The organism is Acetanaerobacterium elongatum (genome assembly GCF_900103835.1).
GTDB lineage: Bacteria > Bacillota > Clostridia > Oscillospirales > Ruminococcaceae > Acetanaerobacterium > Acetanaerobacterium elongatum.
Window position 1 is genome coordinate 1 of the sequence record NZ_FNID01000003.1, and the last position, 57407, is coordinate 57407.

Below are 57407 nucleotides of genomic sequence, written 5' to 3' on the forward strand. Positions count from 1 at the left end.
ATTCGGTGGTATGCTTACCATCATGTGTATATGGTCGCGGCATGCCTGTGCCTCTATTATTTCCACCCCTTTTTGTTCGCATAATTTCCTAAGTATCTGCCCTATATCCACCTTGATTTGTCCATATATTTCTTGTCGTCTATACTTCGGTGCAAATACTATATGATATTTACATCTCCATTTCGAATGTGTTAAACTATTTATGTCATCCATTGACATGTCCTCCTTTGTTTTTTGATGCGGTTGGTGAACCTTCATCATTCTATCACTGGAGGACCTCTTTTCGCTATAAGCGTTCTAATTCCACCAGCAGAGCTGGTGGTTTTTTGCGCTGAAGCTACAATGAAATCGGGCTAGCTGTATTGGCTGGCCCGTTCTTTTTTGCCCCAGCTTGATTGACAAGCCCATACCGATTCTATATAATTCAAATTAGCAACATCAGACATTTTTAAGATAGAACAGGAGCTGTCGTTATGAGTGAGAATAAGCAAGCCGCCGAGCAGGAGGCTGTTCCGGTAATCAAGGAGCGCAAACGCTGGCTGTTTTTGGGGCTGCCCTTCACCTTTACCAGGTATGAGCTGGACGGAAAACGTCTGAAGCTGTGCCGGGGCTTTTTAAACACCACCGAGGACGACCTGCTGTTATACCGCGTGATGGATGTTACCGTCAGCCGCACGCTGTTCCAAAGAATGGCGGGCTTGGGGACGATGACGATTGTATCCACCGACAAGACCAACCCCACCCTTGCGGTAACCAACATCAAGCGCGTACACGCGTTTAAGGATGCGCTGGATGCTCGCGTAGAGAGCGAGCGCATGCGGATGCGGTTTAGAGCCGGCGAGATTACCGAAACCGACTTTGACGGGGATATGCAGACGAATTGAATTTTTATGGATATAGAGGAAGGCGAGCCGAGGGGCGCGCCTTTTTGTCTTTTGTAGGGGACGGTTATACTCGATGTTCCGTTAATTCTGCGCGATGATTGTAGGGGCGCGCATTGCGCGGCCGCGGAATTGGTGGTGTACCGCGGTCGGGTCAAGACCCGACCCTACATATTATCGCCAGAGCGCGACACTTTGTAGGGAACGGTCTTGACCGTTCCGCCTTATCTATAATTTAATATTGGACCTCTGTTAACCCCACCCCAAACCCCTCCCAACTATTCAGTAGGCAAAGTTACAAGGCTTGCAGAATTGGGAGGGGCTTTTATGCGTGCGGGGGCTACGCCCCCACACTTCTTTTCATTTGATATTGGACTATACAAGTAATTAAGGATAATTTGTATATTATTGAGATAGTTAATTGATAGTATTAGCGGTATAATTAGTAATTAATAAATTAAATTTGTTGAACACGAGGTGTCGTTGATGAAGGAAGCATTAAAAAAAGCGTATTTGGAATGGGAACAGGAAATATTACTTCCATTTAAAAGTGCTAGAGACGATAATCAATATTCTTCTCCATTTTATATGGGTTACTCTCAACATTATTCACCAAATAAAAAAACCATCATGGTTATTGGCCAAGAAGCAAGAGATTGGAGAAGGATAGATACAGACTGGTCTATAGATGATATTCAAAAACACTATGAGAGCATAATAGCCAGACAATTATTTGGTATTAGAAATAACAGTAAGTTCTTAAAATCAGCTTTTTGGAGGCTTATTAGGTATCTTCAAGGCGAGAATTTTAATGTAGTTTGGAACAATCTAGACAAGTTACATCGGTATGATGGCAAAAAGTCAATCCCGCTAGAATTAGAAGATGAAACGGAACTAAATAGGCAATATGGAACAGATAAAAAATCCTTACTAGAGAGAGAAATAGATATAATTAACCCAGACCATATTATTTTTGTAACCGGCCCAGCTTATTATAAATCAATGTGTACATGTTTCGGCATAAAGCCAACTTCATTAGTGAAATACAGGCCAAACAATCAAAATTTGTGCACAGAAATTGATAATGTCCTGAATTATAAAGGCAAAGCAATCTGGACATATCATCCGACTTATTTAAGCCGTATAAAAGCATACGATAAGTGCGTAAGTTATATAAAGGAAAGAATTAAGGATTAGTCCCACCCTACCCCTCCCAAATTATTCATAAGCAAAGTTACTTGACTTGCACAAATTGGGGATATGGCTAGTTAATTGTAACAAGTGAAGCGGTGAAATACATGGAAGTTATTAAATATGAAGGCCGTACATATACAAAAGTAAATGGCAAATGGTTTGATTCAATGAATATGATTGCCCCATTGTCTGTTCAATCTCGATTAAATTTTACCTTCTCAAAAGGGTTGGATTATGATACCATGGACGTTTCCGAATTAATTAAGGTTGCTGATGACTACAAAGCATCTCAAAGCTTTGGGCTAGCATTAAAGGCATATGAATCAGCTATTAAGAAGTCCGATAATAATCAGGTTGCACACATATTGCCACGCATAACTTCCTGTTACAGGTCAGTTGGACAACCAGAAAAGGCTATTCAAGTTAATTCATGGGCAAAAAAGCTTTTTGGAGCTTCAATTATATCTCCAGCCTTATTAACATCCATTGCAGCGGCATATTGTGATATGGGTGAATATGATAATGCAAAAAGGTGCTGTGACAGAGCATATGCTATGGCGGGAGGTAAAGGATTTATCGAACTCTCTCTTGTATATAAGCGTATTGAGTCCCAGACAAAATGAATTTAAATAAGCCGGAGCTCCAATCGGAGGCTCCGGCTTCTTCATTTCCTATCAAAAAACTATACCAGCCCTCATTCCGAGAGCAGCTCAATCCCCTTCTTCACCCTAGCCAGCGCTTCCTCTTTACCTAAAATCGCGCAAATCTCAATGCCGCCGCCGGGGGTAAACTGCTTGCCGCTTGCGGCAACGCGCAGGGGCCACAGCACAATGCCGTTCTTTACACCAAGGCTTTCAATCAGCGCAAACACCGCGGCGTGGATGTTCTCTATCGTAAAGTCGGCAATACCCTCCAGCACGGGAAGCACGGCTTTGAGCATCTCGAGCGAGCTTTCGCGGGTGGTTTTCATCTTCTTGCTCACATACAGCTCAAGGTCGTAGTCGGGCAAGCTGTCGATAAAATCCACCTGCTCGGGGATGTCGGCCAAAACCTCGGTGCGCGCCTGCAGCACCTGTGCAATCAGCTTGATGTCCACGTCGGGGCGGGTAACGGTTTTGCGTATCCACGGCTCGGCCATGCGCGCAAAGTCGTCAATCGGGAGCATACGGATATACTCGCCGTTGATGTGCCGCAGCTTCAGCGGGTCGAAGATAGCGGGGGACTTCGAGATGCCCGCCACGTCGAACTCCTCAATCATCTGCGCGAGGGTGAAGATCTCGTTCTCGCCTTTAGGCGACCAGCCTAAGAGCGCGATGTAGTTGAGCACCGCATCCTTGAGGTAGCCCGCCTTGATTAAATCCTCGTAGGAGGCGTCGCCGTTGCGCTTAGAGAGCTTCTCGGTGGCGTTCTTCATTACGGGCGAGCAGTGGATGTATACGGGAATCTGCCACCCGAAGGCCTCGTAAAGGAGGTTGTACTTGGGGGTGGAGGAAAGGTATTCGTTGCCGCGGATAACGTGGGTAATGCCCATCAGGTGGTCGTCCACCACGTTTGCAAAGTTGTAGGTGGGCATACCGTCGCTCTTAATCAGCACCTGATCATCAAGGGTGGAGTTTTCCACCGTCACATCGCCGAACACCACGTCGTGGAAGGTGGTGGTGCCCTCCTCGGGAATCTTCTGGCGGATAACATAGGGAATACCGGAGGCGAGCTTCTCGGCAATCTCCTCTTTGGAAAGGCGGCTGCAGTGGCCGTCGTATTTCGGCGAGATGCCCGAGGCCGTCTGCACCTTTTTCAGCTCCTCCAGCCGCTCCTTATCGCAGAAGCAGTAGTAAGCGTGGCCGGATGCCACCAGCTGCTCGGCATACTGCTTGAACATGCCCATGCGCTCGCTCTGCACATAGGGGCCGCAGGGGCCGCCGATATCGGGGCCTTCATCCCACACAAGGCCGGTTTCCTTCAGGGTGTTGTAGATGATATCCACCGCGCCCTCCACATACCGTTCCTGGTCGGTATCCTCTATACGCAGGATGAATTTGCCGCCCTTGCTCTTGGCCTGCAGATAGGCATAAAGGGCAGTTCTAAGGTTACCGACGTGCATATAACCCGTGGGGCTGGGCGCAAAACGGGTGCGCACCTCTCCGTTAAATAGTGTCATAGTAGCTGTGTCCTTCCTGTTTAAAAAGTATCTACAAAATAGCTCTTACATAATAGTAGCTTTACTAAGGGCGTTTGTCAAATTGTTCATGACAGGATACGCGATAATCCCCGCAATGGGCAGATGTGTAGGGGACGGTGTCCTCGATATTCCGCTCTATCGTAGGGGCGAACTGTGTTCGCCCGCGATATTTCTACAGCGTCCGTGAGACCGCGGACGCGCAATGCGCTCCCCTACAGAGGAAACGTTTTTATCTGGGCGCGGAGAAGTGTTCGGTGGCGTACCACTCGTACCCTTTGTCCGACTTTCGCACATAGATGCCGATGCCGGTGCGGGTAACGTCGCTTGCAATCATCGCCGCGTAGTGCGATTTGCTTTCCTTCCACGAATCGAAGATATCCTGCGCGGTCAGGTTCGAGGCTCGGCCCTTCTGCAGGTTTTCACTGATGACGGTGTAGCGGTACTTATGCTCGTCCATGATGGTCGACCAGTCGCGCCCGTCGGGGCGGGTGTGCTCGAAGTGGTTGTTCTCCATCAGCTCCTTGCTGCGTTCGCGCGCGGTGGCCTTAAGCTCGTCATCCTTGGCAAGCTCCGCCAGCGAAAGGCTCTTTCGCTCGGCGTTCACCAGCTCGAGCACTCCATCCTCCAGCGACGTGGAAAAACCGGTTTCGCCCTCTCCCGCAGGGTCTATGCTAAAATCCGAGCCGGTATTCTCCGCGCTTGCCGATGAGCGTTCGCTGCTGGTAAGGGCGGCGTTTACCACCACATCGTTTATCCACCGCTGCACATACGAGCAGCCGGTCAGGCTCACCGCAGCCACACAAACCGCCAGCAATACCGCAAGGGCCTTGCCGGGTTTTCTTCTTTTCATCCCGAAGCCTCCCCATCCGTAGCTTTGTATGCCCTTTATGTCTCTCTAGGCCATATGCCACTTAATGCCCTGCGGGGTATCCTCCAATACGATGCCCATGTTCTTTAAGGTGTCGCGTATCTCGTCGGCGCGCTTGAAATCACGGTTTTTGCGTGCCTGCTGCCGTTCTTCTATCAGTGTCTCCACCTCGCTGTCTAGGCTCTTGCCCTTGCGGTTGTAAAGCAGCCCCAGCACACCGCAAAGCTCATCGAGCAGCGTTCTGCCAAGCTCAATAGCGGCCTTTGAGCCGATGGTGGTTCCCGTAGTAAGGGTGTTAATCTCGCGCACCAGCTCGAAGATGGCCGCAAGTGCGTCGGCGGTGTTCAGGTCGTTATCCATCGCCGCCTTAAACTGGTCGCGGCGCTTTTCCATGCTCGCCATCAGCTCGGCCTCCTCCGGCCTTGCCTCCCCCACGGCGGATTGAAGCGCGAAATCGATGTTCTCGCGGCAGGTATACAGGCGCTCAAGCGAAGCCTTGGCCTGATCCATGACCTCCTCGCTGTAGTTCATGGGGCTGCGGTAGTGCGCTGAAAGCATGATAAAGCGGATGGGCTCGTAGCCGAAATGCTCGCCCACCTCGCGCGCGGTGCGGAAGTTGCCGAGAGACTTGGACATCTTTTTATTGTTGATGTTAATGTATTCGTTGTGCATCCAGTAGCGCGCAAACGGCACGCCCCACGCGCACTCGCTCTGCGCAATCTCGTTTTCGTGGTGCGGGAAGATTAAATCCAAGCCGCCGCAGTGCAGGTCGATGGTCTCACCAAGGTAGCGTTTGGCCATGGCAGAGCACTCGATGTGCCAGCCGGGGCGCCCGTTGCCCCACGGCGAGGGCCAGAACGGCTCACCGGGCTTGGCCGCCTTCCACAGCGCAAAATCTACGGGGGATTCCTTCTGCTCGCTCACGTCGATACGCGCGCCCGCCTCCAAATCCTCCAGCGGCTGGTGCGAAAGCTTGCCGTAGCCGTCAAAGCGGTGGGTGCGAAAGTATACATCGCCGTTCGATTCATAGGCGTAGCCCTTCTCCACCAGCGTTTTCACAATCTCAAGGATGGTGTCGATGTTCTCGGTGGCTCTGGGGTGAACGGTGGCCTCGCGCACATTCAGTCCCGCGGCATCCACCTTATATTCTTTGATGTACTTCTCGGCGATGGTGAGAAAGTCGGTGCCCTCCTCATTGGCGCGCCTAATAATCTTATCATCGATATCGGTAAAGTTCTGCACATAGGTTACCTTGTAGCCGATGTATTCAAGGTAGCGGCGCAGAGTATCGAACACACAGGCAGGGCGCGCGTTGCCGATATGGATATAGTTATACACGGTAGGGCCGCACACATACATGCGAATCTCCCCCGGGTGGATGGGTACCAGCTCCTCCTTTTGCCGGGTGAGGGTGTTAAAGATTTTCATATTCAAACTTCCTTTCTGCCATGTTCTGCTGATGATTTCGTAGGGGCGAACACATTGCGCCCCCGCAGCTTTCATGCAACCCTAGACAATACCGCGGAACGGTCAAGACCGTTCCCTACAATTCTGCCCTCTCGCTTCTGCCTTTTCGTAGGGGGCGGCGTCCTCGACGCCCCGCATTATATTCCCATTCGCCAAAGACGTTTGTAACAGGGGTGGTCATCCGTGGTATCCATTCCGCCAACTATGAGACCGCGAACACGCAATGCGCGCCCCTACATTTATTGATTGTGCGGTTCCTCAGGCTTTTGCTGCTTTAACAGCTTCTCCAGCTCGTCGATGCGCCCGCTCATCTTGCACAGCTCCTGCGAAATCGGGTCGGGGATGTGCACCTGATCCAGGTCCTCGCAGCCCACACGCTTGCCGCCCATCTTTACTACCCTGGCGGGTACGCCCACCGCAGTGCAGTTGGGCGGGATGGTATCGAGCACCACGGCGTTTGCGGCAATCTTTGAGTTATCGCCCACCGTAAACGGGCCAAGAATTTTGGCACCGCACCCGATGAGCACGTTTTTGCCGATGGTGGGGTGTCGCTTGCCCTTATCCTTGCCCGTACCGCCCAGGGTTACCCCCTGGTAGATGGTGCAGCCGTCGCCCACCTCGGCGGTTTCGCCGATAACAACGCCAAGGCCGTGGTCGATGAACACGCCGGTGCCGATCTTGGCGCCCGGGTGAATCTCTATCTTGGTAAAAAACCTGCCCAGCTGCGAGTTAAAACGCGCGAGGAAAAACAGCCTATGGTTATACAGCCAGTGCGATACCCGGTGGAAGATGATAGCGTGCAGCCCCGAGTAGAGCATCAGCACCTCAAACGAGTTTCTCGCGGCCGGGTCACGCTCCTTTATGGCTTTAATATCTGCTCTAAGCCGCTTAAACATACAAGCATTCCTGCCTTTCCTGTGAAAGTTTGAAGGTTTACTCTAAAACATTTTGCTCCTGCTATCTTAAAAAAATGATGTCTCTGGAAAGATTCAAACTCTCAAGCCCACATTTCAATCTATGCTCATATAACAAACATCCCTACCCTATCATTTTAACCAGGAAGTCAAGAAGAATGAGGGAAATAATACTCGTTCTAAAAACAAAAACGCCCCCGGTTGCCCAAAGGCAACGGAGGCGGCAATCCGCGGTTCCACTCCGATTTATCACTCATAAATCTCTGCCCCAGTAACGCGGGGTACGCAAAAGGATAATGAGCATAAAGCTGTTCCCCCTTTGTGCTGGCAGGTGCATTTCGCCGAAGGAGTGCTCAGGCGCTCACAGCAAGGCGCCATACGGCACCATTACGCCTGTTCTCTGAAGCCGTCTTTTCGGGTACTTCTCCTGCTCGATACTAACGGTGGTTAGTATATTGTCGCATCGTCTATTCACTATAAAAGGTAAACGCTATTAATACATATACCATATGCAGGCTTCGGTTGCAAGCTATTTTTCGGGGTTGATATAGCGGCGGTTTAGCCACAGGTATTGTATACCGGAGGCCACCGTTACGGCGGCAACCACCCACATCATCGTTTCTGATACCATTCTATGCGGAAAGGCGGCGGGCAGTGCGCCGATGGCCATCGCCTCATGCATCAGCATAATGGCAACCGTTACGATAATCTGCATTACGGTTTTTACCTTGCCGAACATACCGGCAGCAATCACGTTACCCGCACCCGCAGCAACCAGCCGAAGCGAGGTTACCATGAATTCGCGGGTAATAATCACCACCGTTACCACGCTGCCGATGAAGCCCAGCTCCACAAAGCAGATGAGCGCGGCGGTTACCAGCATCTTATCGGCAAGCGGATCTAAAAACTTGCCGAAGTTTGTAACCATGTTATGCTTGCGTGCAAGATGCCCGTCCAGATAATCGGTATAGGCCGCAGCCGAGAACATTATCGCCGCCCAAAGGTAGTTGTGCGGTATCTGCGGCAGCAGCAAAAACACCATATAGGCCGGAACCAGTACTATTCGCAGCAGGGTTAGTCTGTTGGGGGTATTGAGCTTGTTCATGATAAAGGCCCTTTGTCCTCTCTGTTTGGCTTTCGTCTCCGGTTCTTAGCCGTTAAACAATTATTCTTCAATCACCGTACCGGTCAGGTCGTAGTCCATCACACCGTCGATTTTAACCTTTACATATCGCCCGATGGGGAGCTTGCCCGCGGCGGTAAAGAATATCTTGCCATCAATCTCGGGGGCATCCATCGCGGTTCTGCCGAAGAAGCATTCGGCGTAGCGGTCAAACCCTTCCACCACCGCCTCCACCGTTTTGCCGATGAATTTCCGGGTGAGGCGCTCGCTGATGGTAGCCTGCTCAGTCATGATAATATCGGCGCGGCGGTGCTTTTCCTTCTCCTCCAGCTGCCCGTCCATCTTAGCGGCGACGGTGTCCTCTTCCTGCGAGTAGGCAAAGCAGCCAAGGCGGTCGAACTTCATTTCCTTCACAAAATCGCACAGCTCGGCGAACTGCTGTTTGGTCTCCCCCGGGAAGCCCGCAATCAGCGTGGTGCGCAGGGTTACACCCGGGATGCGCTCGCGCAGCTTTTTAATCAGCGCGGTTAGTTCCCTGCGGCTGCCGCGGCGGTTCATGGCACGCAGCACCGCTTCATCACAGTGCTGGATGGGGATATCAAGGTATTTTACTACCTTACTGTTGTTTGCAATCGCATCAATCAGCTCGTCGGTGATGCGCTCGGGGTAACAGTAGAGCACTCGTATCCATTTAAGCCCCTCAATGGCGTTTAACTGCCCCAACAGCTCGGGCAGCATACTTTTGTCATACAGGTCTTCTCCGTAGCGCGTGGTATCCTGCGCCACCAGCACAAGCTCTGTGATGCCGTTGCGGGCAAGGTGCTCCGCCTCCTGTACCACCTCGTCGATGGGGCGGCTGCGAAACGGGCCGCGTATGGCGGGGATGGCGCAGTAGGAGCAGCAGTTGTCGCAGCCCTCGGCTATCTTCAGGTAGGCAAAAAAGGGCAGCGTGGTAAGCACGCGCTCGCCCGAAAGCGGCAGAGCCAGCTTATCGGGGAAGCTCTCTACCTTCCTGCCGTTTAGCGCGGTAAGCACCGCCTGCACAATATCATTATTGGCGCCGATGCCCAAGATAACATCGGCCTCGGGGATTTCTTTTGCAACCTCGTCACGGTAGCGCTCGGCCAGGCAGCCTGTAACCGCCACGCATTTAATGCGGCCTTCCTTCTTTAAGCCGCAGAACTCCAGTATATTCTCAATTGATTCGCGCTTGGCGTCTTCGATAAAGCCGCAGGTGTTAATCACCACCACATCGGCAACGCCTGCGTCGGCTGTAATCTCAAAGCCGGCGTTTTTAAAACGCGCCAGCATCAGCTCGGCATCCACCTGGTTCTTGGGGCAGCCCAGCGATACCATTCCAACTCTTGTTTTCATCGTTACAGGTTTATCCTTTCAAACTCACGCTTATATCATCTATGCCTGCTCATACAGATCCTCGTCTGTATAGCGGCTGATGGCGGCTTTAATCTCATCATAGGGGTAGCCCAGACGCGCCAGCGCCTGTATGGTTTTACGAATGCCCTTTGGGTCGGTTAAATATTTCGCATACCTGCGCTCTATAATCTTATCAAGCGCGCTCTCAGCCTCTGGGGCGTTTGCTTGGGCAGCCTCCTCGGCAAGCTCGCGCGTAATGCCTCGGCGTATAAGCTCCTGCATAACGCGGCGCTCGCCGTAGCCCTTGCGGGCATAATAATCCCTTGCTACGCGCGCGGCGTACTCTTTGTCGTTAATAAGCCCGAGCTCCTCCAGCCGCTCCACAACCTCTAACGCAGCATCATCCGAGCGGTCGTCGGTATACTCGGCAAGCCTTTTTACAAGCTCCGCCTTGGAAAAGCTTTTAAACGAGAGCAGGCGAAGCGCACGCTCCTTGAGATATTTGGTCTCTGCCTGCCGCTTCACCTGCTCGCAGTCGTCCTCCGAAAGCTCTCTGCCCACCGTCAGGTGACAAAGCGCTGTGGTTTCCGCATCGGCCGAAAAGGCAAAGACATTGTCTAAAAAAACAGCGTAGCGCCCCTTTTTTGTTTTTTCCACCGCGGTTATCCGCATTGCCCGCACCGCCCGGCTGATATTCTAAGTCTTGAAGAAATGTCTGATATTATACACGCCGATATACAAAGCAGCAGTAAATCAGGCTTCCTCTTCGTCCTCATCCTCTTCAACGTCCAGCTGCACCTTGCTCTTAAACTTACTGTCGGTTTTTACAACGCGGGAGGCCAACAGCTTATCGGCGTTGGCGCGAATCTGCTTATCCAGATCAGCCATCAGCTCTGGGTGCTCCTTTAGGTAGATCTTCACGTTGTCGCGCCCCTGCCCGAGCCGTGTTTCGCCCATGGTGAACCACGCGCCGCTCTTGTTGATGAGGTCTAGCTTTACAGCAAGGTCCAGAATCTCGCCCTCGCGGGAGATACCCGTGCCGTACATAATATCAAACTCCGCCTCTTTAAACGGCGGCGCCACCTTATTCTTAACCACCTTCGCGCGGGTGCGGTTGCCGATTACATCGCTGCCGTTCTTCAGCGCCTCGCCCTTGCGGATATCGATACGCACCGATGAATAGAACTTTAAGGCGCGCCCGCCCGGGGTAACCTCGGGGTTTCCGTAGGCGATGCCCACCTTCTCGCGCAGCTGGTTGATAAACACCGCCACGCAGTTAGACTTGGAGATAACGCCCGTCAGCTTACGCAGCGCCTGCGACATTAAACGCGCCTGCAGGCCGACATGCGAGTCGCCCATCTCACCCTCTATCTCGGCACGGGGCACCATCGCGGCCACCGAGTCGAGCACAATTACATCAATGGCGCCCGAGCGCACCAGTGCCTCGGCAATCTCAAGCGCCTGCTCACCGGTATCGGGCTGCGAAACCAGCAGCGAGTCTATATCCACGCCCAGCGCGCGGGCATAAATCGGGTCCAGCGCATGCTCTACGTCAATAAACGCCACGTCGCCGCCCGCCTTCTGTGCCTCGGCGAGGATGTGCAGTGCCACAGTGGTTTTACCCGAGCTTTCCGGCCCGAAGATTTCAACAATACGCCCTCTGGGCACACCGCCGATGCCCAGCGCCATATCAAGAGCAATGGAACCGGTAGAGATGGCCTCAACGTTCAGCGATGAGTTCTCGCCAAGCTTCATCACCGCGCCCTTGCCAAACTGCTTTTCAATCTGCGCCAGCGCCGTATCCAACGCCTTTTTCTTATCCATCGGTATAACCATTCCTTTCGTCCGGCAAGAGCATAAAGGCTGCCCTTTATGCTCTTTTCCGTTTAGCCCCGGGGGGCGAAGTCTTTAAATACGAACCGCGAACATATGTACTAAATGTATTATAGCTTAAAAGTACAGCGATTGCAACGCAGCAGGAAAATTTCTTACAGCGAGGAGGTTCTTACGCCGCTTACCACACGCGCAATACCATTTAAATCGTTCTTCTTCCGGATATCCTCAAACCCATTTTGAAGCAGAATAGCCGCAACCTCATCGGCCTGGTCGTATCCCACCTCGTACAGCAGCACACCGCCGGGTTTCAGGCACTGCTTCCACCGGCGGGTAATCTCCCTGTAATAGTACAATCCGTCCTTGCGGCCATCCAGAGCCACCGAAGGTTCAAACAATACCTCGCGCTGCAGCTTCTCCATATCGTCGGTTTTAATGTAGGGCGGGTTGCTCACAATCACATCAAAGGCACCCGCCATACTAAGCGAGATACCGCCCAGCACATCGGCCTTTACAGGGGCTATATTATCTGTTTTGTTTAATACAATATTTTTTTCAAGGTAGGGGTAAGCCTCCTGTGAAACCTCCACTGCCATCACACGGCTATCCGGCCGCTTCCTGGCAATAGCCACGGCAATGCACCCGCTGCCGCTGCAAAGGTCGGCAACCGCAGGCTTTACGATAGGCTCCATAACAGCAAGCGCTTCATCCACAAGGGCTTCGGTATCTGCGCGCGGAATCAGCACGCCTTCTCCTACCTCAAAGGGCAGGCCGTAAAACTCCCACCTGCCTATCAGATACTGAAGCGGGTAGCCTGTACCGCGTTTTTTTACCGCCGATTCCACGCTTGCCACCTCTTCATCGGTAAGGATCATGTTGCTGTGCATGAGCATCTGCTTGCGGTCAAGCGCACACAGGCTTTCTACAAGAAAACGAGCCTCGGTGGCTGCGGCTTCCACCCCCGCCGCCAACAGCTCGTTCGTTGCCTGCTGTATCATGGTTTTAATCGTCATAGATGGCCCTTCCTTTCTTATACCAAAGAATCAGTATTACCGAAAGTGTTTTGAACGCCTACGCCTTCAAAAACTCAGCCATGCTTTCCACAAGGATTATCTATAATGTTACCGTCACCAGTTGTCGTCTTCCCCTTCTTTGGGCAGCACGGCCTTTAATGCCGCAAGCGCAACCTCCAGCTGCGAATCATCCGGCTCGCGCGTGGTTAGGCGCTGCAGCCACAGGCCGGGAGCGGAGATAATACGGGTTACGATATTATCATGGCGGCCCGCAAACTTGATAATCTCGTATGCAATGCCGATTACCACCGGAAGCAGCAGCAGCTTATAGGCTACACGCAGCAGCCCGTTGCCCCACGGCAGCAGCGAAAAAACAAGAATGCTGATAACCAGCACAATCAGTAAAAAACTCGTGCCGCAGCGCGGGTGAAAGCGCGTACAGCTACTGGCGTTTTCGGGGGTAAGCTCCATCCCCTTTTCATAGCAGAAGATGCTCTTGTGCTCCCCTCCGTGGTACTCAAACACGCGCCTGATCTCACTCATCTTAGAGATTGCGGCAAGGTACGCGATAAAGATGCCGATTTTAACAGCGCCCTCAAGTACATTCTTCCAGAACCCGATGCCCCCCGTAAGGTATTCCACCAGCTTCACAAGATAGGTAGGCACCAGCATGAACAGCACGATGGCCAGCACTACGCCTAAAACCCCCGCAAAGCCGGTAACAGCGCCCATGAATTTATCGCCAAGCTTTTCTTTGAGCTTAAGTTCAAACTTAGAGGGCTCCTCGTCTTCAAACCCAGCCTTTTCAGCAGATTTCATCAGGCATTTGTAGCCCAGCGTAAGCGAATCTACCAGATTGAAGATGCCGCGGATAAACGGCGCTTTTCTAAACCATTTTCCGCTCTTTTCACTCTCGGTATCCCAGGTCTCCACGTCGATGGTTCCGTCCGGCAGGCGGGAGGCCATGGCGGTTTTGGATACCCCGCGCATCATCACGCCCTCGATGAGTGCCTGCCCTCCTATGGAGGTTTTTTTAGCGGTTTTCTCCTTTAGTTGCTGCATAGCTTTATAAGTTCCTTTCAAGGTAATTATCTATTTCTGCTCTGCCTCTTTTGAATAAACGGGCAGGGTGATGGTAACGGTGGTTCCCTCGCCAACACGGCTTGCAAGCGTAAGGGTACCGCCGTGCATGGTGATAATCTCGTCGGCCACCGCAAGGCCGATTCCCGAGCCTCTGCGGGAGGACTGCCCCTTATAAAACTTGGTTTTCACCTTGGGCAGGTCTTCCTCACTAATGCCGCTGCCGGTATCGGCTATTGAGATGACAATCTCCTTGAGCAGATAATTTTCGCGCGCGGTGATGGTAATGCGCCCGCCGGTGTCGGAGTATTTAAGCGCGTTGTCGATGATATTCACAAACACCTGACGCAGCCGGTTCTTATCGCCGTATACGGGGCTGAGCGAATCCGGCTCTATGTATTCAATTGTAACGCCCTCGCGCTGGGCACGCTGGGTAAACATCAGCACCGCTTCCCCCAGCTCGGCCAGGATATCGAGCTTGCTTTTGGCTAAGGTAAACCGCCCGCTCTGCATACGCGAAAAATCGAGCAACTCCTCCACCATGCCCGAGAGGCGTCCGGTTTCGTTTACAATCACGCGCATGCCCTTATCCCGCATCTCGGTATCTTCCGGGCCGCAATCCTGCAGGGTTTCCGCCCAGCCCTTGATGGCTGTAAGCGGTGTGCGCAGCTCGTGAGAAACCGAGGAGATAAAGTCGTTTTTAATACGCTCGGTGGTGGAAAGCTCCGCCGCCATATAGTTGATGATATCGCACAGCTCACCGATTTCATCGTTATACTTCTTCTTTAAGCGCACCGAAAAATCCCCCGCCGCTATCCTTCGGGCGGTGGCGCCCACCTCTCCGACGGGGATAACGATGGACTTGATAAAATAGGAGCTGGTAAACACCACAAAGAAGATAATCGCTATGCCGATAAGGGTTAAGATCGCCACAATCACAAGAATCTGGTAGTTCACCAGCTCGAGCGAAACTACATAACGCAGTGCGCGGTAGTTTTTTGATTGGTTCGGCACCAGCACGGTTACCGCCATAAACGGTTCACCGCCCGGCATTACCCCTTTAAATTCGCCGTTGCGTGAGGAGGCGGTCTTTGCAACCTCGTAATCGGGCATGGTTACATTGTTTTCGGGCTTAAAGCCGCTGGAGGTGATAGATACCTTACCATCCTTCCCGATGGCCATAATCTCCATCTTGCCCTTATCCTCAAAGTTCTCTACGGTACTGCGAATCTCGTTGTCTACATCCAGTCTGGGGTCGTCGGCGGCCTTTTCCAGCAGCCCTACGGCAGCCTTGGAACGCGCAACCATCGCCTGCTCAATACCGCTGTAATAATAGCTGCGAATACCGATACCGAAGCTGATTTCGATAATAATCAGTATCAGCAGAATAACACACAGGCTGTTAAGCAGCCACCGCTTGGTGATGCTGTTGATTGCCAACGTTAAGCCCCTCCCCTTCTCTTGGTATTGGCAGTTACCTGCTATGTAGCCGCAGGGTCAATCATCCGAGAGATTTGCGAAATAATTTATGCGTTCCATTTATACCCGTAGCCCCATACGGTGAGGATATGCTTGGGGGTGGAAGGCTCATCCTCAATCTTCATGCGAAGCCGCCGGATATTCACATCCACAATCTTTACGTCGCCGCAATAGTGCTCACCCCATATCTTGGTGAGAATCTCGTTACGCTCGATGGCGACATCGGGGTTCTTCATAAAGTAGTCCATTATCTGAAATTCCACCTGGGTAAGCTCCACTGGGGTTCCGTTCTTGGTGAGGGTACGGCTTCTAAGATTGAGCACAAACACCCCGGAACGAAGCTCTTCGGTGGCCGGTACCGCGGCGGCACCCTTGGCCATCGTCACGCGTCGGTAGATGGCGTCTACCCTCGCCACCAGCTCGGATGGGCTGAAGGGCTTGGTCACATAGTCGTCGGCGCCGATCATCAAACCGCCAACCTTATCCATCTCCTGCGTTTTGGCGGTGAGCATAATAATACCCACCGAATTGCTTTTTTGCCGCAGACGCTTGCATACGGTGAAGCCATCAATGCCGGGCATCATCACATCCAGCAGCACCACGTCAAAGTCGCCTCTGTTGTCGTCAAAGGCCTTTAGAGCGGCTTCGCCGCAGTTTACGTCGGTTACATCGTACCCCGCTCGCTGCAGGTTGATTACCACAAAATCGCGGATAACATCCTCGTCTTCAACCACCAGTATCCGTTTCATAACCTCACCGGGCCTTTCGTTGTGTACTTTAATAATGGAACAGCTTTTCAAACTCCTCCAGCGAAATGGCAAGCTTGTTTTTCTCCTGGACTTCAAAGGAGGGAAGCTTCGCGTAATAGGTGAATGAGTCGTTGCTGTTAATGAGGGTATAGCCCTCCACATCGTAGGGATTATCGTTGATGGGGTAAGCCTTTATTCGAAGCAGCTCGTCGCCGATTTCATCTTCCTTTTTTAAATACTCATAGAAAATCCATTCGTTATTTTGCTTAACACTGGTGTTCTGCCGTACAGTGATGTTATTTTCATTCCAAGTGCCTGGGTATTCAAACGAGAACTTGTATGCCTCGTTTTCAAGTGTATAGTTTGTAGGACATAGCTCCATGTCGATAAAATTATCCCAGCGGATCAGCGAATAAACACTTTCCTGACTAGTATAATCGCCGCCCTGTATTTTCACTCCCATGGGGATTTCAAGCAGGCCGTCATTGTTAATATCCTTTGTAAACAGCTGCTCCTTGCGCACGGTTAGTTTTGTGTAGTCGACCTTCTCGCCCTTGAGCAGCTGATTTTTAAGCAGGTTATGCCCTACGCCGATGATCTCGGTAACATAGGGTCCAGTAGCGGTTTTCCCGTCTACAAATATGTTATAGGCTATCCCGTCGGCTAAAGGCTGCGCGGTCGTCTCTGTTAAGGTACTGCCTTCGCCATTCTTTACCGTGTTGGAGACGGCATTCTTCTCGGCGGTCAGGTTCATATATTCCACCACCGTTTCATACAGCGGGGTAAGCGTTGCCACAACATCCAGCTTGCCGTTGTAGTAGGTGGTATCCACCAGCTTGGCCTCGGAGTAAGTCATTCCGGCAATCTGATTCTGCAGCAGGAAGAGCTCATCCCGCCCATCGCCGTCAAAATCCATAATCAGGCTGTTGGTGTAATCGGTGTCGAATTCGGCCTTCAACTGCTTGTTTTCAAACGAGTAAACTACAATCCTCTTTTGATCCCTCAGCACCTTATTATAGGAGACAACAATACTCTTTCTTTCGCTCGAAAGGATATTGTAAAAGCTGATATTATCAACATCGGGCTCAGACTCCACCAGATCACACAGCGAATACCACGCGCCGTTCTGCCTGTCGAGGATATTGATACGCACGTTGTTATCCTCATCCTTGCGGGAATAGAAGACGATCACTTCGTCCTGCCCGTCGGCATCAACATCGTACATGACAAAGGCGGAGCGGTTGTCGCCCTGCTTGGGGTACTTCAGGTTGATATCGGTTCCCGCCGCGGCATTCAGGGCAGCATAAATCTGCTGCTGCTCCACCGAAAGCTTCGGGGGGCGCATAAGGTTTTCGGTATCCTGTTCAATTTTCATGCAGCCCGAAAGTACGGTGCAAAAAATCATCAGCACCGCCAGAACCCGCAGTTTCATACCGATTCATCCTTAGCGTTATTGGTATTGATTTCGGTTAAAAAGCATTCTCCTTTAACCCAAACCAACAGAATACAAAACCCGCCCGTGCTTCCGTTGTATGTAGAATTCGGCGGCATCGTGAGCACAGCTTAAAAGAGCCTGTCCGTCTACCCATGGCGAGTTCACCCGCACAAAGGCTTTTCGGCAGATAATGATAGACTGCCAGAAATTAATTATAGCATAAGCAGCAGAAGATTTATATGTATTAATTTTGAATTCTAAAGGGCCTATCTGCCGTAAAATGTTGAAATAAACACTGGCAGACACAGGGGAGAAATACCGGTTAATAGCCGAGCTCTTCCCCCACCAGAATCACCTTTATGCGGTCTTTATTGCGCTGATAGCTGCACACCACATAGTTGCAGCAGATACGCCCGGCGCCTTTGCACCCCGCCGTCATACCGTTATCGCCCTGCGAAAGGCTTACGCATTCGCCCTTTATGGCACAGTAGGTATCGCACGAAAGCCGGATGGCATTGGCGGGCGCCGCGGTGCTTTTTACACGCGCAATCGCCTCTTCAAGGTTGCGGACAATCTTGTTGCAGCCCACCACCATAATCACCTGCTTCGGCCCGTACAGAATAGCGGGGGTGCGGTTGCTGGTGCCGTCTACATTAAACAGCTCACCTTCCATGGTTACGGCGTTGGAGCTGCAAAGATAGGAGTCGGCAAAAAAGGCCTTGCGGTGTATTTCTTCCTTCTGCTCGGGTGTGATGCCTTGTGCGTCTCGGTCAAGATAGTTGTAGTGCCCGCTGCGCAGAAGGTCGATTACCCCTACTTCCCGAAGGCTCATTGAGCCGCCGTTGGAAACGGTGTCGCCCTCATGCAGCAGCTCCTTCACCCTGGCAAGCGCCGATGCCTTATCGGGCACATAGCAAGCCGCGATATTATTCTCTTTCAGTGCCTTGATGGTTTGCTCAATCCTAAGGTCTAAAGCCTTTTTTGCATGCTGATCCATTCTTACTTCATCCTTTCAACAATTTCTTAATATTCCTCTTCCCCTGTTTGCGGGTAAGGGGCGGGTATTTCCTGCTCCCAAGGCTGCGGTGCCGGTTGCCCTGCGTCATTATCAGCCATTCTGCCCCGCTCAATGGTAAAGCGTGCAAAGATGGCAAGTGTGCTCTCCGCATAAGGGAACGCGTATAGCGCAGGCAGCACCAACAGCGAGGCCAGTGCCCACAGCATAAACGAAAGCAGAAGCAAAACGAGCCTGCCCGCACTGCCGTGCATATAGCGCACCGAGGTTTTTACCGCCTGCCGCACCCTAAGCTGAGCATTCTGTGCAAACAGGTAGGGCGCCAGAAAGTACCGTGTGATAATCACCAAGGCAAACACCAGGCCAAGTACCGCCAGCAGCACCCCAACCGCTACGCTCAGGGTTCCCAGCAGCCTGCCGTTGGGAACATTCAGTTTTGCGGTGAGCAAAGCGCCGCCGGTTGCGGAAAGCAGCGCCCCCGGCAGGATGAGCACATACAGCCAGAAGAAGGAGCGCAGGCAGATATCCAACAACAGCAGCAGTGATTTAAAATACAGCTTTGCCCCGGAGTAATAATGAAATATCGCCGAAAGCTCGGCATTATCACCGCCTGAGAGACCGAAAAACCATGCCTTTACCCCCATCACCAGCGGCGCCATTACCGCAAAGGCCAGTATCAGAAAGCCTGCGGTCACCGAAATACTGACGGGGGATGCAATAGGAAGGTTGCCGAGCAGCCCCGGAAGGTTCAGCGCACTCTTCACCGAGGCGGATACCCCCGAAAGCTCCAGCACCGTCTGGGTGATTACCTCCAGGGTTTTAAACAGCAGGGCCACGCTGAACAGGATTAGGGTTGCCACCGCCCCGCGCGCAAGGTTGCCCTTTAAAAGCAGGCGCGCGTTCCGCTTCATCTGTAAAATCATCTGTTAATACTCCATTCTCGGCCTTGGCACAAGAACGCAAGGCCGAAGTAATTCATAGTAATGTCAGCCGCTCTCTGATTCTTTTGAGGATGAGCTCCCCTGTCTCGGCGGTGCCTGACGCGGGCAGCAGTTCCCCCTTGGCCTGCGCGGCCTTCAAACGTCCGGTATAATCAATAACCGCCTGCTCAATAAGCATCGCCGCCTGCGGCATCTCGAAGGAGTAGCGGAAGATCATGCCCGCCGCGAGGATAGCGGAAAGCGGGCTTACTGTGTTTTTGCCTGCAAGCTCCTCTTTTGTTGGCATCACCGGCTCATATACCCCAAGCTTGGAATAGCCAAGGCTTGCGCAGGCCAGCACCTCGTCCGCTCCCGCCAGCGCCCCGGCCTCGGCACCCAGTATGCTGCCGAACAGGTTGGCGGTAAGCAGCACGTCAAACCGCGCGGGGTTCTGCACCAGCTGCCCGGCAGCCTCCTCCACCGTCAGGTGATCCAGTGTCACCTCGGGGAAGGCTTCGGCCACCTTAGTGACCGTGGCGCGCCACAGCCGGGAGCTTTCCAGCACATGGGCCATGTCCACCGAGGTTACCAGCTTACGCCGCTTCTGGGCAAGCTCAAAGGCGTGCTTTGCCACGCGCTCCACCTCACCCGCGGTATAGATCTCGGTATCATAGGCAGCGTCGGCCTCTTCCGCCTTGGTGTAGCCGCGCTCCCCGTAAAAGATGCCGCCGCTCAGCTCCCGCACCAGCAGCAGCTCGGTTTTCTCACCCTCCGGCAATACCGGCAGGCGAATCGGGCGCAGGTTGGAGTAAAGCCCCAGCTTTGCCCGCAGGCTTAATACACCCGCCTCCGGCCTGAGGTGCGGCGGCAGCTCGCGCGAGCGCTTATCGCCCACCGGCCCCAGCAGCACCGCGTTTGCGGCACGGCACCGCTGCGCCGCTCGGCTGGAAAACGGCGTGCCCTCTTTTAAATAGGCGGTATACCCGATCTCCTCGAAGGCAAGCTCCAGCTCCACCCCCTCAATCCGGCATACCTCCTGCAGCACCCGAACCGCCTGAGCGCAGACCTCCGGCCCAACACCGTCACCCGGCAGCACCACAACGCTCAGCTTGCTCATTTCTCTATCCTACCCTTTCTGTCTATCCCAAGGATAAACCAAGCTAAAAAACAGTTTGTCTGCTCAGCCTTCAACCGTTCCCTCGTCCAGCAGGCTTTCGGCATAATCCAGATAGGCCTCGTCATCGGCATACTCGCTTACCGCCGAAGACAGAACGGTATCATAAAGCTCCAGCTTCTCGCAACGCATCCACAACGCCGCATCGGTAAGCAGCGTATAGCCCCTGCCGGGCTGCAGCCTCCACTCCTCCTCCGGCCGCTCGGGCAGCGCACAGGCAGTAAGTATCTGCATAAGAACCCCGCTGTCCGCAACCACAGCCGCCTCGGCGAAGCCAATGCTCATCATCTCCTGCAGCATAGCCTTTACCGCATAAACCGCCCCTTCCTTAGGCTGCGAAAAGGGCAGCAAAAAATCGGCCCGCTGCGCAAGCAGGTTTGGGTAAAGGATCTCCGCCGTCTGTTCGCAGCTCTTTAGCGGGGCAAAATATACCTTTGCGGGGTGGGGGTACAAGCCCTCTTCCGCTGCCTCGGCCAGCTGGGTCGTTGCTTCGGGTGTCTCCGCCGGGCAGATTAAATGCAGTCGATAGGTTATCATAAAATTTCTGTCCTTTCTCTCGGGCTTTACGCAAGTAAGAGAGAACGTAAAACCAATCATTAAAGTATCATGATGCGGTTGAGGCTGAAGGCACATACGGGCAATCGTTCCGCAAACCGCATTCGTATACATCGTAAAGCATGATTATTTTTAAATGATAAACTGATGTTAAATCCCCTTTTCACATCTTTTACATAGAAGCCGGAACCTATTTCATCATTTTCACAGCGGCATTTTCTACAAATCCCTTTAGCATCTATTTGTCATTATGCCGTTTTATAAAAGAAAGCGTAGAATTTATTAATATTTTGTAGATTTGCGCTTTACAAAAGGTAGGCAATATACTATAATTTACGTTACGTTATACGCTGATTTCTGCGGTTGTTCGAAATATTTCGCAATAATACAGTCTGAAAATGAGCGGTAGCCTAAAAGATTACGGAATCATCATCGGGGAGGAATCGGCATGAGTTCAGATTTTCCGCGCATTCTGACATTGCTGCGTAAAGAAAAGGGAATCACACAGAAGGATGCTGCAACTGCGCTGGATATCTCGCAGGCACTGCTTTCGCATTACGAGAAGGGCATCCGTGAATGCGGGCTGGACTTTTTAGTAAAGTGCGCGAAATACTATGAGGTTTCGTGCGACTACCTGCTGGGGCTTTCACCCGATCGAACCGGAACCACCATTACCGTGGATGAGATTCCCGAACCGGAGCTCATGGGCAAGGAGAACACCTATCGCGGAAGTATTCTGCCCACCTTAAGTAAAAAGCTGATTGCAAACTCACTGAATATATTATTTGATCTCTTGCAAAAAAACCCGAACAATGCGCTGATTACCGAGGTTTCGTCGTTTTTAATGCTGGCGGTGTACCGTATGTTCCGCGTAATCTATTCCTCGAACCCCAAGAATCAGGACAGTATGTTCACCGTGCCCAAGTACCTTTCGCAGGGCTATGCCTCATCGGCAATGAGCCTTTGCGAGGCCAGGGCGGCGGCACTGCTAAACGGTGAAAAGGTAGAGGGGCTTACCCCCGTAAAGGATAACTCCTGCTACGCTATGACCTCTCAGTCGTTAAGCGCCTCTTACCCGCTTTTTGCCTCCTCGCTTTTTAACCTTATTCAGAACAGCGAGGCCAAAATCGGGTACCAGGACCAGAAGGGAAAGAAATAGTATCTGCCAAGCGCTGATTATTCAACCTTTATCTTATCACCTTTTTGGTATAAAATAAAGTGAAAATCACCTTGATTAAGTATTGACGGAAAACGAAGCCCAATACAATCTCATACCACAAACAGCCAGCCTTCGTTCAGGCTGGCTGTTTTATGTTTGGGGTATTATTGGACCTGCGGCTGCCCGCCGCCTGCAATATGCATTTAAACATTCATCGTATTTCTACAGTTCCTTTTTTGCATAAATTCGGCACGAAGCTAAATACGAAATACCCAGCAACGCTATAACCACAAACGGCGACAGTATAACCATAATTTTTGCCGTATTGTCGTCTATTTCGGGCTTAAAGCCGGTTTGCGCAATCACCACCCCCAGTATTGTGGGCACTACAAACACCGCAATCATCATCAGTCTTGCCTTCTCCACCCCGAATTTGTAGACAAGCGGCAGCAGGATGCTGATAATTACCAGCGCGGCACCCAACGCTCCAAGCCCGCCGATAATAAGCTCCTGCGACAAGACCTCTCCCTTAATCATATAGATGATGGTTGTAAAGATAACGGATAACAGGGTTCCTGCACAGGCAAAAATGAGTGTGGCCGCGTATTTTGAAAACACCATATCGTTTCGCATAACAGGCATGGAAAGCGCGTAGGCATCCCACTTCGCGGCATTATCGTAGGCAAAGGTGGTAATGGTCATCATAACAAAAAACAGCGGGGTCATAAACAGCAGGTAGGCGCCGCCATCCTTTTGCAGAAAACCGAATATGGAATAAAACACAAGCAACAGCAGCATGGTTCGGGTGTAGCGTTTGGAAATCAGAAAATCCTTTACAATCAGTCCTAACAAAATAGGTCACCTCTTAAATTAAATTGAATACTTTTCAGAAAGCAATCCTTTACAATCAGCCCCCGCATCAGCGGTCACCTCTTACATAGAACAGCATAATGTCCTCAAGCGTAGCGTTGTCGACGGTCAAGCCCGGGTACCTGCGCTGCACCTCGGCCTTGTTGGCGGTAAGCGCCTCACAGCTGAAGCCGTTGTTGCGCACACTCACGATATCACGCTTATCCAGCCTCTCTAAATCCCCCGCGCCGCACTTGATAACCCCATGGTTTTCAAGCAGGGTGTCCTTGCCCTCGCTGAGCACAATCTCGCCCTTATGAATAAAGGTGATGTAGTCGGCTACCTTCTCAAGGTCGCTGGTAATGTGGGAGGACATTAAAATGGAGTGCTGCTCATCCTGAATAAAGTCAAAGAACACATCCAGTATCTCGCTGCGCACAACCGGGTCCAGCCCGCTGGTGGCCTCGTCTAGGATTAAAAACCTTGGGTGGTGGGCAAGCGCGGCGGCGATGGAAAGCTTCATCTTCATGCCGCGGGAGTATTCCTTCACCGTTTTATCCTTGGGCAGGGCGAACTTATGGATGTAGCTCTCGTACAGCCCGTTATCCCAGCTGCCTTTGTAAATCTTACCCATGATGACCGCAATATTGGGGGCTGTAAGGGTTTCGTGAAAGCAGCTTTCATCCAGCACCACGCCAAGCTGCTCCTTGATGGCCCTCTCCTCCTTGATGTTATCCATGCCGAATATCTTAATACTGCCCGCATCGCGGCGGATGAGGTTGAGAATCAGCTTGAGGGTGGTGGTTTTGCCGGCGCCGTTTTCGCCGATCAGCCCCATAATACAGCCCTGCGGCACCGAAAAGCTTATGTTATTCAGGCGAAAGCCGCTGTAGCCCTTGCTTAAGCCTGTAATCTCAAGATTGTTTTGCTCTGCTGACATAATAGATTCATTCCCTTCATAGTTTACGGTTATTAGTGTTTAGCCGTATTAATCGTCTCCGTATAAACAGGTTAACGCGTCGCTTAGCTCCTTTAAGGTTACGCCGCAGCTCTTTGCGGCCGTAACCGCTTTTCCAAGATGCCCCTCGATGATTTTAAGCTGCTCCTCGCGGATGAGCTCGGTGTTCTTGCTTGCCACAAAGCTGCCCTTGCCGGTAAACGAGGTGATGAACCCCTCCCGCTCCAGCTCCTCGTAGGCGCGCTTGGTGGTGATGACACTGATGCGCAGCTCCTTTGCGAGCAGCCGCATCGAGGGCAGCGCGTCCCCCTCGTGCAGGGCGCCGGTTAGAATCATGTTCTTCACCTGTGTAACAATCTGCTCGTAGATGGGTATATCCCCCGAATTGCTGATGATAATCTCCAACCGCTGAATCATCCCTTTCCCGTAACGCCATTTGATGGGGCTTCCCAAAAATTCCGGTTGCTTATATTGTATATATATTGTATATACAATATACTGTTTATATTCATATTTGTCAAGAAAAAAAGTGCGGCAAAATGTACCGCACTTTTACAATCTATTTATCTAATTTCTACAATAGCTTTTCATATACCTTTGAATAAATTAGCTTGCCGCCTATACGCTCCGACTTCATCAGGTCGATGCTGTTTACCCTTACTTTCAGCGGCTCGGTTTCCCGCGAAAACGCCTCCATATTAAACCCTTGCGGCATCACAAGCTCGCGTGCTAGGGTAAGGTGCGGCTTGTAGGCCCGCGTTTCAATCGCAAAACCGCTTTGAAGCAGCCGCTCGCACAGCTGATGATAAACAGAGCTCAGCTGCTCGGTCTTATCGGCACCTACCCACAGTATATCGCCGCCCTCTCGCTTAAACGAACCAACCCCGCTTAAACGCAGATCAAACGGCTTTTCGGCTACCCTATCCATCGCAAGCTTGATATCCTGCAGCTTGTGGGGGCCCACCTCACCGATAAAAACAACGGTCAGGTGCAGGTTTTCGCGGCAGGTGAAGCTGCCCTTTACGGCAGTTTCCCTCAGCCTTTCCATGGGCTCACAAAGCTTGTCCTTTACGGTGTCATCAAAGTTTATTGCGGTAAATAAGCGCATGCTTCCACCCCTAAAGCCATATTAATCCCTGTTACATTATAGCAACTTATTTGTCGAACCGCAACGAAAGCTTTACACCTTGTTTACCGAAATTTTAAGCTTCACAATCAAAGCCACCAGGTATACTGGCGGTTTTGATTATAAAAAAGCCTGCATAACGCAGGCTTTTCGGTTATTTGTCGCCCTGTACCAGGTTCTCAGCGTAACGGTACAGCGCGTCGGCTGAATGGATATTGTTGCCGCGCTCGCGGATGGTCTCCTGAACGTAATCGGGCAGGGAATGGAAGAAGTGGTCCAGCTCGGTATCCTGCGCCAACAGCTGGTTAAGCGTTATATGGGACATATCATCGGCTCCTTATTATATTGATTTTCTTCCTTAGCTTAAACAGTTTAATCCGAAAAATACATCCGGCTTTATCGGTTCAGCAGCCACGTTGCAAGGTTTAAATACCCCGCAAACAGCAGCCACAGGATGTAGGGTAGCATTAAATACCCCGCCGTCTTGCTGATGCGAAAAAAATAGAAGGTCGTTGCCAGCACCAGCACAATAAGCAGAACCAGCCAAGCAAAAGAGAACAGCCGCCACTCAAGGGTAAAGTAAAACACCGGCCACAGCACATTTACCACAAGTTGAGCGCCATACAGCACAAGCGCCCGGCCCTTATAGACCGATTCCGAGGCCGAAATCAAGTAAGCCGCAATGCCCATGCACAGATACAACACCGTCCACACCACCGGAAAAACCCAACCCGGCGGCGAAAGGGGCGGTTTTTTTATGCTTTGATACAGCTGCATGCTGCCGCTGGTGAGGATGCCCGAAAGGCCGCCCGCAACCAGCGGAATAAGTAGGCTGATAACAAGCGGCTTTAGGCGGATTACGGCCGATTTACCCATAATACATTCTTCCTTTCCTAAAAGCAGATATACACCATACAACCAGTATGAGCAGATTCGAGCCTGAATATTAAGCCTACACAATATACGGAATTTGCACTATTTCAGTAACTTTACAGCAGTAAAACAGATTATACCAAAAATTAGTAAAATAACGACAGCCGAAACGTTCATTTTTTTCTTGTGAAAAGGCTTGGAATGCAGTTAAATTATGTTTAGTTTCCTAAATTATTACAATACTAAGGTGTAAAACTTATGAGCAAAAGCATGCCCTGTTAATAAAATCTAAAAAATCATATGCGTCTGTGTTCAATTTTACACCACCGAGACTGCGCCACATCGGGTAAAAAACAAGCAAACAATACTAATCTTTTTTCAAAGATAAGTATAAAACAAGGAGAGGTGTCACTATGGTTAAAAACTTCAAAACATCTGGGGCAAAAAGGCTTTTCAGTCTGCTTGTAGTTGTGGGGCTGCTGGTAAGTCTGGCCTTCAACTCCTCCTTATCTCTTGCGGCCAAGGAAGAAAAGGACGAGCACACGCACGAACTGATTGTTCATGCAGAGGAAATACTTGCCGCGCTGGAAAACGGCAATGTCTCTGTTGGTGAAAGTTCAAACGGGACAACCCTTCCGGGCGACAGTGTTTCTCCTTCGCCGGTTATTGTTCCTCCCGGGCAAAGCTCGCCTCCGGGCGGCAGTGTTATTGCCTCTGTGGAACAAAACCAATTTCTCTTTGCATCTGCCATGAGTACCGCAGGCAGCTCCGAAGCTCCCGCTGCACCCGGAAGCTCCGTCACACCGGGCAGTTCCGCAGTTCCCGGAAGCTCAACCGCACCAGGCAGTTCAACCATACCGGGCAGCAGTTCTGTACCGGGGGGCACACCTGAAGTAACCAAGAAAACCTCTCTTATTGATCAAATAGATATCCCCTTTGGCAGCAAAACCATGAAGGCTGATCTTGAAGAGCACCTGAAGAATAACCTGCCGGTTCGGTTCTTCGACCACAGCGATATCGGCTGCAATTCCTGTCAGGCGCTGGTTACGGTAAACCCCTCAACCAAAAAACTCTCGATTATTGCCATCAACAGCAGTGAAACCGAAACGCATACCTTCAAGCTGAGCATTGTGAATAAAGACAACAGCCCGCTCAAGCTGAAGGATGTATCCCAAGAGGTTACCAGTGCTGAGAAAAAGACCTTTGACGGAGAAATCAAGGAGTCCGACATCCCTGCGGGCGCTGAGGTTGAAATCATCGAGGTGATTACCGGAAGCGAGAGCAGCACCGCAAGCAGCTCACAGCCTGCTTCGTCCTCCGAAGCCATCTCCAGCTCGTCTGAATCCTCCGAAAGCGGCAGCTCTATCGGCACAGAGCCGTCTGTGAACGAAGCGCTTGCGGCTTCCCGCAGTTTTGCATATGCCGCAACTGCAAACACCTCACATGAGAGCGCAGCCTCTGAGGAAAGCTCGAGCACCTCCTCTGCCGGGGATAATTCCGTCAGCTCCTCCTCCGATGCAAGCTCGGAAGCCTCCTCGTCCGCTACCTCCTCTAGTGAGCAAAGCTCAACTACTTCAAGCGCTGCGAGCAGTGAAGTGTCAAGTGCTGCGTCAAGCAGTGATACCTCGAGTAGTTCAAGCAGCTCCGGCACCGGTGAAAGCCGCCCTGCCGACGAGGTGTTAAAAACCGTTGCGCTGGTAATTCAAACAGAAACAGCAAATCTTGGTGTGCAGGCCTATGCCGGTACCGATCTGAAGGTGCCAAGCGGCATAACTATGCTGAAAGCCTCTCAGGCGCCACTGCCGTCACCTAATGATGTTGTGGTAGACAAGCAGGCCACTTATATTCCAAGTAGTGATCGGATGTATCAGGTTTCAATGAATGCATACGCGCCAAAAGGGAATGCGCCTACAGTTGATATTGTGTTGGTGCTCGACGCTTCAGGCAGTATGCCATGGCTGATTACCCAGCCCACGGAAGAAATAGGATTAAATAAACTGCAACCATACACTAACCCACCCACGCAGTATGATTTTAGCTACTATAAGTATTTTGTGTTGTCTAGCAGTAGCTATATACCAATAGAATACCTGTCAACCGTGCCGAATGGATACAGCGGAAACGTTCAAGACAATGGATGGTACCGCATAGAATCAAACTCCAACGGCACCAAACAAATAAAAGCCAAAATAACAGGAAGCGACCGTATCTTTATAAAAGGGCCAACCGATAAAACCAAGCTTGAAATGCTGCAGGATTCCGCCAAAAACTTTGTAACCAGTGTTGCAGCGGTTTCTCCTAACAGTAAAATCGGTGTTGTGTCGTTTAACCACGACGCTGCTACCTTGATTGGCATGACGCAGATGACTTCAAGCGGTGCTGCTAGTGTAAACTCTGCAATCAGTAATATACACCTTACCGGTGATACGCGTCATGACCGGGGTTTGAAATTTGCGCAAACACTGCTGGAGCCATTAAAGAATGACGGGTTAAACAAATATGTCATTTTGTTTACCGACGGTGAACCGAGAGCCTCTAAAGATGAAAATGGCAATCCAATAACACAAGATCAAATCGAGAGTAATGCGATTTCCATTGCAAGAAGTTTAAAGCTCGATACGAAATTAAAAATCTTCTCTATCGGCTTATATGACAATGGTATTTCTGACCATTGGAAAGACTTTATAGCTGGGCTCGCCAGTAGTACTGGCCTACCTTACTATTATGACGCCAGTAATTCTGACCTTAACGATGTATTCAACACCATTTTCTCTGGTATCGCTCAGGGCTTTACCGGCGCCGTAGTCACCGATGTAATAAATGAGCGGTTTAAACTCACCTCCGGCAGCAGAGCTGCGCTTGAAGCTGAGGGCGCTGTCATCACCACCGATTCCTTAAATCGGGATGTGATTACCTGGAACAATCAAACCATTCCCTGTACGGGAAATGCCGCTACCGGTTGGAAGAAGACCTTTACCATACAGGCAAAAGAAAACTATGTGGGCGGTAATCAGGTTCCCACCAACGACGACGGTTCACAGCTCAGCTTCAGTAATACCACTATCAAGAAAGTTTTTAGAAGGCCCGTTGTGGATGTGCCCCTTCGTTATGATCTTGATGCCAAAGACGGTTACTTCTATATCGGGGACGAAGTTGGTGCCTCCGCCCGCCTTGCGGGGCTTTACCAGCAGAAGCATCAATGGGAAACCTACGGCGATACCACTATCACCTACAGCGCTGTAAATGATAGCGGAACGCCACTCACCGGGCGTTTGACCGCCGATACCCCCTATAAGCTGCGGGCAATGGTTACTCCCAATACTCCCGGAACGTACCCCGCCACCTCGTTTACCAGCGACTCCAAAAAGTTGTATATGCTCTCGCCCGCCATTACGCTCTCCGATTTCTCCATCTTCGCGGGCGAGTCAACCAACCTGAATGAACGCGCCGCCGCTCCTGTGTGGCAGTATAAATCCGGCCCTAACAGCTACACCCAAAAGAATCCCGCGTGGGTATACGCAGGCAGCGGTATCAGTGATGCCCCGCCCACCCTAGTCTACAGCTTTAAAAACCGCGCAACCAACGCCCAAGTAAATACCCCGGTTACGCTGTTTGAAAAAACCAATTTTGACATCCTCGCCTGGCGCACGGACATAGAAAAGAACTCCAACTTCAACTTCAACTTGTTTGTTCGGTATACAAACTCCAGCAAAAACCCGCCGGCGCAGGGATGCAACGGCTGGTTTACCATCGACGTACAGTTTGGTTCCATCACTGTGAACAAACAGATTAGTGACAACTGGGAGCCTCACGGCGACCCCATCTTCGTGTATAAGCTGGACCGCCTAAACGCCACAGGCGGCGTAGAGCAGAGCTACAACGACTATATCCGGTTTACCGGGGGCAGCACTGGCGAGCGCAGCATTATCTTTGATAAGCTGCCCAAGGGCACCTACCGCTTAACCGAGCTGGACACCCTGCGTTACCAACTGCAATCGATTTACGCGCCAAACGGCACGAATATCAGCATTCCAGGCAAGAGCGTAGACTTTTCAGTGTCAAAAACAAACAAAACCCCTTACGCCACTTTTGTAAATATCAAGGTGGAAAACAAGTGGTTCTCGGATACCGATGTTGTGAAGAACACCTTTAAAGTTGGCAGCTGGACAACGACGCCAAGATAATTTTAAGCCTTCCGGCTTTGGGGAGAGGTAAATGTGTTGCGCAGAATCTGCAATCTGCTGGCGGGTGTACTGATTGTTATTGCTTTTCTGCCGCTGGGGGTGCTCACCCTCCCCCAGCTGGCAGGGTATACACCGCTCTCGGTGCTTTCCGGCAGTATGGAGCCCGCCTGCCCCGTAGGCAGCGTTGTGTTCATTCGCCCCACAGCACCCGATGCGGTGAAGGTAAACGACATCATCACCTTTGCCCTTGAAAACAATGCAAGGGTCACCCACCGCGTTACTCAAATCCTGTATAACGAGCAGGCGTTTGTCACCAAAGGCGATGCCAACAACACAAACGACCTCTCGCCGGTACCCTTTAACCGTCTGGTGGGTAAGGTACAGTTTTCCCTGCCGCTTCTGGGTTATCTCGCGGTATTCATAAAAACCGGTTTTGGTTTCGCGGCCTTGAGCATTTTGTTTGTGCTTATCATCCTGCTGTGGCTGATACCCGGGTTTCAAAAGGGCGGCACTCCCTCTGAACCCGCTGCCGGTAAGGCGGCGGATGAACCGATAGTTTAACTGTTTATAGCCCCATGCAAGACTGCACGGGTTGTAATAAAAAATAAAAATTATGGAGGCATTTTTCATGAAAAAGCGGAGTATCCTAGTTACAGCGATTTCCCTGGTACTGGTGGCAGCCCTTTCTATCGGCGGAACCATGGCCTACTTTACTCGAACCTCTGATACAAAGGAAAATAAATTTACTGTCGGCAATATCAATATTGAGCTGACTGAACCCGGCTTTGTGCCTGCTGATGCGCTTAAACTGGTTCCGGGCGACAGCATAGCGAAAGACCCGCAGGTAAAAAACACAGGCGCTAACCCTTGTTATCTGCGCATCGCGGTTACAGGCTTAGACTTTGTTGCAGCCTCTACCAATGCCGCCGCCACTCTAAAGGCACCTACAGGCTTTACCCTTGAGGGGCTTGATCTCACAAACTATGAAATAGTAAATGACAACGGCAAAATATATGCATACTATAAGAGCATTCTTAATCCCGACGTAACTACCCCTAAACTTTTCACCGCAGTATCCTTGAATAGAGATGTTGAGGAAAACGATGAGGGCCTTGTTAAACAATTTAATATTACTGTTTATGCCGAAGCAATTCAGTGCGAGGGCAACTTGGCTCCTGCTGCTGGCGAAGATATTCTTGTGGCAGCCAAGCGCGCGTTTGCAAACTTCCCCTCAGCCGGTTGATTTCATATCAAACCGTCTTGCTCATCAGTTTATCTTATAGCCTTGCATAAAACTGCAAGCGGAAAGGAAACAATGTATGAAAAAGCTGTTTACCAGAATATTGGTCTGCGCGGCGGTGGCAGTGTTGCTACTTTCCGGCTTTGCAGTAAATGCGTTGTCGGCTACCAGTGAGGTAGTGCTGACAAGCGGCGCGGGCGACCTGATCTCAGACCCCGCCGACGACCTCTTTCAGAACTTCAAGGGTCTTATGCCCAGCATGAAGGTCGACCAGCTTATTAATCTGAAGAACAAGAATGCCAGAACGGTAAACCTGTATCTGAAGATGGAGGCTGCCGAAGAAGTTATTAGGAAGCAGGCTTCGGATGGTGATTCGGTAAATCTGCTCAAGGCCCTGAATTTAAAGCTGACGCTGAAGAAGCCAAATGGACAGACCACCGTTTTCTATGACGGAAGTGCCTATAACAGCACCGGCGGCAGCAAAATCTTCTTAGGCAAATACGCGCCGGGCAGCACCGGCAGCATCACCGCAACCGTGAGTATGCCGAAGGAGCTTGGCAACGAATATCAGAATCTTGAGGGCAAGGTAAGGTGGATATTCTCATGCGAGGAGGTTGTTGAAAGCTCCTCGGGCACAACCTCCACTTCCTCGGAGTATATAACCACCGCCGCCACCAGGGTAACCATGCCAAACACAGGCGGCTTCCCCATACTGGCGCTTGTTCCAATAGGTGCGGTGCTGGTAGTGGGCGGACTATTCTTAGGCAGGAAAAATCAACAGAAGTAATCACATTATTACATGCCGCTCCCTCAAACGGAGCGGCCTCTTTTTAAACCGGTGTGTGAACCACTGATGTTAAACAAGAAAGGATCGGAAAGCGGTATGACTCACCGAAAACGGCATTCTCTTCTTTCAAACATTATTGTAGTATTGGGTATTCTGTTGATTGCGGTATCGGTAGCGTATGAGGTAATCTACTACCCTTGGGGGCGGGTATTGGGCAGCCTTGGCGTGGCCCCGCAAACCGAGCTGCCTAACCCGAAACCGCTGCCCGTTTTTGCGCAGGCCGAGCAGACAGCTGAAAGTGCCGCCACAGTAAGCGCGCCTACCCCGCAAAGCCTCGGGGATTTTTTCGCGGCACGCCCGAAGATGAATTTAACACCGCTCGGCGTCATCAAGCTGCCGGAGATCGGTATCTCGGAGAATATTGTAGAGGGCTCGGGCGATGAACTGTTTTATGGTGTGGGGCACATCAAGGGCACCGCGCTGCCGGGCGAGGCTGGCAACTGTGTGCTGTCAGGGCACCGCAACTATATTGTAATGCACCCCTTCCGCCACCTCAATCTCTTGGCCGAGGGCGATACCGTTACGATAGAATATGAGGGGAAAACCTACACCTATGAGGTGTTTAAAACCTTCACCGTAAGCCCCGAGCAGACCGATGTGCTTGCGCCTCAAAAGGAGGAAAACCACCTGCTTACACTGGTTACCTGCACACCGGTGCTTAACCCGGTAAACCGCCTGATTGTCTGGTGCAGGCTGATTGAATAAATACAGCTGAAGGAACCGCCACTCAAGCGGTTCCTTCTTTGCGCTGCAAGAATATTCCGCCTTCCCCTATGCCGGGCCGGCCTTATCCTTGGTGCGCTTGGCCTTGCCCTGCAGCTCGGGTACGGGGTGTTCATCGTTCTTGGGGAAATGCGCTTTACGGTTGCTCTCGGTACCGTGCGGATCCTTCGGATCTGGTCGTCTCATGCCCGCTTTTGCCATTGTTTACCCCTCCTTCGAATTAGACATCGTTATTGGGTATGGACTGTTTTTTCGCGTTTCGGTTCTGGTTTTGGTTCTCGCGGGTAATAGGTGTTTGCCCTTTCGCTTTTTTAACGCGCGCTTTCTTGTTATCGGGCTGGCTGTCCTTCGGCATAGATATCATCCTTTCTATACTACTTCAGGTATATTTATTGATACATTTTACATAATGTGTTCTTCCCCGCTTTGGTTATTGATATGGTAACCTAAGCTTAACAGGCGCTGTTCTATCCGCTCGTGGCTGACGCCGGAGTTGTCAAAATCCACCGCGATGCGCCCGTCATGGGCGTTTACACTTACCGAGTTCACCCCCGGAATCGTATTGATGCCGTTTTTTATGCGCTTCACGTCCGCCTTGCCTGCCATCTCGGCTATTGTAAAGTATGCGCTCTCCTTGGGCATTCCTTGGCCTCCCTCCCTTAATTATCATTGTTTTGCTGAAATTAGTATGCGCACCGGGTGAAGCGCTATTCTATATAAAATACCGCCGCAAAAAGTATTACTTTGCGGCGGTTCTTCTGACTTGCTTAAAATAGGCTTTCTGCAGGCACTATGTAATCCTTTCGGCTTTGTGTATCAAAGATGCCCAAGGTATACCATTGGCTCCACGCACCGTTAATGCCAACCGATTGCGATAGTCTGTTAATAGTTGTATAATAATAGTATAGATAATTAAGTCGACAGACAGCAGGAGGTATTTTTATGCCGCTTACAGAACAAGACTATCTGAAGGATGTACTCCCTTTCTGGGATAAACTAACCGAGGAGCAGCGGCAGGATATCCTCACCCACGCAACCCCGCGCCGCTTTGCGCCGGGTGAAAGCCTGCACAGCGGCTCGGCGGACTGCCTTGGCATCTATGTGGTAAAGTCGGGGCAGGTGCGCGTATTCACCCTGTCGCAGGCAGGCCGCGAGATTACCCTGTTTCGCCTGTTCGAGCGCGATATCTGTCTGCTTTCGGCCTCCTGTGTGATGAAGAACATCCACTTTGAGGTGCATGTAGAGGCCGAGCGCCCCACCGAGATTCTGCTCATCCCCACCCCCGTGTACGACCGGCTCAACCGCAATTCGCTGGCGGTGGCCGACTATACCAGCCAGCTGATGTCCTCCCGCTTTTCGGAGGTGATGTGGCTGATGGAGCAGGTGCTGTTCTCGAGCTTTGACAAGCGCCTTGCGCATTTTCTGCTGGAGCAGTCGGCAATAGACGGCACCGATTCGCTCACCATCACCCACGAGACCATCGCGCGCAACCTTGGCTCGGCACGCGAGGTGGTAACGCGCATGCTCAAGTATTTCCAAGACGAGGGGATGGTTGCCCTTTCGCGCGGCGGGCTGCAGATTACAGACCGCGACAGGCTGGAGAAACTGGATGAGGAATAAACAATCATTCCTAAAACCTCGGGCGAACACAGTTGGCCACTAACGATATTGGGGCTGTGCTATGTAGGGGCGATTATCAATCGCCCGCGCGATTTAAATATCGTTTATTGGAGAACCAGCATCATGGAATTGACATCGCGGAAACCGAACCGGTTAAAGAATTATATTTACAACCGGAATGGGTCGTATTTCATTACAATGTGTGTGAAAGACAGGCACGAAATGCTATGGAAACCTATTGGGGCGCGTATTGCGCATCCGCATGAACAAACATTGTCTGATATCGGCGAGGTTGTAAATACCGCAATACAAAATATCCCCACCATATATTCAAATGTGCGGGTTGATAAATATGTTATTATGCCAAACCATCTGCATATGATTATAAAATTGTATAGCCATGGGGATGACGGCGGGCGATTGATAATCGCCCCTACAATATCGTCAATCATTCGGCTATTAAAGAGTTACGTTTCAAAAGAAATCGGCTTTTCTATTTGGCAAAAATCCTTTCACGACCACATCATCCGCAACGAGCAGGAATACCGTGATATATGCGATTATATCGACCAAAACCCGCAAAAATGGCAGGAAGATTGTTATTTCACGAAATCTTCAGACCATTCGTAGGGGCGATTATCAATCGCCCGCAGGTACATCTCTCTGCTTTGTAAAACTCCCATACATTACCATTAATAAAAAATGCTGTAATGCCCAACCACACTCTGCATCGCCGTCAGGAGAACAACGGGCGATTGATAATCGCCCCTACAGTTAATTCCTATACCTCGTTCCTATTTAACCCCAATACCCATCACATATAGATACAACAGCAGCCCCGCCATCCTTGGCGGGGCTGCTGTTTGTGGTGCGCTTCATGCGCTTATGCGTTCCTTAACAGATATTTATAAGAGGCGAAGCTATTAAGCGACATACAACCCAAAATCACTTAATTGCTTATTTAAGAAGCTGCAGAACGCCCTGAGGCAGCGAGTTGGCCTGAGCCAGCATTGCCTGAGAAGCCTGAGAAAGGATGCTGAACTTGGTGAATTCGGTCATCTGCTTGGCCATATCAACGTCGCGGATACGGCTCTCGGCAGCGCTCATGTTCTCTGCTGTGGTGGAGAGGTTCTCGATGGTCTGCTCAAGACGGTTCTGAACGGCACCAAGATTTGCTCTCTGCTCAGAAACCTTTTCAATTGCGGCGCTGATCTTGGTCATTGCGGCATTAGCGGCATCTGGTGTGCTCATATCGAGCTTTGTAGAACCAAGTAGTGAAGCGGAATCCATCTTGTTAATGGATACAGTAATCTGATCGGCAGAGTCAGCGGTAGGCCCAATCTGAAGTGTTAAGCCGTCACCAGCCGCAGCAGCAGTGGCTGTAACCGTCAGATTGGCTGCATCACCTAACAATGTAATAAGAGAAGAACCTGTTACGAGTGTATCGTCTCCATTAGCAACAGCTGCCATAGAAGCGGTTGCAGTAGCTGATGCCTGTACTGTAATCTTGCCAAGACCTACAGAAGAGAAGTCATAGGTTTCCTCTGTACCAGCAGCGCCTAAAGCACCGCTTACAATATCCTCTAACTTAAGGTCTGTGGTAGAAACTTCACCGGTTGTGGAATCTGTAAACGATACACGTACATGGGTATCGCCCGCTGCAAGAGTATGGAATGTCTTACCATCGGTACTACCTTGAAACGTAAACGATCCGGCTTTGTTAAGACTAACTCCCTCAACTTTTACAACAGAAGCCGCATTAGCTTCAGTTACATGGCCTTTGCCCCAAACGGCAGCACCGGCAGTATTAAGCGAAGCCTTACCTGCACCCAGAGTACCATCAAACAGCTTAATACCATTAAAGTTGGAGGTATCTGCCACACGGTCAATCTCGCTGGTGCGGGCATCAACCTCGGCCTGAATCTTTGCACGGTCTTCAGAAGTGATGGTGCCGTTGGTGGCCTTCATTGCCAGGGTTTCCATACGACGAAGGGCGGTATGGGTCTGGTCGAGTGCACCTTCGGCGGTCTGTACAAGGGAGATACCGTCCTGAGCATTCTTGGAAGCCTGCTCGAGGCCGGCGATCTGGGCTCTCATCTTCTCGGATATCGCAAGGCCTGCAGCGTCGTCTGCCGCACGGTTGATTGCGGAACCGGAGGACAGTTTTTCAAGGGACTTGGATAAGCTGCTGTTGTTCACGGTTAATCTGTTAAGGGTGTTCATGGCGCTAATGTTGTTACCGATACGCATAAATTTTTCCTCCTTGATATTTTGTCTTTTCGTTAAGCGGCGGGAAATTCATTTTCCCGCGTTTTGCTTACAACAGATATATCGTACCCGAATAAGAAAACTTTAGAAAATTAATGACTAATTTACTATTTTGTTTTTATTAATATTTTCTTGTACTATTTCATTAATTATTAATGTATTCCTATTTTTATTAATTGTTAAGTAAATTAATTGTCGATTTACTTTATTGCATTATAAGCCTATAGATAGTACTATTTCATTATTAATAAACTAATTGTATACTGTTCCATATTCATTGTTATTAATTTGAAAATAAACATCTTTGTTAAAAATTATGTGCATTTTGCATTAATATTTTGCCCAATTTCATTAATTTTCCGTTATAATCGCTAAAGTTTTCCCCCAGGTGGTTCGATATATGTTGTGTAAGCAATCGGGAGGGAGAATGAGTTTCCCACCCGGCGTACAACAATACAACCCAAAATATCAAGGAGGAAAAACTTATGCGTATCGGTAACAACATTAGCGCCATGAACACCCTTAACAGATTAACCGTGAACAACAGCAGCCTCTCCAAGTCTCTTGAAAAACTTTCTTCCGGTTCCGCTATCAACCGTGCGGCAGACGACGCTGCAGGCCTTGCGATTTCCGAGAAGATGAGAGCCCAGATCGCCGGTCTCGAGCAGGCTTCCAAGAATGCTCAAGACGGTATCTCCCTTGTACAGACCGCTGAAGGCGCCCTCGACCAGACCCATACCGCCCTTCGCCGTATGGAAACCCTGGCGATGAAGGCTACCAACGGCACCATCACCGCTGAAGACCGTGCAAAGATTCAGGCTGAAGTAGATGCCCGTACCAACGAAATCGACCGTGTAGCCGAAACCTCCAACTTCAACGGCATTAAGCTGTTTGACGGCAGCCTCTCCGGCAGCAGCGGCACAGCGAAGATGAAGGCACTCAATACCGCAGCTGGAGCAGATGATGGTTTGTCCTCTTCTGGTACCATTACCTTCACTGGTGGTGTTGATGGAGTAAAGGTCAGCTTTGCTACTGGTACAGAAGGTGCTTCTTGGAATACTACCAACAAGGAATTAACCATTACTCTTGATGGTACAGGAAAAACATACTCTGATGCAGATGTCCAAAAGTTAATCGACGCTGCTGTAGCTAACGCTCCTACAGGTGCTGAGAATCTAAAGATAGCGGTTGCTAAAGCTGATGGTTCTGCGTCGGGTGGCACCATTACCTCTTCAGATGGTACTGATGCAACCGGTTCTGATGAATTAGCAGCGGATTTCACTGATACTACTACTCGTGCAGCAACGTTCTCTGGATATGTACAGGCCAGTAACGAGCAGACAATTAATGGTGCAACTGTTACAGCTACAGCTGATGAAGGCGTATTAAGCAATGGTATTACCATCAACTTTAACTCAAACAATGGTGATGCCAGTGCATCCTGGAGCACCAACACATTAACAATTACCCTTGATAACAGCAAGACTACTTACAGCGAAGACGAGATCAATGCCCTTATTAAGAACGCTACTGGTACAAAACCCGTGGGTTCTGATGGATTAAAAGTATCTATGGATAAGGCAATGCAGAGAACATCAGGTGCATATGAGGCAACTGCTGCTTCTGCAGACCTCGTTCTTGCCGATGGTGCTGGTGCAGCTGGTGGTGGCTTATCTCTCCAGATTGGTGCTACTTCCAACCAGGCCGATAAGATTACCGTTTCAATTGCAAAGATGGATTCCGCCTCGCTGCTTGGTACCGCTAAGCTCGACATGAGCACCCCCGATGCTGCTAACGCCGCTATTGACAAGATCAATGCCGCTATCGAGAAGGTTTCTGAGCAGAGAGCTAACCTCGGTGCTACCCAGAACCGCTTAGAGCAGACCATCGAGAACCTCTCCACCACCGCAGAGAACATGAGCGCTGCCGAGAGCCGTATCCGCGACGTTGATATGGCCAAGCAGATGACCGAATTCACCAAGTTCAGCATTCTTTCTCAGGCTTCCCAGGCAATGCTGGCTCAGGCCAACTCGCTGCCTCAGGGCGTTCTGCAGCTTCTCAAATAAGCTACTACCGTTTAAACGTAGCTTAACGCTGCAATTTTCGCTCGGTTCTGTTAAGGAACGCATAAGCGCATGAAGCGCACAAAAGCAGCAGCCCCGCCAGGGATGGCGGGGCTGCTGCTATATTATTGAATTGTGAAATACATTTTGTTACAATATCAGTTGCAAACAGAATTGGATGTAAACCTATAGAAGCTCGCATTGGCGTACGCAAGGCCAATATAACACTTATCGGAGGACAGCATGGCGGAATTGACATCACGGAAGCCTAACCGTCTGCAGAATTACGATTACAGTAAAAAAGGCATGTATTTTATAACCATATGTGTGCAGGAAAGGCACGAAATGCTGTGGAAGCCTGTAGGGGCGAACTGTGTTCGCCCGCAATCTACACAAATCACTAATTCAACTTTTCTTTTGTCCGACATTGGAAACATTATCAAGAATGAAATTGACAAGTTAAGTGCGATTTATCCCAATGCAAACGTTGATAAATATGTTATAATGCCTAATCATGTTCATATGATAATAAACCTGTCGTGTTCAGAAAAGGCGTGGGAGGAAACCCGCGGGCGAACACAGTTCGCCCCTACAATATCCAGAATCATCAAACAATTCAAAGGCTCCATCACAAAACAAATTGGCTTTTCAATATGGCAGAAATCCTTCCACGACCACATCATCCGCGACGAGCAGGAATACAAAGCAGTTAGTGATTACATCGACCAAAACCCGCAAAAATGGCAGGAGGACTGTTATTTTGTTAGGCCATCCGCCAATCCGTAGGGGCGAACTGTGTTCGCCCGCGTTCTTATCAATGGCCTCCGGAAAACCACGGGAGACCACAGGTCTCCCCTACACATAGATTCTGGGGGAAAACCCCGCCCCCTCAAATCACCGAAAATTAAAGAGGGCAGCCATATAGCCACCCTCATTAATGATATCAACTAATCCTTATTTCTTATATAAGGTCTTCCCCGCAGAGTGAAGGTCGTTGCAGGCCTCCATTACGCGCTTGGCCATGCCGCCTTCGGCTGCCTTAAGGTAGCTTCTGGGGTCGTAAACCTTTTTGTTGCCCACGTCACCGTCTACCTTCAGCACGCCGTCGTAGTTCTTCATCATGTGATCAACCACCGGGCGGGTAAAGGCATACTGGGTATCGGTATCCACGTTCATCTTAATTACGCCATATTCAAGGGTTTCGGCAATCTCATCCTTGCCCGAGCCGGAGCCGCCGTGGAACACAAACCAGAACTTGGCATTCTCGCCGAATTCCTTCTTTAAAGCCTCCTGGCCGTCGCGCAGGATCTTCGGGTTAAGCTTTACGTTGCCGGGCTTGTACACACCGTGCACGTTGCCGAAGGTAGCCGCAAACATATATGCGCCGCCCTCTACCGAGCTTAACTCCTTATATACATACAGCATATCCTTGCTGGTGGTGTACAGCTTCTCGCGGGGAGCACCCTCGTTGTTCTCGCCGTCTTCCTCGCCGCCTACAACGCCGGCCTCTACCTCAAGCACAATCTCGTTCTTGGCGCATCTGGCAAGCAGGGCCTTCGCAGTTTTCATGTTCTCCTCCAGCGTAATGTCCGAGCCGTCGAACATATGGCTGTTGAACAGGTTGGGCAGGCCTGCGGCACGCCTCTTCTCGGTTTCCTCAATCAGGGGAATCATGAAGCTCTCTACCTTGCTGGCCTTGCAGTGGTCGGTATGCAGTGCTACATATACGTCATAATACTGAGCCATCAGGTGCACATGGTTGGCAAGCGAAATAGCGCCAAGCGCACTGTTCTTTACGTTAGAGCCGGAGGCATGCTCGCCGCCGCCGGTGGAAACCTGAATGATACCGTCGCTCTTGGATTCTGCCAAGCCCTTTAAAACGGCGTTGGCGGTTTCGATATTGCTTACATTGAATGCGGGGTAAGCATAGTGCCCGTCGGATGCTGCCTTGAGCATCGCCTTATATTGCTTATAATCTACAACCGGCATTTTTTTAACTCCTTTAATAAGCTTATTATTGTCATAATTATATCATTGTTAATACCATTCGTAAACATAAAACGAAAAATAATTCATACATCTGCTTTGATATAATGTCTTCTGAATCATACCGCAAAGCATTATTCAGTCATATTATATACCACAAACTGCCTGCTTATCTTTGAGTGCTGGGGAATATTGGTCGACAAATTTCACAATTTTTATCTTTAAAAATATCGCAAATGTAGATTAGTTCTGCGAACCTTTGAGAAATCTTGACTTTTCGACAGGTGCATAGTAGTATAAATTCATATTATTAATTATTTATATTGCTTAAAAAGTTATGGTACTCTATACAGAATTTGTGAGGTGTATACAGATTGGCAAACGATAAAAAGATTCAGGGCATCCTTGAGCTCGGGCAAAAGGGAAAGCTGGATAAGGTTTTGTCCTATTGCGGAAACAAAGACCCTGAACTTCGCGAGGGCGGCGCTATGGCGCTGCAATATATAAAGCACGAGGATTCCTTCAATCAGCTGATTATCATGCTGCACGACCCGGTGGCTGATGTGCGCGCCGCGGCAGCGAATTCTCTCGGCTTTTCCGGCCGCAAGGCAGGCATTGAGCACCTGCGCCACCAGATGAATAAGGATACCGATGCAAATGTGAAGGCTAACTGCCAAAAGTCAATCGCTTCTCTTAACGCAAATGGCCGATAAACTTAATTAGAATTGCAGTTCAATGATAAAAAAAGCAGCCCATTTATTCGGCAAGAATGGGCTGCTTTTTTATAATTTGTACTTATCACAATTATAAAAACCATACGAAATAGATTTCGTATTGAAAAACCGAGCAAATAGCTTGAATTTATGGGTTTTCGCGAAGATTTTTTAAAAAGGTGTTAATAAGTGATTCGTATTGTTTACAATTGGATGGTTTTCAGGTTGAAAGAGACCTGATATAATAAACAATAACACGCTCAACCCACAGTATAACGGGGTTTACTAGAGGAAGGAAGTCCATAAAACAACGGAGGCGAGGCCGTGAAAAGAATAACTGCTACTTTAATCACCATACTTATCATGTTAACGCTCTGCCCTGCACTGTATGCGCTGCCCTTAGAAGCGCCGGATTTCAGCGCGTATTCCGACGCCTATGTGGTGGTGGATGCCCAAACCGGCGAGGTACTGGCCGAGAAGAATATGAATAAGCGGGAGTATCCCGCAAGCATTACGAAGATTATGACCATCGCGCTCGCACTGGAGCGCGCGAATCTTGACGATAAGCTTACCATGAGCGAACAGGCGGTAAACAGCGTGGCCCGCTCCGCCTCGCATATCGCACTTTCACCCGGAGAGGTAATTACCCTGCGCGACGCTATAATGGGGGCGCTGCTGCCCTCGGCCAACGATGCCGCTAACGGCATAGCGGAATATATCGGCGGCTCGCTGGAGATGTTCCCGGTAATGATGAACGCCAAGGCCGAGAAGGTGGGCGCGCTCAATACCCATTTTGTCAACGCCAACGGCTTAGAGGATGAAAACCACTACACCACAGCCTACGATATGGCGATGATTACAAAATACGCCCTTACGGTGAAGAACTTCCGCGAGGTGTTCGGCACCACCGAGTATTATATGAACCCCACCAACACCCAGCCCGAGCAGCGGCATTTCGGCACCCAGCACCACATGATCGTAACCTCCACCTACCAGTACGACGGTGCGTGGGGCGGCAAGCTGGGCTGGACCAATCAGGCCAACCACACCGCCGTTACGGTGGCCAAGCGCGGGGATATCGAGCTCATCTGCGTAGTGATGAATTCGAAGAATAAATGGGAAAAATATAAAGACACTAAAAAGCTGTTTGACTACTGCTTTAATAACCTGCAGAAGGTCACTGTTCCCGCCGGTACGGTAAAGGGTAAGACCATCCCGATTACCGACGGCAAGAACGAGGTTGGCTCGGCTACTGTTTCGGGCATTTCTCAGGAATACGGCATTCTGGTGCCAAAGGATGTTACCGCTGCGGATGTAGAGGTTTCGGTAAACACCAAGAAAAGCTATACCAAGGGCGAAAAGATTGCCCCCGAGGCGGTTTTCTCGTTTAAGGGTGCCGACGGCTCTAAACAGACGCTGCTGACCGTACCCCTGGAGTGCAAGATTGAAACCGACCAAGCCGCACAAACCGCCGTGGCCAACGAAACCAAGATGTATGACTCGGCCCCCAAAAGCAGCTTTACCCCTCAGCAGATGGTGTTTACCGCCATCGGGTTTGTGGTGGGCGGCGCTGCGGTGCTGTTTGTGCTGTTTCTGATTACCCGTGTTCTGGTACAGCGCTATTACCGTAAAAAGCGGCGGCGGGCGTTCTCCTCCTCTCCTTACATTAAAAGATTATAACCAATTGGAGTAGGTAAAATGAAGCAAGGCACTGTTCTACTGTTTGACGTTGACGGCACACTGGTGAATACCGAACAGGGTATTCTAAACGGTGTGCGGTACGCGCTGGACACCCTTCACGCCGATTACAGCGGGCTGAACCTTACCGAATTCATCGGCCCGCCGCTTCACACAAGCTTTGAACGGGTACTGCACAGCGAGGAGCTTGCCCATCAAGCGGTAGCACTCTACCGCGAGCGGTACGATACCGGCGGCTGGCTCGACTGCACGGTGTATGACGGCATCCCCGAGGCGCTGAAAGCACTCTCAAACGCCGGTTACCGGATTGCCACCGCCACCTCCAAGCCGGAGAAGTTTGCACAAAGGATACTGCAGCATTTTAAGCTGGACAGCCTATTTGAGCACATTGTGGGTGCCACCTGCGACGAGTCGCGGGAGCAGAAGGAGGATGTAATCCGTTACGCTATGAAGCTGTGCGGGGTACAAAGTGACGACTGCATCATGGTTGGCGACCGGCGGTACGACCTCATCGGCGCACAGAAAACCGGGATGCAAGCCATCGGGGTTTTGTGGGGCTTCGGAAGCTTGGAGGAGCTCAACGAATACCCGAACATCTTTATCGCCAAAACGCCCGTTGATTTGTGCAGCTATTTAACCGAAAGGGATTTATAATGTTTTAAGAAGGCCGGTGATATTCTTCAATATCGCCGGCCTCTGTTTACCTCTATGTTTTGGGCAGCCTCGTCAATAGCAGGAATGTCTGCTGCCACTAACCCCAAGAATCAGTAGCATTATAATAAGAAGCATTACTATCTGCCTGCACCCGCAGGGGCTGCAATACAGCATGTCAGGTTCACAACAGCAGGGCGGTTGAGAGGGCAGAGCTTCAATGGCTTGCACCCCACATTCCCGCAAGCATTGTGTATTACAGCTTCCTTGACACACTTGATTAGTATGAACACACATCTTCTTCTACCATCTTCTAATGTACATTTAAGGCAAACGCATAATAACGATTGGATTGATGTCGCTAACTGTTCCATTATATGTATGTGCAGCTATGTGTGTCACAGCATGTCACTTTCGAAACTTACTCAGCAAAAAAGGTTGAAAACACTGCTGGAAACAAGTACAATAAAACTAACTAAAATAGTCCATTATTGTTTAAGGGTATAGAATAAACAGTCAAGGGAATACTTGCCGCAGACTCTGTTTAAACCGACTGCCTGATAATTGATTATTTCCCGAAAGGAACGAACGTTATTATGGATTTTACGCAGGTTACCATCTACACCACTGCGCTTGGGGTGGATATTGTTACCGCAACGCTTATGCAGCTTGGCATCAACGGTTTTGAGATAGAGGATGCGGGGGATTTTGAGGCCTTTTTGGCCGATACCCAGCCACATTGGGATTATGTGGACGAAAGCCTGATGCGCTTAAAGGATGCCGAAACCAACATTAAAATCTATCTGCCGGTTAACGAGCAGGGCGCGCAGCAGCTTGCGGCAGTGAAGGATACACTGAACACCCTCAAGGACGGCGACACCGGCCATACCCTCGGCCGCCTTGAGGCGGAGCTTACCAACGTACGGGAGGAAGACTGGGCAAACAACTGGAAGCAGTACTTTAAACCGTTTGAGGTGGGGAACAAATTTGTCATCAAGCCCTCGTGGGAGGAGTACAACAACCAAACCGACCGTGTGATACTGGAGATTGACCCCTCCTCCAGCTTCGGCACCGGCACCCATCATACCACTCAGCTCTGCATCGAGCAGCTGGAGCAGTATGTAAAGGAAGGCTCGCTGGTGCTGGATATGGGCTGCGGCAGCGGCATCCTGTCGGTGGCGGCGCTGCTTCTGGGCGCTCAACGGGTTGCGGCAGTGGATATCGACCAGAACTCGGTAAAGATTGCGCAGGAGAACGTTGCTAAAAACGGGTTTGACATGCCCCGCTTCTCGGCGGTGTGCGGCAATGTGCTGGAAGACGAGGCTCTTAGCAGCCTTGGGGAGCAGTTCTACGATGTGGTAGTTGCCAATATTGTGGCGGATGTGATTATAGCCATGCGCGGGTTATTCGGCCGCTATTTAAAGCAGGACGGTGTGCTCATCTGCTCGGGCATCATCTCTCAGCGTGCGGATGAGGTAAGGCAGACGTTGGAGCAAAGCGGGTTTGAAACGGTTTCCCGGCACGAAAAGCAGGATTGGACCGCGCTGGTGCTGCAAAAGAGGCAGCAGTAGTACCGCCATATTAAAACAGGATTATTGGAGTGAGTACCCATGCCACGATTCTTTGTAAAGGAAGTCACCAAAACCACTGCCATGCTGCAGGGTGAGGATGCGGCACACGCCATAAAATCCCTGCGGATGCGTACCGGCGAGGAGCTTACCCTCTGCGATGAAATGGGCGTCGACCATCAGTGTGTGATAACAGCCGTTTCACCCGACTGTGTACAGCTGAATGTTATCAAAAGCAAGCCCAACACCGCTGAGCTGCCCAGCCAAGTGTCACTCTATCAGGCGCTGCCTAAAGGGGATAAGCTCGAAACCATCGTTCAAAAGGCGGTGGAGTTGGGGGTTTATGATATCACCCCCGTTCTAACCTCTCGCTGCATCTCGCGTCCAGACGATAAATCCATGAATAAGCGTCTGGAGCGGTTAAATAGAATTGCGCTCGAGGCTGCCAAGCAGTGCGGCCGCGGGATTGTGCCAAGGGTTCACCCGCTGATTTCCTACAGCGAGGCCCTGCGTCAGATGCAGAAGGCTGCGGTGCCGATTCTGTGCTACGAGGGCGGCGGCGAAAGCCTTGGAAAAATCTTGGAAAAAGGTACAGGCGGTGCTATTGCGGTTTGTATAGGCAGCGAGGGCGGCTTTTCCCCCGAAGAGGCTTCACAGGCACAAAGCATCGGTATCGCTGCCGCCACGCTTGGTTCACGCATCCTGCGCACTGAAACTGCGCCCTTATTCGCCCTTTCGGTTATCTCTTTTCTGTTGGAGACGCGATAAAAACTAATATTTTGCCCACAATGTAATTTTTTTCTATATTTTTGTTGAATTATTTAAATAATGTGTTAAAATATATAATGTATCTAGTGGCTCACGGGCAACTATTTAGTGTATTTCATATAAACCTGTCGATTTCTGGAGGGGTATGGATGCCAACTTATAAGTATGAGGCGCAGGCAGCCGGTGGTGGCTTGATACACGGGTTTGCCGAGGCCGATAACCCTAATGATCTATTCTCAAAGCTCAGGCAGCGCGGTGAGTACTGCGTTACATATAGCGAGGCCAAGGTATCCAAGGCGATTGCCACAGATGCAAAAGCTTCCGGCAAGCTCAGCACCCGCGAGCTCGCACTATTTTGCCGCCAATTTTCCACCATGCTCAATGCCGGGCTTACGGTTATCAAATGTCTCGACACCCTTTACCGGCAGGCAGTAAAAAAGAAAACTAAGCTTGCCGTTATGGGGGTTTATGAAGGGGTGCAGAAGGGGCTTACTCTTTCCACCGCCATGAAGCTTCAGAAGAACTTCCCCTCCATGCTGGTAAACATGGTGGAGTCAGGTGAGATGAGCGGTTCGCTCGATACCATTATGAGCCGCATGGCAGAGCATTTTGAAAAGGAGCACAGGCTGCACTCCAAGGTAATCAATGCGCTCATCTACCCGATTATACTGATAATCGTAGGCATTGGCGCCATTCTGGTGCTGCTGGGTTTTGTTATTCCGCAGTTTTTCACTATGTTTGAATCGATGGGCGCCGAGCTGCCCGGTATTACGAAATTTTTGCTTGCGGTAAGCACCTTTGTGCGTGACCGCTGGTATTTAATTATTCTCTTCATTGGTTTAATTATTGGGCTATTCTATGCCGTATGCCATACAAAGAGCGGCCGAGTGGCACTTGCCTCTTTCGTGCTTCATGTTCCGATTTTCGGCAAGCTCAAAAAAACCATCATCACAGCGCGTTTTTCGCGCTCGCTTGCCACTTTGTTTGCCAGCGGCATGTCGCTCATCTCCGCGCTTGAAATCTCAACCCGCGTGGTAAACAACGCAAAGCTTGACGAATACATGGTTGATGTTATCGAAAAGGTGCGCAAAGGCTCCACCCTATCCTCGGTCATAGAACAGGTAAACATCTTTCCGCCCATGTTTTCATCAATGGTATCCATCGGCGAGGAATCGGGCGCACTGGATGATATCCTGTACAAAACGGCAGCGTTTTACGATGACGAAGCCGACGCCGCCATCTCGATCATGGTAGCCTCCATTGAGCCGATTATGATTGTGGTGCTCGGTTTATTTGTAGGCTTTATCATTTTATCGGTTATTATGCCAATGATGTCTATTTACCAGAATATCGCGGCCGCGTAGCCGACAATACATAATTGCTTAAAAGAGGAGGCGGCTGCCCATGATATCGGTCGATATAGGGAACAGCTTCATAAAAATAGTTAACGGCGAAGCCAAAAAGGGTGGCGTTACGGTATCCAAGGCCGTTATGGTGCCTACCCCCGCCGGTTTTGTATCGGACGGCAACCTGTTAAACCTGCAGCAGCTCTCCGAAACCCTGTTGCAGACCATAAAGGCAAGCGGTATATCCTCCCATACCATCTGCTTTACGGTGGGCAGCACCGAGATTCTTCACCGTGAGCTGATTGTCCCCAAGGGCGACCCCAAAAGGATGATTCTGGTCGTTCAAAACGAGATGTTCCAACATTTAAGCGGTGCCGACCAATATTCCATCGATTATCTGTTTAACGACACACCGGTGGAGGATAACCCGCTAATGCAGCGCGTGAATGCCTCCGGCATGCCGAAAAAGATGGCCACCCAATACCTTACGCTTACAAACGCATTGCATCTAAAGCCCGATTCACTTCAGATGCACCCGAGCGCGGTTGCAAAGCTTTTGAAGAGCGCTTCAGTAAACGGCGCGGCTGTAGCGCAAAAGAGCTTTATTGTGTGTGATATCGGAACCTCCTTAATGCACCTTTATCTCTACTCCGGAAATAAGCTAATCTTTTCAAGATGTATAAAAAATGCCTTCCCCGAATTTCTAAGATCACTGCTGATGCTCGATGGCTTTGATACCCCCGAGCAGATTGCCCAAAACGTTGATCTGTCTCCCGCAGCTCTGGCGGAAAACACCAAGCTTTCATTCCCCGCCGGGCTTTTTATCTCCTCACTGTCGGAGGAGATTCAGCGCATGATACAGTTTTCACTTTCACGCAGGCTGAACAGCCCGGTGGAAGAGATTTATCTCTGCGGCGGGGTGGGCAGTTTTAAGGGGCTGGCCGCCAACCTGAGCGCTCAGCTCGACCTTCCGGCAGCGGTGGTCGATCGTCTTTCTACGGTATCGGGAGCCTTAACCGAAAACCTTTCGCTTTACATCAATGCCGTTGCGGCCATTGCGGAGCCTTAACACTTTTACGGGCTTAATTCATCTGGGAAAACGGAGGAGCAAAGCAGGATGCGCAAGGATATAGACTTTTATACCGGGCTGAAGGAGATTAAGGTGAAACCCCCGGTTTCACCGGCGGTGATTGTGTTGAGCATTTTGATTCTCCTTTCGTCTGTTGTTCTGGCTCTTGGGTTTAACGGCATCAATATTCTGAATCAGGTGGTTTACAACGAGGCCGAGGCAGTTCACCGCTACCTTACCAACGCCGATAATCAGGCGGTGGCGCAGGATACCCTTAAGAAGCAGGCTATTGAAGGGCTTTACAGCCAGTATGCCGGCATTACGGGCAAGGCCTACGGTGATTACCTTACGCTGCCCTACCTTGATTCCGCTGCATATAAAAAGATTACCGCCGCCATGCCCGCTGATATGAAGTTTCTTTCGTATACAGCCACAAACGGTAGCATTGAGATTAGCTGCGAATGCAAAAAAGAGACCTCCCCCGCCGATTTTGTAAACGCGCTCAAGAAAACCGATTTGTTTGTTGAAGTAATCTATAACGGTTATTCCGTCAATGACGAGGGCAAGGTAATATTTATCATCACCTGCAGACAGACACCGGGAAAGTAACTTTATCCTGCCTTCTATTTGATAAATCATGAGCAGGGAAGAATAAGAAAGTAGTTTGAAGATCAATTTTTTAAACTTTACTCCTCCTGCGGCTAAGCCGCACCGCAATTTTTCAGAGTGTTTTGTGCCTTTGTGGCGCAAGCGCCGGAAAGGGTTGTTCATTTTATGAAATTCACCTTAGGTAAGCGCGAACAGATACTTCTTCTGCTGCTGGTGCTGGTGGCAATGTGGGTACTCACAGTAAAATTCCTGTTAATGCCCTCTTACGATACCCTGCTTGCCAACCGTCAGTCACTTTCCGACCTTCAAACCAAGCAGACCGAGATGCAGACGCTGATTGCACAGAACAAGGATATCAACAAGGCCATAGAACAGCGAAAGCTGGACGCACAGGATTCCTCTAAGAACTTCTTCCCACCCTTTGATAACGAACAGATGAGCCTTTGGCTTTATAACTACACCGAGCAGGCAAAGCTGCGCAACCTGGTCGTAGATTTAGGCCCGCAGAGTACGGTGCAGATTAGCCCGTACAATGCCGCTCCCCCCAACCTGCGCATCGCGCTGAGCGATCTGGTAGACCGTATCAACAACAAGCCGTTGCCCGTTGGCTCCTCCGGCACTGCCGCCGCTGAAACCACGCAGCAGGATACCACAAAGTTTGTGTTTACCAACACGGTAACGCTCACCGCAGATTGCTATTACGAAAACCTCTTGTATTTTATAGACCTGATGTATAACTCCGGCAGAACGGTAAGCATCTCCGGCGTTACCTTTGCCCCCAGAAACGATGCCTCGGGCAATACAAAGGTGATTACCGCCACGATTACCATGGAGGTTTACTCCATCCCCAAGTTTTACACCGATGAATTTTGGAATGTGACCTTCGATACCCCAAAGGGTAAGACGAACCCACTATAAGCGATGTTATCTTCGCAAAGGAGGTAAAGCTATGGTTGTGCGCATACTAAAAAACCACCGCGGCAGTACGCTGATACTGGTGATTGTTGTTTTTGCGCTGCTCATTATCTTTGCCACCGCCGCGCTTGCCCTTGCTTCCAATTCACAGATAAACTCGGTAACCGACTACCAGAGCCAGCAGGCATATTTTACCGCCCGCTCGTCGGTGCTTGCGGCGGTGGATTATTTTAAGAATCATCCCGAATTAAATATTGAGGATTATGTTGGTACTCCGGGTTCGAGTGAAGTTGTTGACGGCATGGGTAAGTATCAGGTTACTGTTAAAAAAGTTGATGATAAACACTTTGAAATCTCCTCCCTGGCTGACTTTGGAGGAAAAAATCGAACGGTGCGGGCGATAGTTGAGAGAAAGAGTGCTGGTTTTCCTTTTGGACAGAATCTTGTGACAGCAACCAAGTTTAATGCAAAAGCATCATCGTTAAGCGGTGGCGCTGAGATACACGGCAACGTGATGATTAATGATACCATTGCACTTCCAGAAGGCGTACAAATATTTGGCGATTTATACATAGACGGGCCAGTTAGTATCAGCGGTGGACCAATTGTTAAGTCCGAAAACGGAAAGGGTGGCAACATCTATTCCACCGGCGATATTACGCTAAATAGGGTGTCTGTCACTGTTGATGGAAATCTTTATTGCACCGGAAGCCTATATGGTGATGGCGGAAAAATTGATGCAAAGGGCAGCGAGTCGTTGTTAATGATTGGAAAGAACATCGGCGGAGTCGGTTTTACTATTGCAACTCCCAAAAATATTGTGGCTTTGGGAAACGCAGATTTTCGTAACTCTACTATTAGAACTAAATCAAATTGTATTTATTTAGGTGGGACGAAAAAAGTCTACCAAAATGATAATTCTTATAATTATGTTTCCATCCTCACTACAGCCGATCCTTCCGCAAAGAGTTTTAAAATGCCTGATATGACGTATGCCGATTCTATCGAACAGTTAAAGAATTTGGTTGATTATGCCGTGTATAAGAGTTATGTAGATTCGTGGCGCGGCAATATGATTAATATTGATGGCGGTTGGAAAAACACGTATACGCTTTCCCAGTCTGGAACAATAACCAATGTTAGCAACTTCAACCAAACACTTATCGTTGACACTTCTTCCGGCAATATAAATTTATATGTCAATAATGCATCATTAAACAACCATGTTTTTAGCCAATTTCACACTAAGGTTATCGGACCAAACCAGTTGATTATCCATTTGGCAGAAGATGTAACCAATTTTGATTATTCTTCTTTTACTAGTTTAGGTATCACGGGAAGTCAGACAGAGATAACATCAACGACTGTACCGCAAGTTTGTATTGTTGCGCCCTACCCCAAAAACAATATCACCCTATCGGGAAGTGCAAAGACGGCCGCGTATATCATTATGCCTTATGGTAACTTATCAATCGGTGGCGGTAGCATTTTTGTGGGAAATGCTATTGTTGGTTCTTCACAGCTTGTGGCAGGAGCAAAACTATACTATAAACCTCCCAAATATCCCGAAATTCCCGGTATCAGCAAAATAGAGGTTTCTGGTGGTGGTTCCGGCGGGGCTTCAGGCGGTATTGACCTCAAGGGCGTTTACACCAACAAATAAGCACTGCATTAAAAGAGGGGTTTCGTTTGAAAACCAAGATAGCTGTTATAAATAATCACAAGGGCCTCACCCTGCTGGAGCTGCTCATCAGCCTTGCCATTCTTGGGCTGATGGTGGTGGCCTTTTCCGCCATCTTTCTGCCGATATTCAAAATTGGTGGAGATGCTGCCCAGCTTAACCGCGGCAATGCCGAGCTAACCACCAATCTTGAAAACTATATGAGCGAAAAAACCACGCCTGGTGTTTCTGTTATAACGGATAAAATGAAGATTAACTTTCACCTTGTAAGCGGCGATACGGAAGTGGAAGCCCCCGGGCAGCTTGCCGAGGCCAAAGATGATAAAACCGGCGAAAAGCTGAAGGTTTATGTACCCTCCAGGTAAGCTGAAAAATGGATGGGATAAAAATATGTATTTAAAAAACAACAAGGGCTTAACGCTTATAGAGCTGCTGATTACTATTGCCATTCTCGGCATCTTGATGGCAGCGATTTCGGCGTTCATCTTCCCCACCATGAGCTTTTTTGCCAAAAATCAGAATACCTCAAACGCCAAGAACGCGGCAAACCTGATGATGGATTATATCGAGGGCAGCGTTTACTCCACCGACGACATCACCCTGGGCGCCAAAACCGCAAATATATCTGCCATTCCCGCTACCATCTATGGCATTACGGCCGATGAGAGCAAAGGCATTACCGTCTTTCAGGGTAAAGGCGCAAATTCCGTTGCGCTCAGCGAGGGGCTCACCGAGGGGCTTAAGTTTGACATTTCCTTTTCCAGAACGCGCGCAAAGGTATTGTGTGTGGATATCAAGGTGCAAAGCAGGCAGAGCAGTGAGCAGCTGTACAGCCTTAAAAAGGATATCTACCTTGCCAACCTTCTTCAGGCCGCTCCGAAAGACGACATTCAAAACGACGGTACCTCCCCGCCCTACCGCGAGATCAGGTTCACCAAACCAACCGGCACCACCCCGTAAACAATCAATAACAAGCAGAGGGCAGTGAGCTTTATATGGACATCAACGACGCAGCACATAACTATTTTGCCCATAAAACCGAACAAAACTGCTCGGCGGTTACCAAAGCGGCTGAGCCGCTGGTGGTTCATTTTGCTCGCCTGTACGGCGGCAACTGCGGCTTTGAAGACCTGTATCAAACCGGCATGGAGGGGCTGTTAAAGGCACTCTCCACCTATAACCCGAGCTATGGAACGGCCTTTTCCACCTGGGCCTCGGAATGTATAATCAGCACCATTCGCCACTATGTGCGCAAGGAGGCCTCCTACACCCGCCCCGGCTGCATTGTCGAGTTGCAGTCTAAGGTAGACCGTATTGTGGAGCAGCAATTAAAGGAAACCGGAGAGGCGCCGTCTGTGCAGTATATTGCCGAGCATCTGGGCGTTACCGAAAGCAGCGTGCTGGAGGTGATGCGCGCGGGCATGGTGAGCATTGATGAGCTTGAGGTGGACAACATTAAAACCCTGCAGTATTCCTCATTTCATCTGCCTATAGAGGACAGTATCGCGGTGGCACAAGCCCTCAGCAAACTGAGCAGCCTGCAGCAAAAGGTCATCCGTGCGCTGTTCTTTAAAGGGATGACGCAGGAGCAGGTGGCGGCGCAGCTGGGCCTAAACCAAAAGAAGGTGAGCCGCCTGAAGCTGAGCGGCTTAAACGAGATGGCAGGGCTGCTCGCCGAGGATTCAGCAGTTGGCACACTAACACACAAGGCAAGAATGAAAGCCGCAGCCTGCTCATTAAATGAGCATAATTAAGAGCATTCCCAAAGCTCAAGGGAATGCTCTTTGTCGGTTTAAATACAGTTTACTTTGAAAGCCCCGTTAGTATCAGATACCCTGTGATGATAAAATTGCCAAACAGCAGGCTTACGAGCATGCCTCCCGCTAAAAACGGCACCAGCGGCAGCTCCGACTTCCTGCCCTTCTTATGCCTAGCCAGCAGAATGCAGCCGTAAACCGCCCCGCTTATTACAGCGAGCAGCAGCGCAAGCAGTATCAGCCTCCACCCCAGCACCAGCCCGCATACCGCCATCAGCTTGATATCCCCTCCGCCCATGCCGCCCTTTGATAGTACAGCGGCAAGCAGCAGCGGCACGCTGGCGGCAAACAGGCCGATCAGCCGCTCATAAAACGGCTCATCCCGAAGCAGAATAACCGCCGCCACCCCCAGCACCAGGATGAATATTGTTAGTGCGGGCGGAACCTCGGTGGTGTCGATATCAATAAACGCGGCCACAATCAAAGCACTTACAAACGCACAGTAAATAGCGCTCTCGGGTGCAAAGCCAAAGCGAAGGAAGATTACCACCCATAAGGCGGCGTTGAGCGCCTCGATTATCGGGTAGCGCACGCTGATCTTCGCCCCGCAGCCGCGGCACCGCCCCCGCAGTACAAGATAGCTGAGCACCGGAAAGAGATCGTACCACTTTATCGGCTTTCCGCAGGCCGTGCAGTGCGAGGCGCCGGTTACAATCGATTCCTTTCTGGGAATCCGGTAGATGCACACGTTTAAAAAGCTGCCGAACAAAAGGCCCAGCAGCCCTGCTAAAACAACACAGGCCGGGTAAAAGAATGTATATGGCATATAAACTCCATTCCGCTGCCATAGTGGCGGCATAATAGCGTGAACAACTTGTCACGCTATTTCTAAATAGTAGTTTTGGTTGATTATTCGATAATCCCATTCTATAATAGAAGTAGAAAAATGGCAATATATTTGGCTTTTTGTAAATAGATATTCTTACGCGCCACTTATTATAAATGTTTAGTCATCACTTCCGTTATTCTGATAAAAAGGCGGTATTGAAATGGTTCAACAACGAAATCTTCCCCTTGGGCAGTTATTGCTAGACGCAGGCTTTATCACACCCGAACAGCTCACCAGCGCGCTGGCTGAACAAAAAAAGACCCCCGGAAAGCGCCTGGGGGATGTTATGATCGAGCTGAACTACATCACCGAAAAAAACCTGATGCAGTGCCTGCAGCAGCGTCTGCACGTTGATTTTGTAGACCTTGAAAGTACCACCATCAACCCCGACGCGGTGCATACCATACAGGAAAGCACCGCCAGAAAATACTCGCTCATCCCCATTGCACGCAGCGGGAACTACCTGACGGTTGCCATGAGCGACCCTATGAACTTCTATGCCATCGAGGATGTTCGCTTTGAATCGCGGTGCGAGGTAAAGGCGGTGCTTTCCACCCCCTCTCAGGTGCGCCGCATGATAGAGAAATTCTACACCCAGCAGCAGGCACGTCAGGCCGCCTCGGATGTTAATGAGGAGTTCTTTACCCAAAAAGAGATCGAGGCTATGTCCAGCGAGATGGACGAGCGCATCGACAGCGCACCTATCGTACGCCTAATCAACTCCATCGTCTCCAATGCCATACAGCTGGGCGCGAGCGATGTGCATATCGAGGCTACCCGTACCCATTCCAAGATTCGCATGCGCATCGACGGCGTTTTAACCGACCAGATGCGCCTGAATGTAGCTGCCCACAACACACTGATTACAAGGCTTAAAATCATGGGGGGCCTAAATATAGCCGAGCGCCGCATACCGCAGGACGGGCGCTTTGAGATGCCGGCGGAGGGCATAACCGCCGATATCCGCCTTTCTATACTGCCCACCGTTACGGGTGAAAAGGCGGTTATCCGTGTGCTGGGCACCCAGAACACCTCCAACATGACCATCCAGCAGTTAGGCTTTGCCCAAAAGAACCTTGAGCTGTTTGACCATATCATCAAGAGCCCACACGGCATTATTCTCGTTACCGGCCCTACGGGCAGCGGTAAATCCACCACACTCTACGCAGTGCTTCGTCAGCTCAACACCAGTGAGGTGAACATCGTAACGGTAGAAGACCCGGTGGAATACCGCATGGAAGGGGTTAATCAGGTTCAGGTAAACCCCAAGGCCGGGCTTACCTTTGCCGACGGCCTGCGCTCGATTCTAAGGCAGGACCCCGACATCATCATGATCGGTGAAATCCGCGACAGCGAAACGGCGCAGATCGCCATCCGCGCGGCGATTACCGGCCATCTGGTGCTCTCCACCCTGCACACCAACGACGCGGTTTCGGCCATCACCCGTCTGGTGGATATGGGCGTGCCAGCTTATCTGGTTTCCTCCTCGGTGGTGGGCATCTTAGCGCAGCGCCTTGTAAAAAAGATCTGCCCCAACTGTAAAGAGGCCTACGAATCCTCCCCCGAAGAGATGATAATGCTTGGAATCGACAAGCCCGCCACCCTTTACCGCGGCAAGGGCTGCCCCTTCTGCAGCAATACGGGCTACAAGGGCCGAACCGCCATCCACGAGGTTGTGGTAGTGGATAAAACAGCAAGAGCGATGATTGCTAAGCGGGCCTCTGATGACGAAATCCGCGACTATGTTGCCACACAGGGCACCACCTTCCTAAGCCAAAACCTTACGCAGCTGGTGCTTTCGGGCGTTACCACCACCGAAGAGCTCATCAAGGTTACCTACAGCGTATAAAACCCGAATCCGCAGCGAGCGACCTGAGTGTCGTTCCGGTACTATAATCCCAGATAAACCCTTATAGGGGCGGCCATCGGCCGGCCGCGGCATTCATGAGATTACCGATTTGTGCTGAACGCGCAATGCGCGCCCCCACAGAGGACAAAGGAAAAAGAGAAGGGGACAGAATTTGCATGGCAGACCCTGTCTGCTCTCTGCCTTCTGTTTTTTGCCCTTTCGTAGGGAACGGTTTTGATCGTTTTACTTTGTGAAATCATATTACGGCTATACAGTCTTTGAAAGGCGTGAAAGCGGATGACCATAGAAGAACTGCTTACGGTATCGCGGGAGCGAATGGCTTCCGACCTGCACATAACGGTTGGCAAGCCCCCCATTGCGCGTGTTAACGGTGATCTGGTGATGCTGGAGGAATACCCCGTGCTGATGCCGGAAGATACCAACCGCCTTGTCTCCTCCATGCTCAGCAGTGAGCGGTTGGAAGTCTTAAAGCAAAAGGGCGAGGTGGATTTTTCGTTTGTTATGCCCGGCGGGCGCTTTCGCGTAAATGCCTACAAGCAGCGCGGCAGCTTCGGCGCCGCCATCCGCCTGCTGGTGCAGGAGATACCCACCCTTGACCAGCTGCACATGCCCGACTGTTTAAAGATGCTTGCGATGAAACCGCGCGGGCTGGTGCTGCTCACCGGGCCTACGGGCAGCGGCAAGTCCACTACCCTTGCGGCAATGGTGGATTACATCAACAAAA

The 57407-nt window shown here is 50.4% G+C and carries 58 protein-coding genes (1 of these 58 running past the window's edge); 28 read left to right on the forward strand and 30 right to left on the reverse strand.

The features are described 5' to 3' along the window. A partial coding sequence (tnpA, locus tag BLR50_RS01230; RefSeq protein ID WP_143008016.1) for an IS200/IS605 family transposase occupies nucleotides 1-213 on the reverse strand: 213 nt, incomplete at its 3' end. Nucleotides 214-473: 260 nt separating this feature from the next. On the opposite strand from tnpA, the gene BLR50_RS01235 reads away from it, so the two are divergent. The 3 genes from BLR50_RS01235 (at nucleotide 474) to BLR50_RS01245 (ending at nucleotide 2698) form a co-directional block, all read left to right on the forward strand. After that, nucleotides 474-884 carry a PH domain-containing protein gene (locus BLR50_RS01235; RefSeq protein ID WP_092637679.1) on the forward strand — a complete coding sequence of 137 codons (411 nt, stop codon included), beginning with the start codon at nucleotides 474-476 and terminating at the stop codon, nucleotides 882-884. Nucleotides 885-1367: 483 nt separating this feature from the next. After that, complete coding sequence (locus BLR50_RS01240) at nucleotides 1368-2078, forward strand: hypothetical protein (protein WP_092637680.1); 711 nt, start codon at nucleotides 1368-1370, stop codon at nucleotides 2076-2078. A 101-nt stretch (nucleotides 2079-2179) separates the two neighbouring features. Continuing rightward, a complete protein-coding gene (locus tag BLR50_RS01245) occupies nucleotides 2180-2698 on the forward strand; it encodes a tetratricopeptide repeat protein (RefSeq protein ID WP_092637681.1) in 519 nt (172 codons plus the stop codon). Nucleotides 2699-2769: 71 nt separating this feature from the next. Here BLR50_RS01245 and gltX read toward each other — a convergent pair whose 3' ends face one another. The 17 genes from gltX to BLR50_RS01330 all read right to left on the reverse strand — a co-directional run bounded on the left by gltX (nucleotide 2770) and on the right by BLR50_RS01330 (nucleotide 21235). Beyond that, nucleotides 2770-4233: a glutamate--tRNA ligase gene (gltX, locus tag BLR50_RS01250; protein ID WP_092637683.1), complete on the reverse strand. Its 1464-nt coding sequence runs from the start codon at nucleotides 4231-4233 to the stop codon at nucleotides 2770-2772. 250 nt (nucleotides 4234-4483) lie between these two features. Continuing rightward, entirely contained in the window at nucleotides 4484-5104 is a 621-nt protein-coding gene (locus BLR50_RS01255) for a CAP domain-containing protein (protein ID WP_092637685.1), read from the reverse strand. Nucleotides 5105-5149: 45 nt separating this feature from the next. Further along, entirely contained in the window at nucleotides 5150-6550 is a 1401-nt protein-coding gene (cysS, locus tag BLR50_RS01260; protein WP_092637687.1) for a cysteine--tRNA ligase, read from the reverse strand. Between the two features lie 278 nt (nucleotides 6551-6828). Next, the gene (gene epsC / locus BLR50_RS01265) at nucleotides 6829-7485 is read right to left on the reverse strand and encodes a serine O-acetyltransferase EpsC (protein ID WP_092637689.1); all 657 of its coding nucleotides are present in this window, start codon (nucleotides 7483-7485) and stop codon (nucleotides 6829-6831) included. A gap of 547 nt (nucleotides 7486-8032) precedes the next feature. Then, nucleotides 8033-8608, reverse strand: coding sequence for a CDP-diacylglycerol--glycerol-3-phosphate 3-phosphatidyltransferase (pgsA, locus tag BLR50_RS01270; RefSeq protein ID WP_092637691.1), 576 nt, complete (start codon nucleotides 8606-8608; stop codon nucleotides 8033-8035). A 60-nt stretch (nucleotides 8609-8668) separates the two neighbouring features. After that, on the reverse strand, nucleotides 8669-10000 hold the full coding sequence (gene rimO, locus BLR50_RS01275; RefSeq protein ID WP_092637693.1) for a 30S ribosomal protein S12 methylthiotransferase RimO: 1332 nt from the start codon (nucleotides 9998-10000) through the stop codon (nucleotides 8669-8671). Nucleotides 10001-10039: 39 nt separating this feature from the next. Further along, complete coding sequence (locus tag BLR50_RS01280) at nucleotides 10040-10672, reverse strand: regulatory protein RecX (protein WP_092637695.1); 633 nt, start codon at nucleotides 10670-10672, stop codon at nucleotides 10040-10042. Between the two features lie 81 nt (nucleotides 10673-10753). Beyond that, the gene (gene recA / locus BLR50_RS01285) at nucleotides 10754-11824 is read right to left on the reverse strand and encodes a recombinase RecA (RefSeq protein ID WP_092637697.1); all 1071 of its coding nucleotides are present in this window, start codon (nucleotides 11822-11824) and stop codon (nucleotides 10754-10756) included. Nucleotides 11825-11988: 164 nt separating this feature from the next. Then, a complete protein-coding gene (prmC, locus tag BLR50_RS01290) occupies nucleotides 11989-12846 on the reverse strand; it encodes a peptide chain release factor N(5)-glutamine methyltransferase (RefSeq protein WP_092637699.1) in 858 nt (285 codons plus the stop codon). A gap of 114 nt (nucleotides 12847-12960) precedes the next feature. Further along, the gene (locus BLR50_RS01295) at nucleotides 12961-13908 is read right to left on the reverse strand and encodes a DUF1385 domain-containing protein (RefSeq protein ID WP_092637701.1); all 948 of its coding nucleotides are present in this window, start codon (nucleotides 13906-13908) and stop codon (nucleotides 12961-12963) included. Nucleotides 13909-13938: 30 nt separating this feature from the next. Then, nucleotides 13939-15366, reverse strand: a complete 1428-nt coding sequence (locus BLR50_RS01300; protein ID WP_092637703.1) for a sensor histidine kinase — start codon at nucleotides 15364-15366, stop codon at nucleotides 13939-13941. Nucleotides 15367-15452: 86 nt separating this feature from the next. Further along, complete coding sequence (locus tag BLR50_RS01305) at nucleotides 15453-16154, reverse strand: response regulator transcription factor (RefSeq protein ID WP_092637705.1); 702 nt, start codon at nucleotides 16152-16154, stop codon at nucleotides 15453-15455. Nucleotides 16155-16182: 28 nt separating this feature from the next. Next, entirely contained in the window at nucleotides 16183-17586 is a 1404-nt protein-coding gene (locus BLR50_RS01310; protein ID WP_092637707.1) for a hypothetical protein, read from the reverse strand. A gap of 325 nt (nucleotides 17587-17911) precedes the next feature. Further along, nucleotides 17912-18586, reverse strand: coding sequence for a lactate utilization protein (locus tag BLR50_RS01315; protein ID WP_092637709.1), 675 nt, complete (start codon nucleotides 18584-18586; stop codon nucleotides 17912-17914). A 26-nt stretch (nucleotides 18587-18612) separates the two neighbouring features. Continuing rightward, on the reverse strand, nucleotides 18613-19527 hold the full coding sequence (locus BLR50_RS01320; protein ID WP_092637711.1) for a DUF975 family protein: 915 nt from the start codon (nucleotides 19525-19527) through the stop codon (nucleotides 18613-18615). Nucleotides 19528-19579: 52 nt separating this feature from the next. Continuing rightward, nucleotides 19580-20641, reverse strand: a complete 1062-nt coding sequence (locus BLR50_RS01325; protein ID WP_092637714.1) for an isocitrate/isopropylmalate family dehydrogenase — start codon at nucleotides 20639-20641, stop codon at nucleotides 19580-19582. A 63-nt stretch (nucleotides 20642-20704) separates the two neighbouring features. Next, the gene (locus tag BLR50_RS01330) at nucleotides 20705-21235 is read right to left on the reverse strand and encodes a histidine phosphatase family protein (protein WP_092637717.1); all 531 of its coding nucleotides are present in this window, start codon (nucleotides 21233-21235) and stop codon (nucleotides 20705-20707) included. Nucleotides 21236-21701: 466 nt separating this feature from the next. Here BLR50_RS01330 and BLR50_RS01335 point away from each other — a divergent pair, with 466 nt between their 5' ends. Beyond that, nucleotides 21702-22412 (forward strand): helix-turn-helix domain-containing protein, encoded by a 711-nt coding sequence (locus tag BLR50_RS01335; RefSeq protein ID WP_092637721.1) that lies wholly within the window; start codon nucleotides 21702-21704, stop codon nucleotides 22410-22412. A gap of 222 nt (nucleotides 22413-22634) precedes the next feature. Here BLR50_RS01335 and BLR50_RS01340 read toward each other — a convergent pair whose 3' ends face one another. The 6 genes from BLR50_RS01340 to BLR50_RS01360 all read right to left on the reverse strand — a co-directional run bounded on the left by BLR50_RS01340 (nucleotide 22635) and on the right by BLR50_RS01360 (nucleotide 26221). Further along, on the reverse strand, nucleotides 22635-23264 hold the full coding sequence (locus BLR50_RS01340; protein ID WP_162840275.1) for an ABC-2 transporter permease: 630 nt from the start codon (nucleotides 23262-23264) through the stop codon (nucleotides 22635-22637). A 67-nt stretch (nucleotides 23265-23331) separates the two neighbouring features. Further along, nucleotides 23332-24201: an ABC transporter ATP-binding protein gene (locus tag BLR50_RS01345; protein ID WP_092637726.1), complete on the reverse strand. Its 870-nt coding sequence runs from the start codon at nucleotides 24199-24201 to the stop codon at nucleotides 23332-23334. A gap of 48 nt (nucleotides 24202-24249) precedes the next feature. Further along, nucleotides 24250-24624, reverse strand: coding sequence for a GntR family transcriptional regulator (locus BLR50_RS01350; RefSeq protein WP_092637891.1), 375 nt, complete (start codon nucleotides 24622-24624; stop codon nucleotides 24250-24252). Nucleotides 24625-24793: 169 nt separating this feature from the next. Beyond that, the gene (thpR, locus tag BLR50_RS01355; RefSeq protein WP_092637728.1) at nucleotides 24794-25327 is read right to left on the reverse strand and encodes an RNA 2',3'-cyclic phosphodiesterase; all 534 of its coding nucleotides are present in this window, start codon (nucleotides 25325-25327) and stop codon (nucleotides 24794-24796) included. A gap of 172 nt (nucleotides 25328-25499) precedes the next feature. Then, entirely contained in the window at nucleotides 25500-25670 is a 171-nt protein-coding gene (locus BLR50_RS14370) for a hypothetical protein (RefSeq protein WP_162840276.1), read from the reverse strand. A 71-nt stretch (nucleotides 25671-25741) separates the two neighbouring features. Next, complete coding sequence (locus BLR50_RS01360; protein ID WP_092637730.1) at nucleotides 25742-26221, reverse strand: TspO/MBR family protein; 480 nt, start codon at nucleotides 26219-26221, stop codon at nucleotides 25742-25744. Between the two features lie 410 nt (nucleotides 26222-26631). On the opposite strand from BLR50_RS01360, the gene BLR50_RS01370 reads away from it, so the two are divergent. The 5 genes from BLR50_RS01370 to BLR50_RS01390 all read left to right on the forward strand — a co-directional run bounded on the left by BLR50_RS01370 (nucleotide 26632) and on the right by BLR50_RS01390 (nucleotide 33194). Further along, nucleotides 26632-30402: a vWA domain-containing protein gene (locus BLR50_RS01370; protein WP_205408645.1), complete on the forward strand. Its 3771-nt coding sequence runs from the start codon at nucleotides 26632-26634 to the stop codon at nucleotides 30400-30402. Nucleotides 30403-30438: 36 nt separating this feature from the next. Continuing rightward, nucleotides 30439-30963, forward strand: a complete 525-nt coding sequence (locus BLR50_RS01375) for a signal peptidase I (protein WP_162840277.1) — start codon at nucleotides 30439-30441, stop codon at nucleotides 30961-30963. Between the two features lie 67 nt (nucleotides 30964-31030). Beyond that, nucleotides 31031-31645: a TasA family protein gene (locus BLR50_RS01380; protein ID WP_162840278.1), complete on the forward strand. Its 615-nt coding sequence runs from the start codon at nucleotides 31031-31033 to the stop codon at nucleotides 31643-31645. 76 nt (nucleotides 31646-31721) lie between these two features. Continuing rightward, complete coding sequence (locus BLR50_RS01385) at nucleotides 31722-32429, forward strand: LPXTG cell wall anchor domain-containing protein (RefSeq protein WP_092637740.1); 708 nt, start codon at nucleotides 31722-31724, stop codon at nucleotides 32427-32429. Between the two features lie 96 nt (nucleotides 32430-32525). Then, entirely contained in the window at nucleotides 32526-33194 is a 669-nt protein-coding gene (locus tag BLR50_RS01390; protein WP_162840279.1) for a class D sortase, read from the forward strand. Between the two features lie 66 nt (nucleotides 33195-33260). Here the strand turns inward: BLR50_RS01390 and BLR50_RS14375 are convergent, their stop codons facing one another. From BLR50_RS14375 to BLR50_RS01395, 3 genes are read right to left on the reverse strand one after another with little or no spacing between them, the layout of a single operon-like run. Further along, entirely contained in the window at nucleotides 33261-33413 is a 153-nt protein-coding gene (locus tag BLR50_RS14375) for a hypothetical protein (RefSeq protein WP_162840280.1), read from the reverse strand. A 19-nt stretch (nucleotides 33414-33432) separates the two neighbouring features. Next, the gene (locus tag BLR50_RS14760) at nucleotides 33433-33567 is read right to left on the reverse strand and encodes a hypothetical protein (protein ID WP_278277975.1); all 135 of its coding nucleotides are present in this window, start codon (nucleotides 33565-33567) and stop codon (nucleotides 33433-33435) included. Between the two features lie 47 nt (nucleotides 33568-33614). Beyond that, entirely contained in the window at nucleotides 33615-33854 is a 240-nt protein-coding gene (locus BLR50_RS01395; protein ID WP_092637745.1) for a heavy-metal-associated domain-containing protein, read from the reverse strand. A 300-nt stretch (nucleotides 33855-34154) separates the two neighbouring features. On the opposite strand from BLR50_RS01395, the gene BLR50_RS01400 reads away from it, so the two are divergent. Further along, nucleotides 34155-34832: a Crp/Fnr family transcriptional regulator gene (locus BLR50_RS01400; protein ID WP_092637747.1), complete on the forward strand. Its 678-nt coding sequence runs from the start codon at nucleotides 34155-34157 to the stop codon at nucleotides 34830-34832. A 222-nt stretch (nucleotides 34833-35054) separates the two neighbouring features. Continuing rightward, on the forward strand, nucleotides 35055-35462 hold the full coding sequence (locus BLR50_RS01405) for a transposase (RefSeq protein ID WP_242871661.1): 408 nt from the start codon (nucleotides 35055-35057) through the stop codon (nucleotides 35460-35462). Nucleotides 35463-35789: 327 nt separating this feature from the next. On the opposite strand, the gene BLR50_RS14765 is transcribed toward BLR50_RS01405, so the two are convergent. After that, nucleotides 35790-37082 carry a flagellin N-terminal helical domain-containing protein gene (locus BLR50_RS14765; RefSeq protein ID WP_092637748.1) on the reverse strand — a complete coding sequence of 431 codons (1293 nt, stop codon included), beginning with the start codon at nucleotides 37080-37082 and terminating at the stop codon, nucleotides 35790-35792. Between the two features lie 503 nt (nucleotides 37083-37585). Here BLR50_RS14765 and BLR50_RS14770 point away from each other — a divergent pair. Together BLR50_RS14770 and BLR50_RS01420 are read left to right on the forward strand one after the other, a co-directional pair. Further along, entirely contained in the window at nucleotides 37586-39166 is a 1581-nt protein-coding gene (locus BLR50_RS14770; RefSeq protein WP_092637750.1) for a flagellin N-terminal helical domain-containing protein, read from the forward strand. A gap of 240 nt (nucleotides 39167-39406) precedes the next feature. After that, nucleotides 39407-39949 (forward strand): transposase, encoded by a 543-nt coding sequence (locus BLR50_RS01420; protein WP_092637752.1) that lies wholly within the window; start codon nucleotides 39407-39409, stop codon nucleotides 39947-39949. Between the two features lie 168 nt (nucleotides 39950-40117). Here the strand turns inward: BLR50_RS01420 and fbaA are convergent, their stop codons facing one another. Further along, the gene (gene fbaA, locus BLR50_RS01425; protein WP_092637753.1) at nucleotides 40118-41152 is read right to left on the reverse strand and encodes a class II fructose-bisphosphate aldolase; all 1035 of its coding nucleotides are present in this window, start codon (nucleotides 41150-41152) and stop codon (nucleotides 40118-40120) included. Between the two features lie 371 nt (nucleotides 41153-41523). On the opposite strand from fbaA, the gene BLR50_RS01430 reads away from it, so the two are divergent. From BLR50_RS01430 to BLR50_RS01490, 13 genes are all read left to right on the forward strand, one after another. Then, a complete protein-coding gene (locus BLR50_RS01430) occupies nucleotides 41524-41862 on the forward strand; it encodes a HEAT repeat domain-containing protein (RefSeq protein ID WP_092637755.1) in 339 nt (112 codons plus the stop codon). A 324-nt stretch (nucleotides 41863-42186) separates the two neighbouring features. After that, nucleotides 42187-43542: a D-alanyl-D-alanine carboxypeptidase family protein gene (locus BLR50_RS01435; RefSeq protein WP_092637757.1), complete on the forward strand. Its 1356-nt coding sequence runs from the start codon at nucleotides 42187-42189 to the stop codon at nucleotides 43540-43542. An 18-nt stretch (nucleotides 43543-43560) separates the two neighbouring features. After that, nucleotides 43561-44214 carry an HAD-IA family hydrolase gene (locus tag BLR50_RS01440; protein ID WP_092637759.1) on the forward strand — a complete coding sequence of 218 codons (654 nt, stop codon included), beginning with the start codon at nucleotides 43561-43563 and terminating at the stop codon, nucleotides 44212-44214. A 593-nt stretch (nucleotides 44215-44807) separates the two neighbouring features. Continuing rightward, entirely contained in the window at nucleotides 44808-45782 is a 975-nt protein-coding gene (gene prmA / locus BLR50_RS01445; protein ID WP_092637761.1) for a 50S ribosomal protein L11 methyltransferase, read from the forward strand. A 39-nt stretch (nucleotides 45783-45821) separates the two neighbouring features. Continuing rightward, on the forward strand, nucleotides 45822-46547 hold the full coding sequence (locus tag BLR50_RS01450) for a 16S rRNA (uracil(1498)-N(3))-methyltransferase (RefSeq protein WP_092637763.1): 726 nt from the start codon (nucleotides 45822-45824) through the stop codon (nucleotides 46545-46547). Nucleotides 46548-46696: 149 nt separating this feature from the next. After that, complete coding sequence (locus tag BLR50_RS01455; RefSeq protein WP_162840281.1) at nucleotides 46697-47911, forward strand: type II secretion system F family protein; 1215 nt, start codon at nucleotides 46697-46699, stop codon at nucleotides 47909-47911. A 40-nt stretch (nucleotides 47912-47951) separates the two neighbouring features. After that, nucleotides 47952-48962: a pilus assembly protein PilM gene (pilM, locus tag BLR50_RS01460; protein WP_092637767.1), complete on the forward strand. Its 1011-nt coding sequence runs from the start codon at nucleotides 47952-47954 to the stop codon at nucleotides 48960-48962. Between the two features lie 48 nt (nucleotides 48963-49010). Continuing rightward, entirely contained in the window at nucleotides 49011-49571 is a 561-nt protein-coding gene (locus BLR50_RS01465) for a hypothetical protein (protein ID WP_092637769.1), read from the forward strand. 165 nt (nucleotides 49572-49736) lie between these two features. Beyond that, nucleotides 49737-50489, forward strand: a complete 753-nt coding sequence (locus tag BLR50_RS01470; protein WP_092637771.1) for a hypothetical protein — start codon at nucleotides 49737-49739, stop codon at nucleotides 50487-50489. Nucleotides 50490-50520: 31 nt separating this feature from the next. Beyond that, nucleotides 50521-52149: a type IV pilus modification PilV family protein gene (locus BLR50_RS01475; protein WP_092637773.1), complete on the forward strand. Its 1629-nt coding sequence runs from the start codon at nucleotides 50521-50523 to the stop codon at nucleotides 52147-52149. A 26-nt stretch (nucleotides 52150-52175) separates the two neighbouring features. Next, entirely contained in the window at nucleotides 52176-52532 is a 357-nt protein-coding gene (locus tag BLR50_RS01480; protein ID WP_162840282.1) for a prepilin-type N-terminal cleavage/methylation domain-containing protein, read from the forward strand. A 25-nt stretch (nucleotides 52533-52557) separates the two neighbouring features. Beyond that, a complete protein-coding gene (locus BLR50_RS01485; RefSeq protein ID WP_205408646.1) occupies nucleotides 52558-53127 on the forward strand; it encodes a type II secretion system protein in 570 nt (189 codons plus the stop codon). Between the two features lie 35 nt (nucleotides 53128-53162). Then, nucleotides 53163-53921, forward strand: a complete 759-nt coding sequence (locus BLR50_RS01490) for a sigma-70 family RNA polymerase sigma factor (protein ID WP_092637780.1) — start codon at nucleotides 53163-53165, stop codon at nucleotides 53919-53921. A gap of 49 nt (nucleotides 53922-53970) precedes the next feature. On the opposite strand, the gene BLR50_RS01495 is transcribed toward BLR50_RS01490, so the two are convergent. Continuing rightward, nucleotides 53971-54750, reverse strand: a complete 780-nt coding sequence (locus BLR50_RS01495) for a prepilin peptidase (protein ID WP_162840283.1) — start codon at nucleotides 54748-54750, stop codon at nucleotides 53971-53973. A gap of 223 nt (nucleotides 54751-54973) precedes the next feature. On the opposite strand from BLR50_RS01495, the gene BLR50_RS01500 reads away from it, so the two are divergent. Together BLR50_RS01500 and BLR50_RS01505 are read left to right on the forward strand one after the other, a co-directional pair. Continuing rightward, nucleotides 54974-56662, forward strand: a complete 1689-nt coding sequence (locus tag BLR50_RS01500; protein ID WP_092637784.1) for a GspE/PulE family protein — start codon at nucleotides 54974-54976, stop codon at nucleotides 56660-56662. A 297-nt stretch (nucleotides 56663-56959) separates the two neighbouring features. After that, a protein-coding gene (locus BLR50_RS01505) for a type IV pilus twitching motility protein PilT (RefSeq protein WP_092637786.1) crosses the window boundary here: on the forward strand, nucleotides 56960-57407 show its start. The gene runs 614 nt beyond the window's last position; only the first 448 of its 1062 coding nucleotides appear in the window; the start codon lies at nucleotides 56960-56962; the stop codon falls past the right edge of the window.

Excerpts from the sequence above, each read along its gene's own strand:
- BLR50_RS01255 (WP_092637685.1), bottom strand. The coding sequence starts at position 5,104 with ATGAAAAGAAGAAAACCCGGCAAGGCCCTTGCGGTATTGCTGGCGGTT.
- BLR50_RS01345 (WP_092637726.1), bottom strand. The coding sequence starts at position 24,201 with ATGTCAGCAGAGCAAAACAATCTTGAGATTACAGGCTTAAGCAAGGGC.
- BLR50_RS01465 (WP_092637769.1), top strand. The coding sequence starts at position 49,011 with ATGCGCAAGGATATAGACTTTTATACCGGGCTGAAGGAGATTAAGGTG.
- BLR50_RS01330 (WP_092637717.1), bottom strand. The coding sequence starts at position 21,235 with ATGATAACCTATCGACTGCATTTAATCTGCCCGGCGGAGACACCCGAA.
- BLR50_RS01400 (WP_092637747.1), top strand. The coding sequence starts at position 34,155 with ATGCCGCTTACAGAACAAGACTATCTGAAGGATGTACTCCCTTTCTGG.
- BLR50_RS01440 (WP_092637759.1), top strand. The coding sequence starts at position 43,561 with ATGAAGCAAGGCACTGTTCTACTGTTTGACGTTGACGGCACACTGGTG.
- BLR50_RS01335 (WP_092637721.1), top strand. The coding sequence starts at position 21,702 with ATGAGTTCAGATTTTCCGCGCATTCTGACATTGCTGCGTAAAGAAAAG.
- BLR50_RS01470 (WP_092637771.1), top strand. The coding sequence starts at position 49,737 with ATGAAATTCACCTTAGGTAAGCGCGAACAGATACTTCTTCTGCTGCTG.
- BLR50_RS01390 (WP_162840279.1), top strand. The coding sequence starts at position 32,526 with ATGACTCACCGAAAACGGCATTCTCTTCTTTCAAACATTATTGTAGTA.
- BLR50_RS01360 (WP_092637730.1), bottom strand. The coding sequence starts at position 26,221 with ATGGGTAAATCGGCCGTAATCCGCCTAAAGCCGCTTGTTATCAGCCTA.
- fbaA (WP_092637753.1), bottom strand. The coding sequence starts at position 41,152 with ATGCCGGTTGTAGATTATAAGCAATATAAGGCGATGCTCAAGGCAGCA.
- BLR50_RS14370 (WP_162840276.1), bottom strand. The coding sequence starts at position 25,670 with ATGTCCCATATAACGCTTAACCAGCTGTTGGCGCAGGATACCGAGCTG.
- BLR50_RS01320 (WP_092637711.1), bottom strand. The coding sequence starts at position 19,527 with ATGATTTTACAGATGAAGCGGAACGCGCGCCTGCTTTTAAAGGGCAAC.
- BLR50_RS01495 (WP_162840283.1), bottom strand. The coding sequence starts at position 54,750 with ATGCCATATACATTCTTTTACCCGGCCTGTGTTGTTTTAGCAGGGCTG.
- BLR50_RS01315 (WP_092637709.1), bottom strand. The coding sequence starts at position 18,586 with ATGGATCAGCATGCAAAAAAGGCTTTAGACCTTAGGATTGAGCAAACC.
- prmA (WP_092637761.1), top strand. The coding sequence starts at position 44,808 with ATGGATTTTACGCAGGTTACCATCTACACCACTGCGCTTGGGGTGGAT.
- BLR50_RS01370 (WP_205408645.1), top strand. The coding sequence starts at position 26,632 with ATGGTTAAAAACTTCAAAACATCTGGGGCAAAAAGGCTTTTCAGTCTG.
- BLR50_RS01490 (WP_092637780.1), top strand. The coding sequence starts at position 53,163 with ATGGACATCAACGACGCAGCACATAACTATTTTGCCCATAAAACCGAA.
- cysS (WP_092637687.1), bottom strand. The coding sequence starts at position 6,550 with ATGAAAATCTTTAACACCCTCACCCGGCAAAAGGAGGAGCTGGTACCC.
- BLR50_RS14375 (WP_162840280.1), bottom strand. The coding sequence starts at position 33,413 with ATGGCAAAAGCGGGCATGAGACGACCAGATCCGAAGGATCCGCACGGT.
- BLR50_RS01500 (WP_092637784.1), top strand. The coding sequence starts at position 54,974 with ATGGTTCAACAACGAAATCTTCCCCTTGGGCAGTTATTGCTAGACGCA.
- BLR50_RS14770 (WP_092637750.1), top strand. The coding sequence starts at position 37,586 with ATGCGTATCGGTAACAACATTAGCGCCATGAACACCCTTAACAGATTA.
- BLR50_RS01455 (WP_162840281.1), top strand. The coding sequence starts at position 46,697 with ATGCCAACTTATAAGTATGAGGCGCAGGCAGCCGGTGGTGGCTTGATA.
- pilM (WP_092637767.1), top strand. The coding sequence starts at position 47,952 with ATGATATCGGTCGATATAGGGAACAGCTTCATAAAAATAGTTAACGGC.
- BLR50_RS01485 (WP_205408646.1), top strand. The coding sequence starts at position 52,558 with ATGTATTTAAAAAACAACAAGGGCTTAACGCTTATAGAGCTGCTGATT.
- BLR50_RS14765 (WP_092637748.1), bottom strand. The coding sequence starts at position 37,082 with ATGCGTATCGGTAACAACATTAGCGCCATGAACACCCTTAACAGATTA.
- BLR50_RS01310 (WP_092637707.1), bottom strand. The coding sequence starts at position 17,586 with ATGAAACTGCGGGTTCTGGCGGTGCTGATGATTTTTTGCACCGTACTT.
- BLR50_RS01245 (WP_092637681.1), top strand. The coding sequence starts at position 2,180 with ATGGAAGTTATTAAATATGAAGGCCGTACATATACAAAAGTAAATGGC.
- BLR50_RS01380 (WP_162840278.1), top strand. The coding sequence starts at position 31,031 with ATGAAAAAGCGGAGTATCCTAGTTACAGCGATTTCCCTGGTACTGGTG.
- BLR50_RS01420 (WP_092637752.1), top strand. The coding sequence starts at position 39,407 with ATGGCGGAATTGACATCACGGAAGCCTAACCGTCTGCAGAATTACGAT.
- gltX (WP_092637683.1), bottom strand. The coding sequence starts at position 4,233 with ATGACACTATTTAACGGAGAGGTGCGCACCCGTTTTGCGCCCAGCCCC.
- BLR50_RS01235 (WP_092637679.1), top strand. The coding sequence starts at position 474 with ATGAGTGAGAATAAGCAAGCCGCCGAGCAGGAGGCTGTTCCGGTAATC.
- BLR50_RS01325 (WP_092637714.1), bottom strand. The coding sequence starts at position 20,641 with ATGAGCAAGCTGAGCGTTGTGGTGCTGCCGGGTGACGGTGTTGGGCCG.
- BLR50_RS01305 (WP_092637705.1), bottom strand. The coding sequence starts at position 16,154 with ATGAAACGGATACTGGTGGTTGAAGACGAGGATGTTATCCGCGATTTT.
- prmC (WP_092637699.1), bottom strand. The coding sequence starts at position 12,846 with ATGACGATTAAAACCATGATACAGCAGGCAACGAACGAGCTGTTGGCG.
- BLR50_RS01295 (WP_092637701.1), bottom strand. The coding sequence starts at position 13,908 with ATGCAGCAACTAAAGGAGAAAACCGCTAAAAAAACCTCCATAGGAGGG.
- pgsA (WP_092637691.1), bottom strand. The coding sequence starts at position 8,608 with ATGAACAAGCTCAATACCCCCAACAGACTAACCCTGCTGCGAATAGTA.
- BLR50_RS01475 (WP_092637773.1), top strand. The coding sequence starts at position 50,521 with ATGGTTGTGCGCATACTAAAAAACCACCGCGGCAGTACGCTGATACTG.
- BLR50_RS14760 (WP_278277975.1), bottom strand. The coding sequence starts at position 33,567 with ATGCCGAAGGACAGCCAGCCCGATAACAAGAAAGCGCGCGTTAAAAAA.
- BLR50_RS01385 (WP_092637740.1), top strand. The coding sequence starts at position 31,722 with ATGAAAAAGCTGTTTACCAGAATATTGGTCTGCGCGGCGGTGGCAGTG.
- rimO (WP_092637693.1), bottom strand. The coding sequence starts at position 10,000 with ATGAAAACAAGAGTTGGAATGGTATCGCTGGGCTGCCCCAAGAACCAG.
- BLR50_RS01450 (WP_092637763.1), top strand. The coding sequence starts at position 45,822 with ATGCCACGATTCTTTGTAAAGGAAGTCACCAAAACCACTGCCATGCTG.
- BLR50_RS01240 (WP_092637680.1), top strand. The coding sequence starts at position 1,368 with ATGAAGGAAGCATTAAAAAAAGCGTATTTGGAATGGGAACAGGAAATA.
- BLR50_RS01395 (WP_092637745.1), bottom strand. The coding sequence starts at position 33,854 with ATGCCCAAGGAGAGCGCATACTTTACAATAGCCGAGATGGCAGGCAAG.
- thpR (WP_092637728.1), bottom strand. The coding sequence starts at position 25,327 with ATGCGCTTATTTACCGCAATAAACTTTGATGACACCGTAAAGGACAAG.
- BLR50_RS01405 (WP_242871661.1), top strand. The coding sequence starts at position 35,055 with ATGCTATGGAAACCTATTGGGGCGCGTATTGCGCATCCGCATGAACAA.
- BLR50_RS01280 (WP_092637695.1), bottom strand. The coding sequence starts at position 10,672 with ATGCGGATAACCGCGGTGGAAAAAACAAAAAAGGGGCGCTACGCTGTT.
- recA (WP_092637697.1), bottom strand. The coding sequence starts at position 11,824 with ATGGATAAGAAAAAGGCGTTGGATACGGCGCTGGCGCAGATTGAAAAG.
- epsC (WP_092637689.1), bottom strand. The coding sequence starts at position 7,485 with ATGTTTAAGCGGCTTAGAGCAGATATTAAAGCCATAAAGGAGCGTGAC.